Source organism: Bergeyella cardium (assembly GCF_009914665.1).
GTDB classification, from domain to species: domain Bacteria; phylum Bacteroidota; class Bacteroidia; order Flavobacteriales; family Weeksellaceae; genus Bergeyella_A; species Bergeyella_A cardium.
Genome location: NZ_CP029149.1, coordinates 1917057 through 1974727, shown reverse-complemented (window position 1 = coordinate 1974727; position 57671 = coordinate 1917057). Strand labels below are relative to the sequence as shown.

Annotated in this window: 54 protein-coding genes (2 of these 54 cut by a window edge); 26 read left to right on the top strand and 28 right to left on the bottom strand. The window is 39.2% G+C overall.

Annotation, left to right across the window (positions count from 1 at the left end; genetic code table 11):
* The 3 genes from DBX24_RS09000 to DBX24_RS08990 form a co-directional block, all read right to left on the bottom strand.
* On the bottom strand, positions 1 to 1528 hold the 5' portion of the coding sequence (locus tag DBX24_RS09000) for a BspA family leucine-rich repeat surface protein (protein WP_160224639.1). Its footprint begins 401 nt before the window's first position; the window shows 1528 of its 1929 coding nt (coding positions 1-1528); its start codon is at positions 1526 to 1528; its stop codon lies off the left edge, out of view.
* A gap of 78 nt (positions 1529 to 1606) precedes the next feature.
* A complete protein-coding gene (locus tag DBX24_RS08995; protein WP_160224638.1) occupies positions 1607 to 3289 on the bottom strand; it encodes a BspA family leucine-rich repeat surface protein in 1683 nt (560 codons plus the stop codon).
* A 60-nt stretch (positions 3290 to 3349) separates the two neighbouring features.
* The gene (locus DBX24_RS08990; protein WP_160224637.1) at positions 3350 to 4600 is read right to left on the bottom strand and encodes a BspA family leucine-rich repeat surface protein; all 1251 of its coding nucleotides are present in this window, start codon (positions 4598 to 4600) and stop codon (positions 3350 to 3352) included.
* Positions 4601 to 5130: 530 nt separating this feature from the next.
* On the opposite strand from DBX24_RS08990, the gene lepB reads away from it, so the two are divergent.
* Genes lepB through DBX24_RS08975 form a run of 3 tightly spaced genes read left to right on the top strand, consistent with a single transcriptional unit; the run spans position 5131 to position 7986 of the window.
* Positions 5131 to 6807, top strand: coding sequence for a signal peptidase I (gene lepB, locus DBX24_RS08985; RefSeq protein ID WP_160224636.1), 1677 nt, complete (start codon positions 5131 to 5133; stop codon positions 6805 to 6807).
* The gene (locus DBX24_RS08980) at positions 6807 to 7403 is read left to right on the top strand and encodes a WbqC family protein (protein WP_160224635.1); all 597 of its coding nucleotides are present in this window, start codon (positions 6807 to 6809) and stop codon (positions 7401 to 7403) included. The genes lepB and DBX24_RS08980 overlap by 1 nt, the downstream gene beginning before the upstream one ends.
* A 25-nt stretch (positions 7404 to 7428) precedes the next feature.
* Entirely contained in the window at positions 7429 to 7986 is a 558-nt protein-coding gene (locus DBX24_RS08975; RefSeq protein WP_120488971.1) for an RNA polymerase sigma factor, read from the top strand.
* A gap of 74 nt (positions 7987 to 8060) precedes the next feature.
* On the opposite strand, the gene DBX24_RS08970 is transcribed toward DBX24_RS08975, so the two are convergent.
* The 5 genes from DBX24_RS08970 to purH all read right to left on the bottom strand — a co-directional run bounded on the left by DBX24_RS08970 (position 8061) and on the right by purH (position 13830).
* On the bottom strand, positions 8061 to 9011 hold the full coding sequence (locus tag DBX24_RS08970) for an electron transfer flavoprotein subunit alpha/FixB family protein (protein WP_120488972.1): 951 nt from the start codon (positions 9009 to 9011) through the stop codon (positions 8061 to 8063).
* Positions 9012 to 9035: 24 nt separating this feature from the next.
* Positions 9036 to 9779: an electron transfer flavoprotein subunit beta/FixA family protein gene (locus DBX24_RS08965; protein WP_160224634.1), complete on the bottom strand. Its 744-nt coding sequence runs from the start codon at positions 9777 to 9779 to the stop codon at positions 9036 to 9038.
* 130 nt (positions 9780 to 9909) lie between these two features.
* Complete coding sequence (gene rimO / locus DBX24_RS08960) at positions 9910 to 11214, bottom strand: 30S ribosomal protein S12 methylthiotransferase RimO (RefSeq protein ID WP_120488973.1); 1305 nt, start codon at positions 11212 to 11214, stop codon at positions 9910 to 9912.
* Between the two features lie 163 nt (positions 11215 to 11377).
* Entirely contained in the window at positions 11378 to 12043 is a 666-nt protein-coding gene (locus tag DBX24_RS08955; RefSeq protein ID WP_160224633.1) for a DUF6261 family protein, read from the bottom strand.
* Between the two features lie 272 nt (positions 12044 to 12315).
* The gene (gene purH / locus DBX24_RS08950; protein WP_160224632.1) at positions 12316 to 13830 is read right to left on the bottom strand and encodes a bifunctional phosphoribosylaminoimidazolecarboxamide formyltransferase/IMP cyclohydrolase; all 1515 of its coding nucleotides are present in this window, start codon (positions 13828 to 13830) and stop codon (positions 12316 to 12318) included.
* 219 nt (positions 13831 to 14049) lie between these two features.
* Between purH and DBX24_RS08945 the strand changes: the two genes are divergently transcribed.
* Genes DBX24_RS08945 through DBX24_RS08935 form a run of 3 tightly spaced genes read left to right on the top strand, consistent with a single transcriptional unit; the run spans position 14050 to position 18247 of the window.
* The gene (locus DBX24_RS08945) at positions 14050 to 14670 is read left to right on the top strand and encodes a Type 1 glutamine amidotransferase-like domain-containing protein (protein WP_120488976.1); all 621 of its coding nucleotides are present in this window, start codon (positions 14050 to 14052) and stop codon (positions 14668 to 14670) included.
* A gap of 39 nt (positions 14671 to 14709) precedes the next feature.
* Positions 14710 to 17007, top strand: coding sequence for a DUF2339 domain-containing protein (locus DBX24_RS08940; RefSeq protein WP_160224631.1), 2298 nt, complete (start codon positions 14710 to 14712; stop codon positions 17005 to 17007).
* On the top strand, positions 16991 to 18247 hold the full coding sequence (locus DBX24_RS08935) for a DUF3999 family protein (protein WP_160224630.1): 1257 nt from the start codon (positions 16991 to 16993) through the stop codon (positions 18245 to 18247). The genes DBX24_RS08940 and DBX24_RS08935 overlap by 17 nt, the downstream gene beginning before the upstream one ends.
* 18 nt (positions 18248 to 18265) lie before the next feature.
* On the opposite strand, the gene DBX24_RS08930 is transcribed toward DBX24_RS08935, so the two are convergent.
* The 14 genes from DBX24_RS08930 to DBX24_RS08865 form a co-directional block, all read right to left on the bottom strand.
* Positions 18266 to 18877 carry a sugar O-acetyltransferase gene (locus DBX24_RS08930; protein WP_120488979.1) on the bottom strand — a complete coding sequence of 204 codons (612 nt, stop codon included), beginning with the start codon at positions 18875 to 18877 and terminating at the stop codon, positions 18266 to 18268.
* Between the two features lie 20 nt (positions 18878 to 18897).
* Positions 18898 to 19398, bottom strand: a complete 501-nt coding sequence (locus DBX24_RS08925) for a hypothetical protein (RefSeq protein WP_120488980.1) — start codon at positions 19396 to 19398, stop codon at positions 18898 to 18900.
* Between the two features lie 147 nt (positions 19399 to 19545).
* On the bottom strand, positions 19546 to 19944 hold the full coding sequence (locus DBX24_RS08920; protein WP_120488981.1) for an HIRAN domain-containing protein: 399 nt from the start codon (positions 19942 to 19944) through the stop codon (positions 19546 to 19548).
* Positions 19937 to 20728, bottom strand: coding sequence for a J domain-containing protein (locus DBX24_RS08915; RefSeq protein ID WP_120488982.1), 792 nt, complete (start codon positions 20726 to 20728; stop codon positions 19937 to 19939). The genes DBX24_RS08920 and DBX24_RS08915 overlap by 8 nt, the downstream gene beginning before the upstream one ends.
* A gap of 54 nt (positions 20729 to 20782) precedes the next feature.
* Positions 20783 to 21556 carry a phospholipase D-like domain-containing protein gene (locus DBX24_RS08910; RefSeq protein ID WP_120488983.1) on the bottom strand — a complete coding sequence of 258 codons (774 nt, stop codon included), beginning with the start codon at positions 21554 to 21556 and terminating at the stop codon, positions 20783 to 20785.
* 47 nt (positions 21557 to 21603) lie between these two features.
* Positions 21604 to 22167 carry a phosphoribosylglycinamide formyltransferase gene (gene purN / locus DBX24_RS08905; RefSeq protein WP_120489696.1) on the bottom strand — a complete coding sequence of 188 codons (564 nt, stop codon included), beginning with the start codon at positions 22165 to 22167 and terminating at the stop codon, positions 21604 to 21606.
* Between the two features lie 22 nt (positions 22168 to 22189).
* On the bottom strand, positions 22190 to 23368 hold the full coding sequence (locus DBX24_RS08900; protein ID WP_309568990.1) for a metallophosphoesterase: 1179 nt from the start codon (positions 23366 to 23368) through the stop codon (positions 22190 to 22192).
* Between the two features lie 72 nt (positions 23369 to 23440).
* A complete protein-coding gene (locus DBX24_RS08895; protein WP_120488985.1) occupies positions 23441 to 24226 on the bottom strand; it encodes a DUF695 domain-containing protein in 786 nt (261 codons plus the stop codon).
* 222 nt (positions 24227 to 24448) lie between these two features.
* Positions 24449 to 25306 carry a tetratricopeptide repeat protein gene (locus DBX24_RS08890; RefSeq protein ID WP_120488986.1) on the bottom strand — a complete coding sequence of 286 codons (858 nt, stop codon included), beginning with the start codon at positions 25304 to 25306 and terminating at the stop codon, positions 24449 to 24451.
* A 174-nt stretch (positions 25307 to 25480) separates the two neighbouring features.
* On the bottom strand, positions 25481 to 26269 hold the full coding sequence (locus DBX24_RS08885; RefSeq protein ID WP_160224629.1) for a tetratricopeptide repeat protein: 789 nt from the start codon (positions 26267 to 26269) through the stop codon (positions 25481 to 25483).
* 228 nt (positions 26270 to 26497) lie between these two features.
* Positions 26498 to 27064, bottom strand: coding sequence for a tetratricopeptide repeat protein (locus tag DBX24_RS08880; protein ID WP_160224628.1), 567 nt, complete (start codon positions 27062 to 27064; stop codon positions 26498 to 26500).
* A 60-nt stretch (positions 27065 to 27124) separates the two neighbouring features.
* Positions 27125 to 28114 (bottom strand): phosphoribosylformylglycinamidine cyclo-ligase, encoded by a 990-nt coding sequence (gene purM, locus DBX24_RS08875; RefSeq protein ID WP_120488989.1) that lies wholly within the window; start codon positions 28112 to 28114, stop codon positions 27125 to 27127.
* Between the two features lie 246 nt (positions 28115 to 28360).
* Positions 28361 to 29332, bottom strand: coding sequence for an iron chelate uptake ABC transporter family permease subunit (locus DBX24_RS08870; RefSeq protein WP_120488990.1), 972 nt, complete (start codon positions 29330 to 29332; stop codon positions 28361 to 28363).
* Positions 29333 to 29362: 30 nt separating this feature from the next.
* Positions 29363 to 29899, bottom strand: coding sequence for a TlpA family protein disulfide reductase (locus DBX24_RS08865; RefSeq protein ID WP_120488991.1), 537 nt, complete (start codon positions 29897 to 29899; stop codon positions 29363 to 29365).
* A gap of 109 nt (positions 29900 to 30008) precedes the next feature.
* Between DBX24_RS08865 and DBX24_RS08860 the strand changes: the two genes are divergently transcribed.
* The 6 genes from DBX24_RS08860 to DBX24_RS08835 all read left to right on the top strand — a co-directional run bounded on the left by DBX24_RS08860 (position 30009) and on the right by DBX24_RS08835 (position 37626).
* A complete protein-coding gene (locus DBX24_RS08860; RefSeq protein ID WP_120488992.1) occupies positions 30009 to 30620 on the top strand; it encodes a SanA/YdcF family protein in 612 nt (203 codons plus the stop codon).
* A gap of 3 nt (positions 30621 to 30623) precedes the next feature.
* Positions 30624 to 31148, top strand: coding sequence for a GNAT family N-acetyltransferase (locus tag DBX24_RS08855; RefSeq protein WP_120488993.1), 525 nt, complete (start codon positions 30624 to 30626; stop codon positions 31146 to 31148).
* A gap of 164 nt (positions 31149 to 31312) precedes the next feature.
* Positions 31313 to 31768, top strand: coding sequence for a transcriptional regulator (locus DBX24_RS08850; protein WP_120488994.1), 456 nt, complete (start codon positions 31313 to 31315; stop codon positions 31766 to 31768).
* A gap of 5 nt (positions 31769 to 31773) precedes the next feature.
* Entirely contained in the window at positions 31774 to 32970 is a 1197-nt protein-coding gene (locus DBX24_RS08845; RefSeq protein WP_120488995.1) for an efflux RND transporter periplasmic adaptor subunit, read from the top strand.
* 69 nt (positions 32971 to 33039) lie between these two features.
* On the top strand, positions 33040 to 36192 hold the full coding sequence (locus DBX24_RS08840) for an efflux RND transporter permease subunit (RefSeq protein ID WP_120488996.1): 3153 nt from the start codon (positions 33040 to 33042) through the stop codon (positions 36190 to 36192).
* A gap of 24 nt (positions 36193 to 36216) precedes the next feature.
* On the top strand, positions 36217 to 37626 hold the full coding sequence (locus DBX24_RS08835; protein ID WP_120488997.1) for an efflux transporter outer membrane subunit: 1410 nt from the start codon (positions 36217 to 36219) through the stop codon (positions 37624 to 37626).
* Between the two features lie 355 nt (positions 37627 to 37981).
* On the opposite strand, the gene DBX24_RS08830 is transcribed toward DBX24_RS08835, so the two are convergent.
* A complete protein-coding gene (locus DBX24_RS08830) occupies positions 37982 to 38674 on the bottom strand; it encodes a YceI family protein (RefSeq protein WP_120488998.1) in 693 nt (230 codons plus the stop codon).
* Positions 38675 to 38869: 195 nt separating this feature from the next.
* Here DBX24_RS08830 and rpsF point away from each other — a divergent pair, with 195 nt between their 5' ends.
* The 3 genes from rpsF to rplI all read left to right on the top strand — a co-directional run bounded on the left by rpsF (position 38870) and on the right by rplI (position 40159).
* Positions 38870 to 39211, top strand: a complete 342-nt coding sequence (gene rpsF, locus DBX24_RS08825; protein WP_120488999.1) for a 30S ribosomal protein S6 — start codon at positions 38870 to 38872, stop codon at positions 39209 to 39211.
* 27 nt (positions 39212 to 39238) lie between these two features.
* Positions 39239 to 39541 carry a 30S ribosomal protein S18 gene (rpsR, locus tag DBX24_RS08820; RefSeq protein ID WP_120489000.1) on the top strand — a complete coding sequence of 101 codons (303 nt, stop codon included), beginning with the start codon at positions 39239 to 39241 and terminating at the stop codon, positions 39539 to 39541.
* A gap of 123 nt (positions 39542 to 39664) precedes the next feature.
* The gene (gene rplI / locus DBX24_RS08815) at positions 39665 to 40159 is read left to right on the top strand and encodes a 50S ribosomal protein L9 (protein ID WP_160224627.1); all 495 of its coding nucleotides are present in this window, start codon (positions 39665 to 39667) and stop codon (positions 40157 to 40159) included.
* Positions 40160 to 40213: 54 nt separating this feature from the next.
* Here the strand turns inward: rplI and DBX24_RS08810 are convergent, their stop codons facing one another.
* Together DBX24_RS08810 and recO are read right to left on the bottom strand one after the other, a co-directional pair.
* Entirely contained in the window at positions 40214 to 41329 is a 1116-nt protein-coding gene (locus DBX24_RS08810) for a DNA polymerase III subunit (RefSeq protein ID WP_160224626.1), read from the bottom strand.
* A 54-nt stretch (positions 41330 to 41383) separates the two neighbouring features.
* Positions 41384 to 42073, bottom strand: a complete 690-nt coding sequence (gene recO / locus DBX24_RS08805; protein ID WP_160224625.1) for a DNA repair protein RecO — start codon at positions 42071 to 42073, stop codon at positions 41384 to 41386.
* Between the two features lie 142 nt (positions 42074 to 42215).
* On the opposite strand from recO, the gene DBX24_RS08800 reads away from it, so the two are divergent.
* Entirely contained in the window at positions 42216 to 42953 is a 738-nt protein-coding gene (locus DBX24_RS08800) for a hypothetical protein (RefSeq protein WP_160224624.1), read from the top strand.
* Positions 42954 to 43097: 144 nt separating this feature from the next.
* Here DBX24_RS08800 and DBX24_RS08795 read toward each other — a convergent pair whose 3' ends face one another.
* The gene (locus DBX24_RS08795) at positions 43098 to 43601 is read right to left on the bottom strand and encodes a hypothetical protein (RefSeq protein ID WP_245957177.1); all 504 of its coding nucleotides are present in this window, start codon (positions 43599 to 43601) and stop codon (positions 43098 to 43100) included.
* A 49-nt stretch (positions 43602 to 43650) separates the two neighbouring features.
* Here DBX24_RS08795 and DBX24_RS08790 point away from each other — a divergent pair, with 49 nt between their 5' ends.
* The 5 genes from DBX24_RS08790 (at position 43651) to DBX24_RS08770 (ending at position 50545) form a co-directional block, all read left to right on the top strand.
* Positions 43651 to 44307, top strand: a complete 657-nt coding sequence (locus DBX24_RS08790; protein WP_160224623.1) for a YceI family protein — start codon at positions 43651 to 43653, stop codon at positions 44305 to 44307.
* Between the two features lie 18 nt (positions 44308 to 44325).
* Entirely contained in the window at positions 44326 to 45771 is a 1446-nt protein-coding gene (locus DBX24_RS08785) for an aminoacyl-histidine dipeptidase (protein ID WP_160224622.1), read from the top strand.
* A gap of 120 nt (positions 45772 to 45891) precedes the next feature.
* Positions 45892 to 47499: a CTP synthase gene (pyrG, locus tag DBX24_RS08780; protein ID WP_160224621.1), complete on the top strand. Its 1608-nt coding sequence runs from the start codon at positions 45892 to 45894 to the stop codon at positions 47497 to 47499.
* Positions 47500 to 47688: 189 nt separating this feature from the next.
* A complete protein-coding gene (locus DBX24_RS08775; protein ID WP_160224620.1) occupies positions 47689 to 49833 on the top strand; it encodes a M3 family metallopeptidase in 2145 nt (714 codons plus the stop codon).
* 67 nt (positions 49834 to 49900) lie between these two features.
* Positions 49901 to 50545, top strand: a complete 645-nt coding sequence (locus DBX24_RS08770) for an alpha/beta hydrolase (RefSeq protein ID WP_160224619.1) — start codon at positions 49901 to 49903, stop codon at positions 50543 to 50545.
* Between the two features lie 71 nt (positions 50546 to 50616).
* Here DBX24_RS08770 and DBX24_RS08765 read toward each other — a convergent pair whose 3' ends face one another.
* Both DBX24_RS08765 and DBX24_RS08760 read right to left on the bottom strand, forming a co-directional pair.
* Positions 50617 to 51183 carry a YceI family protein gene (locus DBX24_RS08765; RefSeq protein WP_120489009.1) on the bottom strand — a complete coding sequence of 189 codons (567 nt, stop codon included), beginning with the start codon at positions 51181 to 51183 and terminating at the stop codon, positions 50617 to 50619.
* A gap of 38 nt (positions 51184 to 51221) precedes the next feature.
* Complete coding sequence (locus DBX24_RS08760) at positions 51222 to 51674, bottom strand: low molecular weight protein-tyrosine-phosphatase (RefSeq protein WP_160224618.1); 453 nt, start codon at positions 51672 to 51674, stop codon at positions 51222 to 51224.
* A 184-nt stretch (positions 51675 to 51858) separates the two neighbouring features.
* Here DBX24_RS08760 and DBX24_RS08755 point away from each other — a divergent pair, with 184 nt between their 5' ends.
* From DBX24_RS08755 to DBX24_RS08735, 5 genes are all read left to right on the top strand, one after another.
* On the top strand, positions 51859 to 52338 hold the full coding sequence (locus DBX24_RS08755) for an Lrp/AsnC family transcriptional regulator (protein WP_160224617.1): 480 nt from the start codon (positions 51859 to 51861) through the stop codon (positions 52336 to 52338).
* A 5-nt stretch (positions 52339 to 52343) separates the two neighbouring features.
* Complete coding sequence (locus DBX24_RS08750; RefSeq protein ID WP_120489012.1) at positions 52344 to 52688, top strand: phage holin family protein; 345 nt, start codon at positions 52344 to 52346, stop codon at positions 52686 to 52688.
* 18 nt (positions 52689 to 52706) lie between these two features.
* Positions 52707 to 54704, top strand: a complete 1998-nt coding sequence (locus DBX24_RS08745; protein WP_160224616.1) for a S9 family peptidase — start codon at positions 52707 to 52709, stop codon at positions 54702 to 54704.
* A gap of 51 nt (positions 54705 to 54755) precedes the next feature.
* Positions 54756 to 55349 (top strand): hypothetical protein, encoded by a 594-nt coding sequence (locus tag DBX24_RS08740; protein ID WP_120489014.1) that lies wholly within the window; start codon positions 54756 to 54758, stop codon positions 55347 to 55349.
* Between the two features lie 184 nt (positions 55350 to 55533).
* A protein-coding gene (locus DBX24_RS08735; protein WP_160224615.1) for an endonuclease MutS2 crosses the window boundary here: on the top strand, positions 55534 to 57671 show its 5' portion. The gene runs 10 nt beyond the window's last position; the window shows 2138 of its 2148 coding nt (coding positions 1-2138); its start codon is at positions 55534 to 55536; the stop codon falls past the right edge of the window.

Below are 57671 nucleotides of genomic sequence, written 5' to 3'. Positions count from 1 at the left end.
GGGTTTTGCTGTAGTTTTCGCAATCCATTCCAGAGAAGGAGAATATACCGCCGAGTTTAGCATCCGTTGGAATAGTCCAGCTTCCCAAGTTTTGGTTAAATTTTCTTGCACCTACGAACATTCTGTTCATATTTTTAGCTTTAGATACATTCCAGTTAGAGAGGTCGCTATTAAATTTCTCTGCTCCGTGGAACATAAACTCCATATTTTCTACATTGCCTACATTCCAGTTAGAGAGGTCGCTCTCAAATTCTGCTGCGTTCCAGAACAGCTCAGTCATATTGGTAACGCTCCCCACATTCCATTTAGAGAGGTCGCTGGTAAATACTCCTGCTCTGTTAAACATCCTTCTCATATTGGTTACATTGGTTACATCCCATTTGGAGAGGTCTTGGTTAAATGCTTTTGCATTCTCAAACATAGAGCTCATATCTTGCACTTTACCTACGCTCCATTCAGAGAGGTTGGAGTTGAAAGCTATAGCATTAAAAAACATAGAGTTCATATGCGCTACATTGTCTACCGTCCATTTAGAGATATCGGAGTTGAACTCAGAAGCCCCATTAAACATAGAGTTCATATTGGTTACCTGCTCTACATCCCAGTTGGAGATATCTCCGTTGAATTTTATAGCACCGTTGAACATATTTGCCATATTTTTCACTTTTCCTGTTTTCCAGTTTGGCATATTTTGGTTAAAGTTGACCGCATCGCTAAACATATACTGCATATTGTTTACATTGCTCACATTCCAGTTGGAGAGGTCCTGGTTGAATGCCGTAGCGCCATTAAACATATAGCTCATATTTTCTACTTTGCTCACATTCCATTTGGAGAGGTCTTGGTTGAATGCCTTAGCTCCTTCAAACATCCCTCCTTTGTAGAAGTTAACTCCTCCCATATTCTTTACATTGCCCACTTTCCAGTTGGAGATGTCTTGGTTAAATGCTTGTGCGTGGGCAAACATCCCGCTCATATCTTCTACTTGGGATACATTCCAGCCAGAGATATTGCCGTTAAATTTAGCAGCATTGTTAAACATATTCTTCATATTGGTAACCTTACTTACATCCCAGTTTTCTATGCCAGGGATATTATCGATTTCCCTACAATAGTAGAACATATGGCTCATATTGGTTACATTAGAAAAGTTCGGCTTATCGGTTGCGGTTATTTTAAGACCAGAGCATCCTCGGAAGAGATCGGATAAATCATCCGTCCAATTTATTTCTCCCCATTCTTTTAATTCAATGATGCCGCTAAGATTCTTAAATTTAAAAGCCTCTGTTGGTGTGATGGTGATTTTATATTCTCCATTTGCCAAGTTGAGGGTTGTTTTTGCAGGCACACCTGCTCCTGAACCTGTTACACTTGGGTCGCCTACTTTCTCGTAGGTATAGTTAAAGTTGCCCACACTTCCAAAAGAGATTTCCCCTTTCTTATTTGTTTTCCATACGCCTACGAAAGGCTTCTGTGCATACGCCACCATTGCGACGAATAATGCGAATAAAATTGAAATTTTTTTCATTATAAATGTATTTAATTATGCTTCTAAAATATAGACAAAAGCCTCCAAAGTTGACCTCAGGGGCTATTAAATTAGGTTTTAATCTTTAATGATTTTATCTGTATAAGTACCGTTTTGGGTATTGATTTTAAGGATATACACACCTTTGGAAAGGTTGCTTACGCCTCTTTGGTTTGCATTGAGTGTTTTTACGAGGCTTCCGTTTGCGGAGTAGATTTCTATGCTCTTGATGCCGTCTAAGCCTTGAATGTGCAGCTCTTCTTTTACTGGTTTTATGATGAAGAACTGTGGTCTTTGTGCTACTGTTTCTGTTGCTAAGTCGGCAGTACAGCTTGAGTCGTAGCTGTCGCTATAGATTTTCCAGTCTTTCTCATCGATGAGTTTTTGTCTGTAAGGTTTTGCACTATCTCCGTAGCTTGCGGTAGAGTAGAAGTGGATTTCCTTACCTGTGTTAGGATTATCTGCCCAGCCTTTGAGTGTCTTGCTGTAGTTTTCGCAATCCATTCCAGATTCTTTGAGGAAGTTCGTCATATGGGCTTTATCTTTTATCTTCCATCCTGCAAGGCTTTGGTTAAATGCCTTAGCATCTTCAAACATAAAGTCAAGTACTTGTACGCTACTTACATCCCAGTTAGAGATATCTTTATTAAAATTTTTTGTACTTTCAAACATAGAGCCCATATTGGTTACCTTGCTTACATCCCATTGGGAGATATCTTGGTTGAATGCCTCTGCTTCTTTAAACATATTGTTCATATCGGTTACCTTGCTCACATCCCATCTGGAAATATCGCTATTGAAAGCTGTAGCACCTTGGAACATACTCCAAGTTCCTGTAACATTACTCACATTCCAGTTAGAAAGGTCGGAGTTGAATAGCGGAGCTTTGGAGAACATAGCGTACATAAGGGTTACATTACCTACATCCCATCTAGAAAGGTCGCTATTAAACTGTAATGCTTCATAGAACATCACTTCCATATTCTTAGCTTGGGATACATTCCAGTTAGAGACATCTCCACTAAAGGCTTTTGCTCTATAGAATACGCCTTTCATATTGGTTACAGTGCCTACATTCCAGTTAGATACATCGCCATTAAATGCAAATGCTTCTCGGAACATATACTCCATATTTTCGAGGTTTTTGAATTCCCAAGTATGGATATCTCCATTAAAAGTGCTTGCTTCCTGGAACATATAGCTCACATTTTTTACATTGCCCATATTCCATCTGAACAGGTCTTGGTTGAAATGCGTAGCACCGCTAAACATATAGCTCATATCTTGAACATTGCTTACATCCCAGTCGTTTAATCCATTGATGGTTTCCAATGAAGAGCAGCCGCTGAAGAGCCCGCTAAGGCTGGTTACCCCAGATAGATCGGGAGTATCGTCAGCGGTTATTTGGAGTTCGTTGCAGTTAGCGAACATCCCTGAGAGGTCATCTGCCCATTTCACGCTTCCCCATTTTTGTACTTCGAGGAAGTTGTTAAGGTCTTTAAATCTAAATTTATTATTGTTTTTTGGTACGATGGAGATTTTGTATTTACCAGGGCTTACGAACAGCTCTGTTCTATTAGGCCAGCCATCTCCTATACCCTTGATACTAGGGTTTCCTACCTTTTCATAGGAGTAGCTAAATTCTCCTTCTGTTGCGAAGACTATTTGTCCTCTTGGGGCATTCCACACTCCTACGAAAGGTTCTTGCGCATACGCCACTATTGCGACGAATAATGCGAATAAAATCGAGATTTTCTTCATTATTGAAATATATTAATTATGTTGTTTTAATTTAATGATGAGATGGATTATCTCTGATGATTATTCTTTAATAATTTTCTCTGTGTACTGATGATTTTCTGTATTTATTTTTAAGATATAGAGCCCTTTTGGTAGGTTGCTTACGGCTCTTTGTTTTCCTTTTAATGTCTTGATGAGTGCGCCAGAAGCGGTATAGATTTCAATGTTTTTTATCTCTTCTGGGCTTGAGATAATGAGCTCATCTTTTACGGGTTTCAGTACTTTGAGGGCTGGTCGGGTAGGGGTATCGGCTATGCCTAAGTCTACGGTACATTTATCGTCATATTTATCGCTACTGATGGTCCATCCTTTCTTTTTAATGAGCTCATCTCTATAAGGTTTTGCTGCATCTCCATACTTGGAGTTGGTAGAGAGGTTTACGCTTGTTCCTACTTCAGAATTTTCTGCCCAGCCTTTGAGGGTTTTGCTGTAGCTTTCGCAATCCATTCCAGAGTTTCTAAAAATCCCTGCCAGCGTGGCACCTGTTTTTATCTTCCAAGCGCCTAAGTCTTGGCTAAAATTCGTTGCGTCATAAAACATACTGCTCATTAGCGAGATATTTTGCACTTTCCAGCCAGAGATATCTTTATTGAAAGCCTTTGCACCTCTAAACATACTTACGGTTTCGGTAAGGGCTTCGGTATCCCACTGGGAGAGGTCTTGGTTAAATGCCTCTGCTCCTTTAAACATAGACACCATTGTTTCCACTTTTCCTACCTTCCATTGGGAGATATCGCCGTTAAACTGCTTTGCTCCTTCAAACATAGATTCCATATCTGTAACCTCGCCTACTGCCCATTCGTTTATGTTGGGTACATTTTCTAATTGCTCGCAATTGAGAAACATCCTGCTCATATCGGTTACTTTGGAGAAGTCTGGGGTATCGGTAGCGGTTATTTTCAGTTGGCTACACTCTCTAAACATTCCCGAGAGGTCTTCTGCCCAGTCTATATCTCCCCATTGGCTGAGGTTTCGGAAAGCATCGCCTCCATTTTTTTTCAGTCTAAAAACTCCCGTTGGGTTTATTTTAATGGTATATTCTCCTACGGATTCTGTTATTTTAAGCTGAAACTCAGTTCCCACCGCTACTGCCGAGCCTGAGCCCGATACACTTGGCTCGCCTACTTTTTCGTAGGTATAGCTAAAATCTCCCGAAGCGGAGAGCTCCACTACGCCGCTGGCATCGCTTTTCCATACACCGATGAGGGGATTTCCCTGCGCATACGCCACTATTGCGAGGCATAATGCGAATAAAATTGAAATTTTCTTCATTTCTAATACTTACTTATTACTTGTTCTTATTTTTTTAATCAATTGCTTACTCTATTAAGGATTTTCGGCGCTCTCCCGAGATAAAAATTCCTCTTCGGATAGAGATTTTATCTCCTGTTTCATTTTAATATTTTTTCTTCTACTTTCAGATTTGAAGGGGTAAAAGAATAAGACGAAGGATTAAAATACCTCACTATATTGGTATTTTAATCCTTCGTTGGTTAAGTTTCAGTATTTAGCAATACTGTCTGCATATCTTTTTTTTATTTTATGATGGCTAATGAAAATTTCCCTTGGCTCTTTATGTCTATTTTCATAGTTACCCATGCATATTATCATACTGTTTTAGATTTTTAAATATTAAATAAAAATATAAACACTTGAAAAATAGAGGGGGGGTCCCTTATTTTAAACGCGTCAAAGTTATATAAAAAAGTCTATTGCGCAATAGAAAAAAGATTTATTTTAAAATATTTATATTCGCACCTGCTTTTTAAGCGATTAAATACCGAAAAAACCGAAAAATATCAATGGAATATTTCGTTCAATACACTGTTTTTGTCCTCATTTTATCCGCACTAATGGGGCTCTCTACTTGGAAACTTTTCAGAAAAATGGGGCATCACCCGCTTTTGGCTTTCGTCCCTTTTTATAATTACTTCCTTATACTAAAGGTCTCAAAAAAACCGAAATGGTGGGCACTCCTTGCCTATATGCCGATTGTGGGAAGCATTATGATGACTGTTTTTCACCTCCTTTTGATGGAAAAATTCGGCAAAAAGCTCTTCCCTCAAAAATTTCTCACCGTTGTACTACCGTTTATCTATATGGCGTACATCAACTACTTTGATGATGCCGAAATAGATGAAATGGAAGACCTCTTCCTCACCGAAGAAGAGCGGCAGGAGAAGAAAAAAGATACGCTCATCGGTTCATTAACCTTCGCAGCGGTATTTGCTACCATTATACACACATTCGTTACCCAACCCTTCGGAATCCCTACCGGCTCGATGGAAAGAACACTCCTTGTGGGCGATTTCCTCTTCGTTAATAAATGGAGCTATGGCTTCCGAATGCCTACACGACCGCTCGCTATCCCTTTTTTACAAAGCACCATAATGGATACTGGTGAGAAAGGCAATCCGAAAGACGACCCTAAGTCCTATGTAGATGCTGTAGAGCTCCCGTATCTGAGGATTTTCAGTAGTGAGCCTCAGCGAAATGATATTGTGGTCTTCAACTATCCTGATGACTCGGTGCATACCGCAATAGACAGGAAAGACCCCTATGTAAAACGACTGCTCGCCACTGCTGGTGATGTATTGGAGATAAAAGCAGGTAAGGTGTTCATCAATGGAAAGCCCGAAAAACGAATGGCAGACGCCGAAGTACAGCATTCCTATACCGTAACCACTGAGCAGCTCCTCGACATTGATGCAATATTCAAAGCCTATGGCGTTTTACCCTTCGAGGAGAAAGACGGAGTCTATGTATTCAGCGGACTTACCGATGCTATGGTAAAAGATTTTAAAGCAATGCCTGGCGTAACCTCCGTAGAAGAAAATATAGACCCCAAAGGCGAAAAAACAGTGGGGTACTATATAAATAAAGTAAAATCTATGGAAGAAGGAGAGCTCGTTCTTAGTAATAAAATCAACTATTCCAATACGATTTTCCCTCATAATAAAAACTGGAACCCAGACTGGTATGGCCCACTGAGAATTCCTAAAAAAGGAGATGTTATTAGCCTTACCGAAGATAACCTACCAGAATATCAAAAGCTCATTACCCAATACGAAGGCAATACATTGGTGCATAAAGACGGTAAATTCTTCATCAATGGCAAAGAGACCGATCAATACACCGTAAAATACAATTATTATATGATGATAGGGGACAACCGAGACAATTCATTAGATGCAAGGTTCTTCGGTTTCGTTCCAGAAACGCACATTATGGGTAAGCCTATGTTCGCTTGGCTAAGCCTACAAGGGCTGTTCTCAGATTCTGAGCGAGGGGTATCCTATTCGGAAGGAAAAATCTACCAGGCACCATTTAAAATCCGATGGGAAAGAATGTTTAAAGCCGTAAATACAGGCGATGCTAATAAAACATCCTACTGGTGGCTTGCAGTGCTCATCCTGACCCTTTTCTTCGGCTGGGATTATATTATGAAGATATTCAAAAAGAAAAAAGAAGACGAATAATGAACCTCTTACCTGTATTCTACCTCCCGCCTGTGAGCTGGTTTGCTCGGTTTATCGCTCAGGAAGATATTACACTGGAACAGTATGAGAATTTTCCTAAACAAACCTACCGAAACAGAGCGAATATCTATAGTGCTAATGGGAAATTATCCCTCATTATCCCTATAAAACATACGGGAGACAGGCTGATGAAAGATATACAAATCTCCTATGCTGAGAATTGGCAAAAGCTCCATTGGAAGTCTATTAAGACTGCCTATCAATCCTCTCCCTACTTTGAATATTACGAAGATAAGCTCCAATCAATCTTCGAGACTCGTGAGCCTTCATTACTGAAATTCAACCTTAGGGCGTTGGAGGTTTTGCAGCGTATTTTAAAGACAGATAAAGGCTTTTTGCTTACTGAGGAGTATATAAAACAGCCTCAGATGAATGATTACAGGGAGAAGTTTAGTGCTAAAAAAAAACCACATTATGGTTTTGAAGAGTATTATCAAACCTTTTCAGACAAAATGGGCTTTATAGAAGATTTATCGGTGCTGGATTTAATCTGTAATAAAGGTCCAGAAGCATTGGCATACTTGCAGAATATCTAAAATAGCTAAAAAAAATAGCTGAGCAATGGAGCAAAAACAAATACTACAGCTCATTCAACTGGCGAGAGAGAAAGATCAGAAGTCCCAAACCGCTCTGATTAATCTCTATTGGGTAGAGGTCTTTTCCTTTGTGATGAAGAAGGTACAGCACGAGAACTTAGCAGATGAAATTACTGTTAATGTCTTCTCCAAAGTACTCTCTAAATTACATCTTTACGACTCTGATTTTCAGTTTAAGACTTGGGTGCTTACCATTGCTCAAAATACGATTATAGACTACTGGCGGAAGAAAGCCCGAGAAGCTGAGGATACAGATGGAAACCTCGAAGAGGTAAAAAATGAATTTGCAAAATCTCCAGAAGAGCTCCTGATTTCCGAAGAAGAGCATAAAAAAATTCAGGATATTGTCTCTACTATGGATGCAAATTACGCTGAGATTATCCGTCTCCGCTTTTTTGAAGAAATGAGTATAAAAGAAATTGCTGAAGTGCTCAATATCTCAATAGCAAATACCAAAGTGAGAATTATGCGAGCAAAAAAAGTCTTAGCACAACTCCTTAAAGAAAATGATTTTAGTCATTAGTCTATTTTATTGATAGGGAAGAGGATTTTTACTAAAAAAAGAGCTCCGATAATCTATCGGAGCTCTTTTTTATCTTATGTATTTGCTTCTTTTATCTTTTTAGTCAGCTCTGGAAGCACTTGGAATACATCTCCTACCACTCCATAATCTGCTGCTTTAAAGAAAGGAGCTTCGGAATCGGAATTAATAACTACAATTGTTTTAGAGGAATTTACTCCTGCCAAATGCTGAATAGCTCCAGAGATTCCTGCAGCAATATAGAGGTTAGGGGAAATCGTTTTACCCGTCTGTCCCACATGCTCGCTATGCGGTCTCCATCCCATATCGGAAACGGGTTTTGAGCAAGCTGTAGCTCCTCCAAGTGCAGAAGCTAATTCTTCAATTAAGTGCCAGTGTTCAGCATCTTTCAGCCCTCTACCGCCAGAAACTACGATATCAGCATCTTTTAAATCTAATTTCCCTATACTTTGTTCAGTAGAAATCACTTGTACATCAGTATTCTGAACGGTGGAATTGATTATTTCCTCTGTTCCTGCTGATGATTGCGGATTTTCTTTTACCCCAAATGAGTTAGTAGCTAATGTAAGCACTGTTCCAGTAGTTTCAGATTGCACAGTAGCAAATGCTTTTCCAGAAAAAACTTTTCTCTTTACTCGTAGAGGGGATAAACTTTCCGGTAATTCGGTTACATTAGTGATAATAGAAAATCCTTTTTGTACTGCGAGCATTGGCGCTATTGAGGAAGAATCTACCGTATTTGGAAGGATAATCAATTCTGATTGTGCTACTTCTGCCAGAATTTGTGAATATGCTTTTGGGCTGAATTTTAAACCTTCATTCTTTATGGTTAATACCTTATCGGCACCATACTGATAAAGTTTTTCTACTGAATCTGTTGGGTTTATGGTAATTGCTGTTACATTTCCTCCATTGCTTTCAGCGATAGCTTTTGCAAAGGAAATCGCTTCAAAAGTAGTCTTCTTATAGCTACCATTATTATTTTCAGCATATACGAATATTGTCATTTCAAATATTTTTAAGAGTTCAAATTAAATTACCTTAGCTTCTTCTTTCAACAGCCTTACCAATTCATCTAAGTTATTGGCTTCTATGAGTTTTACATTTGCGCGGGCTGGAGTATTTTCAAATGATAGGGTATTTGCTTTTACCTCGTTTGAGGTCGGTTCCAATACTTGCAAAGGCTTCGTTCTGGCGCTCATAATTCCTCGCATATTTGGGATAATGATATCTTTCTCGCTTACCAAACCTTTCTGCCCACCGATAACGGCTGGGAGCTGAACGGCTACAGTCTCCGTACCTCCATCTATTTCCCTTGTAATTTTTGCTTCATTAGCTTGAAGTTCAATCTCAATTGCCGAATTTACAAAAGGATAGCCCAGCAATGCTGCTAAAATCCCTGCAACTGCACCGTTATTATAATCCATAGATTCTTTTCCGCATAAGATTACATCATAATTGCCAGACTTTACCACTTGTTCTATTTCCTTTGCGGTAGAGTAGCTATCTTTCGGTGAGAGATTTACGCGAATTGCCTCATCAGCCCCTATTGCAAGGCACTTCCTTAATACAGCTTCCGTTTCTCCCTCCCCGATGCAAAGCACACTTACTTTCGCTCCCGAAGATTGTAATTTCACCGCTTTTGATAAGCAAACTTCATCCACAGGGTTAATAATCCACTGAATTCCTGATTTATCTAATGCAGAGCTATCTGCTGTAAAGTTTATTTTGGAAGTAGTATCAGGCACACTACTTATGCACACCAATATATTCATACCAAGATTATTGTTATTAAATTTAATTTTGAAAGAGTCCAAAAGTACAAATAAAAATTCAGATGAGCATAGATTTTAAATAAAACATTAAAAAAGACCAGCCTTTTTCGGTGGTCTTTATTGTTGTATTTTATGCTAATTCGCCATAGAGGTCAAATTCCTCTGCTGAAGTAATTCGGATATCGGCAAATTCTCCAATTGGGAGGTAGAGATTTTCTGCGGATACCAATACCGTATTATCCACATCTGGTGAGTCATACTCCGTTCGTCCTACGAAGTAATTCCCTTCTTTACGGTCAAAAATACATCGGAATACCTTGCCAACTTTCTCTTGATTTTTTTCCCAAGATATGCTTGATTGCAGCTCCATAATTTCGGAGACTCTCGCTTCTTTAACCTCTTGAGGCACATCATCCTGCAAATCAAAGGCGGTTGTATTTTCCTCATGGGAGTAGGTAAAACATCCAAGGCGGTCAAATCGCTGTTCCTTTACCCATTCCTTCAACTCTTGGAAAGCCTCTTCCGTCTCCCCAGGATAGCCTACGATAAGTGTTGTTCGCACTGCCATATCGGGTACTTTTTCGCGGAATTTATTTAATAAAGTATTGGTTTTCTCGCGAGTAGTTCCTCTTTTCATCGATTTGAGGATTTCGGTATTAATATGCTGAAGCGGGATATCAATATAATTACAAACCTTAGGCTCGTTCTTAATAATTTCGAGAACATCCTCTGGAAATCCCGTAGGGAATGCATAATGCAGGCGAATCCACTCTATTCCTTCTACCTTTACCAGCTCTTTTAGCAGGTCGGCGAGTGCTCGTTTATTATAAATATCGAGTCCATAATAGGTCAAATCCTGTGCAATGAGGATTAATTCCTTTGTTCCTTTTTGGGCGAGCTTCTTCGCTTCTAAAACCAATTTTTCAATCGGTACAGAAATATGGTTTCCTCTCATCAGAGGAATTGCGCAGAAAGAACACGGCCGGTCGCAGCCCTCCGAAATTTTCAGGTAGGCATAATGTTTTGGGGTGGTCGTCATCCGCTCTCCAACGAGCTCGTGTTTATAATCGGCGCCGAGGTGCTTCAGAAGTATGGGAAGATCCTTCGTACCGAAATATTCATCTACATCTGGGATTTCTTTCTGCAAGTCGGGTTTATATCTCTCGGATAAGCAGCCCATTACAAACACTTTTTCCACATCTCCCCGTTTTTTTGCTTCTATATAATCCAGTATCGTATTTACCGACTCCTCTTTTGCAACATCCACAAAACCACAGGTGTTAATCACAATAATATCACCGTTTTTCGCCTCGTGGCTCACTTCCTTTCCGCTCGCTTTCAGCTGACCCATTAGCACTTCAGAGTCATATAAATTTTTTGAACAACCTAAGGTTACGATATTAATCTTCTTTCTGCCGACAGATTTTGTACGCATTTGCTTTATTTTTAATCAATAGAATTTTTAAAACTGCTTTCCTTCAGAAGAGAAGAGAGCAAAAAAATAAGGCGGCAAAGGTATTAAAAAAGCACCCAAAATCATCTGATTTGGGTGTATCCAAATTAAAATTATATTTAGTATAAATCTAATATTAAGATATTTACTTTATTGTTTTAAGTAATTCTTTTAGTTCGAGTTGAAGTTCCTTCCAATTGGGGAGTAATTGTGCTGAATTTACATAGATTAGGTAGTCTCTCAGCGCTTTCTCCAAAGATTTTCGGATGGCAGAAGCACTCTGTATTTCCCTCAAATTCGTATTAGCTTCCACTTGCTCACTGTATAGGATATCAAATCTTTCTTGTGTGTCTTTTAGCTTGCCGATGGAGGTTTCCAGAAGAAGTATTTTAATTCTTTCTTTATTAATTTTCAACTCTAAGGCTTCAAGGAGCTCGCGTAAAAGTGTGGACTTATCCTCATATGGAAGGCGGTTAAGATAAAGATCATGGAACTTAAATACCTCATAAAGTGATTTTGCTTCCTCAGAAAATGGATGAATAGGCAACTTTATACAACCTTTAAGAAAACTTTTAATTCCATTAAATAAATAGTCTCGTTCTCTGTCAGTTTTTGTAAGTTCTTTTTCCTTTCCATTATGTGTCTGTTTTGTGTGAGATTTTTTGTAAATATTGTATTCGTTTTCTATATCTTTCAGATAATGGTTTTCCGTATCAATTTTATACTTTTCGCTTTTGGAAATTTTAATAACTAACTCAGTAAAAGCTGCTAGATTTACCGTACTTATATGGCTCAAAACTGAAATTTTCATAATTTGAATCATTAAAATTACGGTGCTAAATTAGAGATTTATTTTTATTAATAATCAAAATTAATAAATTATATTTATTGAATCATCATGCAATGAATTGTATTTTATAGAACATTTGTTATTATACTGCTTTTTTTATAACATTCCATCATTGAGAGTATTTACTATAAGAAATAAAGAAAACTATCATCAAATAGATAGGTGTATAAATAAAAAAGGGGGTCAGAGACCCCTATATTAATAACAATATCCCTAAAAAAGGGGCGATGCCCCTAGTGGAGAAAATGCCTGATACCAGTAAACAGCATAGGGATACCGTGCTCGTTGGCCGCTTGTATGCTTTCGGAATCTCGCATACTTCCACCAGGCTGTATGATGGCTTTGATGTGATGCTCGGCGCAGAAATCTACCACATCGCGGAAAGGGAAAAATGCATCTGAGGCAAGAACCAAATCTCCGCTAAATTTTTCTTTTGCCCTTTCGATGGCTTGCTGAGTAGCCCAAATTCGGTTCACTTGTCCGCCCCCGATGCCTAATGCCTGAGTTCCGTTGGAGACTACAATTGCATTGGATTTCACATACTTTACAACGCGCTGAGCGAAAAGCAGTGCATCGCGAAGCTCAGGAGAAGGCTTTTGTTCAGTTACGACCTGTATTTCGTTTGAAAAATGATGGTCACAATCCTGTACGAGGAGCCCGCCATCGATTTTAACCCAAGTTTGTTTATCGCTCACAGGGTTTTTTATCTTAATGATTCTGAGGTTTTTCTTCTTTCGGAGGATGTCAAGCGCTTCTGTACTGAAGTCTGGTGCCATTACGATTTCAAGGAAAGTTTTATTGAGCTCTTCAGCTGTGGGCGCATCTACCGTAAAGTTCATTGCCACAATGCCCCCGAAGATGGAAATGGGGTCGCATTCAAAGGTTTTTGAATAGGTTTCGAGCGGGGTAGAGCCGATGGAAACGCCGCAAGGGGTAGAATGCTTCACGGCACAGCACGCCAATTGTTCTTTAAACTCGGACACAACTTTCCAGCAAAGATCCATATCTCGGAGGTTATTGAACGAGAGCTCCTTACCGCCCAATTGTTCAAAATCTTTCATCGCACCTTGCTCCACAGTAGATACATAGTAGGCGGCGGACTGGTGGGGGTTCTCGCCGTAGCGGAGATCTGCAACTTTCTTGTACGAAGCGTTGAGATAGTCTGGATATTCGCAGCTGAGCAACATTTTGGAGATGGCAGCATCGTAAGCCGAAGTGAGATTAAAAACTTTGCCTGCTAAGTACTTACGAGTTTCTAAGGTAGAATTTCCTGTGGTTTCTATTTCTTGCTGAACTTTCTGATAGTCCGCCACATCGGTGATGACCGTTACCGATTTGAAGTTCTTCGCCGCAGAGCGGAGCATAGAAGGCCCACCTATATCTATAAACTCTACTTTCTCTTCTAAATCAATGTTTTTCGTAGCATTTTCAAAGAAGGGGTAAAGATTAACGATGACCATATCTATGAGTTCGATACCGTGCTCGGCTACGGTCTGGATATGTTCGGGATTATCCCTTAGGGCGAGCAGTCCTCCGTGAACTTTTGGGTGGAGGGTTTTCACTCTACCGCCAAGCATTTCAGGAAATTGGGTAACATCATCTATCGGGATGGGATGTGCGCCAGATTCCTTTAAATACTTGAAAGTGCCACCAGTGGAAATAATTTCATACTTGTTTTTCTCCAAGAACAGTGCAAATTCTGCCAATCCGCTCTTATCCGAAACGCTGATTAGGACTCTTTTTTTCATTTTACTTTTAATTATATGTTTAATTTCTAAAAAATATCTCGCAAATATACTAATTTAAAGAGGATTTTAGCAATGAAAATATCGGTTGAGTTAAAATTCTTGAACTTGAAATTCAGAATTTGTATTGGGTATTGCAGCTGAATTTCAAACTCTTGATAAGATTTAAGACATATCAGCGTTTTATAGATAAATAATTTTGAACTTAATACGAATCTAACGATGAAAAAGTTGTTTTTGTGCTCGTATTTTGCAGAAGTGGGAGAGCTTTTTAGGGATTTTGTGGATGGAAGTCTATATGGTAAGTCCGTAACTTTTATTCCCACAGCAAGTTTTTACGAAGACTACAGAGCTTATGTGGATGAAGGTAAGATGGTTTTAGAGAAAATGGGACTTGAAATAGAGAACCTTGAACTGAGCCAGAGTACTGCTGATGAAATCAAAAAGACAATAGAAAGGAACGATTATATTTACCTCTCAGGAGGAAATACTTTCTTCCTGCTTAGTGAATTAAAACGCTCGGGAGCAGACAAAATTATAAAACAGCAGGTTGCCAATGGAAAAATATATATTGGTGAGTCTGCAGGTGCAGCGGTAGCCTCTGAAACTGTGGAGTATATGAGAGGTATGGATGATGTTATAAAACCTAATCCACAACCACCGGATTTTATGGGCTTGGGCTTGGTAGATTGCTGTATTGTACCGCATTATAAGTCGTATCCCTTTGAGAAAAAATGTGAGAAAATACTTTCCCAGTATTCAGACTTAAAATTAATTCCCATAACGAATAAACAAGCAGTTAAGATTTTTGGAAAAAGAATGGAAATTCGTACCAGAGACTGATCTCTTCTGAGAAAAGAGATTTTTTTGTACATTTGAAAGATGAAAAAAAATGATTTGCTCATAGAAGAGCTGAGTGCCAGGTTGAAAGAGCTCAGTCTGCGGCAAGAGAGCTTTGGGCGGGAGATAAAAGCGATAGAAGAGCAGATTGCTGCTTTGGTGGGAGATGTGCATCCTGTACAAGTTCAGCCAGCCGAAAAGCCAGCGCCAGCAAAGGCTGAAATGGTGATAAGCCTACAAACTGACGCGAAGAAACCAGAGGCAAAAATCTCTGTTCCTAAGCCTAAAAAACCAGAGAAAACATTCAATTGGGAGAAGATTATCGGTGAGAATTGGATTAATAAAGTTGGGATTTTAATTCTGATTATCGGTGTGGCATTGGGTGCGAAGTATTCTATTGAGAATGACCTTATCAACCCTCTTACGAGAATCGTTTTAGGTTATATTTCTGGGGGAATTTTATTGATTTTTAGTTACAGACTAAGGAAAAAGTATGAATCGTATAGTGCTGTACTCGTGAGCGGTGCGATGGCGATATTCTACTTATTAACTTATTTTGCATATGATTTCTATTCGCTGATACCGCAAGTGCTGGCATTCGTATTAATGCTCGTTTTCACTGTATTTACCGTGCTGGCATCGCTCAGCTATAACCGCTCAGTGATAGCGCATATTGGTTTAGTTGGCGCTTATGCCATTCCTTTTATTCTCTCATCAAATACAGGGGATATTGTAGTGCTTTTCAGCTATATTGGATTGATTAATCTCGGTATTTTAGCGATTTCGATTAAAAAGTATTGGCGGTTATTGTTCTGCTCTTCGTTTTTCTTCACTTGGATAGCTTGTGCAGTTTGGTTAGTTTATGATAGTGATAATATTCATTATCAGAGCATCGCATTTGGTTTCGGGACTTTATTTTTCTTACAATTTTACATTTCTGGGATTGTGAATAAAATCATCAGCAATAAAATGTTAGATGTTGGTGATGTGATTTTCCTGTTGCTCAACTCATTTATATACTATGGGATAGAGTTTGGCGTGCTCTTGCAAGAAAATACAAGCCGATATATAGGGCTTTTTACGGTGTTTAATGCGCTGATACATTTTGTAGTAGGCGTTATTATACGAAATAAAAAGCTGGCAGACCGCAGTATTTTCTACTTGGTGCTCGGTCTGGTTTTTGGATTTATTACGATAGCAATCCCGATAGAATGGGATGGCAATTGGGTTACGATGCTCTGGGCGGTTCAGGGGCTGATTTTGTTCTGGGTAGGGCGAAAGCAGAAGGTGAAATTCTATGAATATCTGTCGTTTATCATACTCCCACTGGCGTTTTTTAGCCTTTGCGAAGATTGGTCAAATTACCATAATGAGATGTTGATTTTCATCAATCCGATTTTCTTTACTACACTGCTGGTTGGCACGAGCTTATCCGTTGTTCTCTCTATTTTTCATAAGAAGAACGATTTTGCAGAAAAAAATCAAAAGGAATTGCTTGAGATTGTGAAAGTAATATTTTCGGTTTTATTGGTGATTGTGGCATATTTCAGTTTCTATAATGAGATGAAATTATATTTTAGCCAATGGGAAGCCAGCACAATTTTGCATACAAGGAGTGAAGGGATTCGTTTTAATCCTGTAATTGAGGATTATACAGCGATTTATAAAATAAGCTATGCGCTGATATTTTTTAGTTTGCTTTCCTTCTTTAACCTATTGAAAATAAAAAGCAAAGCGCTGGGGATAGTAGCCGCAATACTGATTTTATTTTCGTTGGTTTTAGCACAAACGGCTGGTTTTTACTCACTTGGAGAACTGAGAGAGGCGTATATCCACAGAGCAGAGGAATTGTATTATGATATAGGGCTGAAGTATGTACTGGTGCGCTATCTGCTTTTGGTTTGCATCGCATTGGCGCTCATTAGCTTATGGATGAATATAAGGCAATTGCCATTTAAGGGAAAGTCCGTACAAATCAGGATATTAGCAGATCTGGTGGTTTATACCTCAGTCATCAGCTTTTTGAGTAATGAGCTGATTAATTGGCTCGCCATCAATCGATATGAAGATGTTTTCAAGCTGGGGCTAAGTATTTTATGGGGAGTTTATTCGCTCGCGCTCATTTGCATCGGAATAGCAAAACACAAGAAACACCTCAGAATAGGAGCGATTGTTTTGTTTTCTTTCACCCTTTTGAAACTCTTCTTCTACGATATCAGTGATTTAGATACGATTTCAAAAATAGTGGTGTTCATTATCTTAGGAGTGCTTTTATTAATCATATCATTCCTTTATAATAAATTTAAAGATAAAATATCAGAAAGTGAAAAGAATAATTAAATCGATAATTTTTGGCGGTTTTATTTTGCTGTTTGCTAATGGCACAGCACAGACAAAAATAAGCTATAAGAGGAAAATCAATGCAAAACAAAATTCGTGGAACTACTTCAGAATCCCCGATAATCTCTATGAAAAAGCAGAGCCCAGCCTTGCAGACCTTAGGATTTATCGCATTCGCCAGAAAGATAGTTTGGAGGTACCTTATCTTATCTCAGGAATTTGGGGAACTGAGGCTCAGACGGATGAGTATTTTGAAATTCTGAACAAAACCAAAACCGATAAGGGCTATTATTTCACACTCCAAAGAGAGGATAATCAGTCTGAAATCAGTGAGATTAATCTCTCATTTGATAACAAAAATTTTGATTGGAGAATTGATTTAGAGGGCAGTAATGACCAGAAAGAGTGGTTTGGTATTCTGGAAAATTACAGGGTTTTGTCCATCCAAAATTCCAAAACAGATTTTAGTTTTGAAAATTTGATTTTTGAGAAAACACGATATAAATATTACCGCATATTAGTGAAAACCAATGAAAAGCCATTGCTCTCAGAAGCTGCTTTTCAGAATGATGATGTTCTGAAATATCAGAAATTCAATGTTCATAAGATTCAGAACTTTAAGGTTAAAAATGATAAAAAATCAAAGACGAGTACAGCTGTTTTTTCATTGAAAAATAGCTTGCCCATACACTCATTCCGCATAAAGGTTGAAAATAAAAACGATTTTTATCGCCCAATAAGCATTTATGCAATCGATACTATTGCTACGGAGAAAGGCAAGCTGGCGGAGTATTCTGGCATTGCGGATGGTACGCTTTCCTCATTGAAGGGGGCTGACCTGAAATCTTATAAAGAGGTGCTCGCCAAGCAGATGATGATTGTAATTGATAATGGAGATAATCCACCACTGAAAATCTCTGAAATAGAAGTGAAAACCTATGAAAATGGGATCGTCTTTAAAGCCGAAAAAAGTGGAGATTACATTCTTACCTATGGTAATCAGCAGATTATCGACAGACCAAACTATGATATAGAAACCTTTGAAGAGAAAATTAGCAGAGAGAAAAAAGATACCGTAAGCCTATCAAATGAAATGATTGTGAAGCAAGCGGATAATAGAAGCAAACCCCTGATGGAGAGCGATTATTGGCTTTCAGGGATAATGATAGTTCTGATTTTGTTTTTAGGTTATTTCAGTTATAAAATGATAGCTAAAAAATCCGAATCAGAAGAAAATTAAGCGCAAAAGTGGATAAATTTATCCACTTTTTGTTTGCTTATATGCTAAATCTTTGAAGTAAAATTCTTTGTCGTTCTCATTGATTTCGCGATGGGCTTTACAAGGATTTCCGAAAGCCACGACACCGCTGGGGATGTCCTTCGTAACAACGCTTCCCGCCCCGATAACGGTATTATCACCGATGCAAACATTTGGATTGATCACCGTATTGCCACCAATCCAAACATTATTTCCTATACTGATCGGCAGTGCGAATTCTACTCCTGAATTTCGTATTTCTGCATCAATCGGGTGCCCTACTGTAAATAGAGAAACATTCGGTCCAAAGAATACATTATCCCCGATCTGAACTTTTGCACAGTCTAAAATTGTGGTATTGTAGTTTGCATAGAAGTTTTTACCAATCTCTATATTTGCTCCATAATCGCAGTAAAATGGTGATTTTATATAGCAATTCTCTCCAATTTTCCCCAATAATTTTTTGAATATTTCCCGCCGTTTTTCCTTCTCCAAAATATTGAGGTTATTCAGTTCAAAGACCAGTAATTTGGCGATTTTCCTCTCTTCTACTAAATCCTTATCATCAGAGAAATAAAGCTTTCCTGAAAGCATTTTTTCTTTTTCTGTCATTAGTGTTTGTTTTATTGAGTTTAATTTTGATTTTTCGAGTTGCTAAGTTCAGAATCTAATATCAACCCTTGTTTTCTAACATATTTTTCACGAGAAATTCCTATAAAGTGTCCTAAAAATAAACCTAAAATAATCCCCATATAAATATTTGTAAAAACTCCTATAACCAGTCCTGATAATGAAAGGTATATAAATGTTTTCCAATAGATTACATTTTTATGAAGATAGCCGTATTCTTTTCGGATATATTTTCTAAAGTTATAATAATGAGTAAGGTATTTTCCATAGCGAAGACTCCCATTTCTCTTAGTTGGAAACATATTTATAATAAAATCAATTCTATCTACAAAATCTCCATAATTATTATAAGCTAGGGTATCCATTTTGCTAATAAGAGCCATAAGATAGTAATATCCTGTTGTCTGTTTCTCTAATCGGGTGAAGTTTGATGACTTTTTATTTAAAGTACTCTCTAAATGATGAATCACACCACGGATATTCTGTTTTAAATACCAGTCCATTGAGATGTTTTTATAAATTTTAATCCAATAATTTGTTCAGAGTTGTTTTCAAATAGTTGTTGAATATCTCTTTCTAATTTAAAAGGGGAGATTTTCTCCCAGAAAACAATAGATTTTTTTGTTTAAAAAGCCTCATTTGTTATCCTATTAATCTTTTAAAAATACTTCCATATCTATTTTTAACCATTTCCCTTCCCATTCTTTATGGGTAGCTTTAGCATAAAACTCTTTGCCAGCATCCATTAGTCTGGCAATAGTTTGGTTCTTTGCTTTGGGAATATATCCGAGTTTATGCTCCTCAAATAGAATACAGATTGCAAATTTATCATACTCATTATCAGGTTCTCGTTTTAGTTTAAGTATGGATTCTTTTATAATGATCTTATCTTCTATCTCGCTGAGATTTTGGTGTGATGTGCCTGCTATAACAGATGCTAAAGCAAGAATATCCTCCTCAAATGCTTTAAAAGATATTGTCCCTCCGCTTACTAATTTTAGTAATGCAGGATCTGTTTTGCTAAGTTCAAAATTTTCTTGATTACTCATAAGTTTCTCTTATTAGTTTATAGATTTTTTCTTTTTCCTTAATTACTTTTTTTATTTCATCTATCTCATTTTTTAATATTTCCTGCTGTTCCTCTACCCATTCTTCATCACGAATTTGGTCAGCAATATTAAAAGGAAATTCCTTTTCAAGATTTGCAATATCTTCTTCCAACTCTTTTATACCTTGTGCTAAGGTAGCGGTTTGTAATAAAATTTCTTCTTCTGAGAGTTCCTCATTTTGTTCTTCAGATTTTTTCAAATCTTCTGAAAAAGCTACTTCTAATGCTTTAAGCCTATCTAAATCGCCACTTTTATATGCCTTATGAAATATATACCATAACTCTTTTTGATATTCTGTAAGATGAGGATTGATATCTGGATGCAGTGATTTTGCAATATTTCGATAGATTTTGCGGATTTCTGCACTGTCAGTTGGCGAATGTAAATTTTTAAGAAATTCTTTCCCCATTACAATCTTTTGCTTTTCTAAATGTACTTCTTCATATGCTTTCTTTATCATCGCCTCTACTTCTGCTTCTATCTTATCAAATGCTGGCTCTTTGTCCTGATTGATGTATTGATGACAAAACTGTATTTTCTTTTTTAGTGCTTTTAGTTGAATATTGAGCTCCAGCAATTCTATTTTATACTTTCCAATTTTAGTAGCATAAAGGGATTCCAGTTGTACTCTTCCCCAATTCATCATTATTTCAAGAGTATTGATAGAAGAAATATATCCCTTTTTAAGTTTATCTAATGATTCTAAAAGTTCTTTTCTATCCATAGTTTTGTTTTTAAAGCTAAATAATAAACTAAATATAGTAATTTAACAATACCTTTAATTTATAGGCTCTTTATATAGAAAACTTCCCCACGATTGAATATCTCTTTCGGGTAATCCAGAGTGATAAAAAAGTTCTTTGAATATATCTACAATTTTCTCTAATGCTCCTTCATCTGTGGTTCTTATTCGGGTTTCAAAATTATCTTTGGTACCGTTTGCTGTGAAGTTTAGCGATCCCATATAAGCAATTTCATCATCAATGATATAGATTTTACTATGTATATACATATTTTTATACATATTGAAATTTTGAGGAGAGACATATACCTTGAAAGGAAATAGCTGAGAGTACTCATAATTGTAAATCCGTTTGGATTTTATTTTCTCTTTAAAATAACTTCTAATCAGGAATATTAGAAGAATTGGGATTAATCCATAAATTAGTTTCATATCCCAGTAAAAAAATGCAGAGAGTGATAAAATACAGATTAATCCAATATTAGCAAAAAGGAGATATTTTACAATATCTAACCATTTATTTCTAATTCTTTCAGCTTCTTTATCTATGATTCTGGTTTGCCGAATAAGTTTATAAATATTCTTTTCGTAAGAAGAATCATAATAGTCTTCGATATTATCTGTGGTGATTAGATGAACATTGACACCTCTTGTATACAGATAAATAAGTTCTTTTATTAGAAAAGGAGATAAAAATGGGGAAACAATCTTTACACTTCGTTTGGCATTGGTAATATCATCTAATAGTTTCTTGCCTGCACCTTGACCAATGTATATATCGCAATTGGCTCCATTAAAAAAAGTACGCATAGTCTATTTATTTAATAAATTATTATTCTTGGTTTGTATTGTTTTTTTTATTTTCCTAACACCCTTCTAATCCCCTCTGGGAAGATTTTATGCTCTATCTCGTGGATTTTCTCAGCGAGGCTTTCTGGGGTTTCATTGGGAGAGAGGGGCACGCTACCTTGTATGATAATTTCCCCTTCGTCTATACCTGCCGTCACGAAATGTACTGTTGCGCCGCTTTCAGGTTCATTAGCATTGATGACAGCCTTGTGTACATTCATCCCCCACATCCCTTTACCACCGAATTTGGGCAGGAGAGAAGGGTGAATATTGATGATTTTACCCTTGTATTTCTCCGCAAAATCCTTTGTGATAATGGAAAGAAAGCCTGCCAATACTATCAAATCTGTGTTTTCAGGTAGAATCTCTTCAAGTTTCTCGCAGAAATCCTTCCCACGAGGGATGAGCTGATTGGATATCTCGTGATTTTTTGCCCGTTGGAGAGCATAGCAATCCCTGTCGGCTACTACAAGGCGCACTTGGGTATTGGGGATTTCACCATTTTGGGTACATTCTATAATTCGCTCTAAATTAGAACCCGATCCTGATGCTAAAACAACGATATTCTTCATTTCTCTAAGGTTTATTTTGGGGTTAGTCTCCGTCCTCTGGGCTTGCATTTTCTACGATTGCAGATGTATTCCCGTGAATATCCACCGCGTATTCCTTGCCATTTTCTACGAGCAATCCTTGGGTTTTACCGCCTGCGTGATGCACATCTATATCAATTACTTTCTTATCGAGGAGGTAGGTAATAGTTGTATGCAGTGTATGCCCTATAACGAACTTATCAGCACCCATTTTTTGTCTGATTTCTTCAAAATCTGACCTGTCAATATCTGCTTTCCCAAAGCCTCTGTACCAAGTTGGACTTTTAGCATACATATAAAGTCCATTGGCGAGTTTATCAGAGCTAGTTTGTGCTGATTTTGTATTGAAATAATACCGCCTTGCGATGCTGTTCATCTCTGGAATGGATAGATTAAGGTCGCTCACCTCTTTAGAGATACCCGCGTGTACGAATACATAAGAACCAATTTTTTCAATGATATTTTTTGTGCCCAGCCATCGACCAAGCTCGGTATTTGGCTTGTAGAAATTGATGTATTCCTCATTCATTAAGCGGGCATTTTCAAAATATTTCTTGCGCACATATCGGAAGTCGTGGCTCATATTCATTATATCGTGGTTTCCGAGTATAAAATGTACTTTCCCGCCTGCTTTTTCCGCCTGTTCTTCGAGGGAGTAGATGAGCCAGAGGGTTTGAGTTACCAATAGCCCTCTATCGAAGAAATCCCCAAGTGTAATCAAGTGCCCAGAACCGAAAATCCACTGATTATTCTTGTCAATGACTTTATTATTAATGAGGAAGGTACGAAACGCATTATATTCCCCTTCTATATCGGATATAGCGATGAATTTCTCTGGCATTGGGTAGACCGATGGTTGGTTTTGAAGCTGTTTTTGGATGCGGGTAGGGAAATGTTCCTTATCATTCACCAAAATCTGAAACTTTTTACCCGTTATACTTTTTTTGAAGTGCTTTGTCTTTACAATGGGAGTTCCGTTTTTCTTAATGACTTGCTTTGCGACTGCTCCCTCATCATTATAAAAGATATAAACCCCATCAATATCCGCTTTTGAGGTGTCTTTGCTCAATCTTTTCTCGGAGATGTGGGGAGTTAGTTGTGAGTAGAATAGGGTAGGGGCGCTCATCATAAAAAGCCCTAATGCGAGTAGTAATTTTTTAGTATCCATCCTTAAATTTCTCATTACGCAAATATATTTTATTTAGTTGGGAAATGCACGAATAAGGAAAACCTCCTTTTTAGGGGAGGTTTTAGGCTATTTTATAATCTGAGTTTCCCAGCCATCGTATTCTCCATTATGATCAAGGGCGATGTCAATAAGATTCCAAGTATCATCATCTATATCCTGTGGAGAGTTTATTTTTGAGGCAAGGATTTTAAAACCTACGGGCTCCGACTGTGGCTCTTCATTCTCTAAGTCTATCTCTCCAGCTTCTAATATTTTAAATCCAAATTCTTCTATTTTGGCCAGAGCGTTTCTCATATTTGTTTCAGTTGAGAAATAGAGCCAATGCTGTATCTCTCGTTCGGTACTAAGCTGGTCACCGGCCTCTTTGCATTGCTGACGAACCCTGTCATTCTGAATACCTTGCATTTCATAGATATTTGGGAAGAGGTACTGGAAATATGCTTCCCAGTTGGCATCATCAGAAATTTTAGTTTCTAAATTATAACCGAAATCCGAGGTCTTTATATCGCTTAGAACTTGCTCAGCACTGCTTTTATCCTGAGTATAATAGTACCAACACACCTCGCCTTCGCGAGTAACTACACCACACAAAATTGCTCCTTTGTCCTCCAATATTTGTGAAATTCTATCTTCTATTTGATAGATTTCCTCATACTCACTCTCTTGTGAGAAGCCTTCTTCTGTTGGGCTTTTCAGATTAGTAGTTATACTTATTCTATGGAAGTAGTCTGTAATTGGAGCCAACTGTGCTAGTCCCAAATCTACTCTGAAAGCGGCAGGTTTTTCAGCTACACTGCCTATATAGACTACCCAATCTTGTTCTAATTCCTTATTTTCCATTATTTTATTCATTTTTGTATAGTTTATTTATTTTTCGGTTATCATATGTGGATGAAAATCTGCTGTATTTAAGATTATTAGTTTTTAGGGAGTGGTAATAAAATTAGTTTTTTTCTCTAAAATTATTTTTTATAGTTAAGAATTAGTAGTTTAGTCTTTTTTTTGTCATAAAGTGTAATTTCTTTACTAATTTAAAACACTGTAAAGATAGTATATTTATAAAAGAATCAGGGTTTAATCCCTGATTCTTTGTACTTCCAGTGCTTGTGGCTGACCTTTTGCAGCAGCTTTTATGAGAAATTCTTCTGCTTTCTCAAAATCCCTACTGGTTCCTAATCCCTTAGCATAAATAATGTAAAGATTATATAATGCATCTATATTACCCTTGTCTGCCGATTGCTGAAACCAATATAAAGCCTTGTTATACTCTTGCTGATTAAAGTACATACGCCCTAAATTATTCTGTGCAGTTTCATTACCATTCTCTGCAGCTTTTTTATACCATAAAAATGATAACTCATCACTCTGCTCCACCTCAAAACCTTCTTCATATAAAGCACCTAAAATCCCCTGCGAGGTAGCATTTCCTTGCTCAGCAGCTTTTTCTGACCAGAACCTTGCCGAAGAATAGTCTCCCATCTTAGCATAGAGAATAGCCAGATTATTTAGTGCTAAATCATATTTTTTTTCTGCAGATTCCCTATACCATTTTATAGCTTTATTATAATTTTGCTTTACACCTAAACCATATTCGAATAAAGAGGCTAAATTATTTTGTGCTTCTCTATCGCCTTTCTCTGCAGCAATTTTTATCCAGAATTTAGCCTTGCTGTAATCCTGCTTTTGGCTGTAAATATAACCTAATTTACTTTTTACAAATTTTTGATTTTTCTCTGCTGCTTTTTGATACAAAGATTTTGCTTTTTCGTAATCCTGTTTTATACTTAAATCCTTAAGATAGGTAGGTTCTACATCGTATTGAGCAATGATGTGTTCCTCTGTATCATCACTAATAATTTCATCTGGATTTTCCTGTGCTTGTACATAATGATTAATAAATAAAGTAATAATGGTTAAAATTAGTTTTTTCATTAATTATAAGTTAAAGAAAAGCAAAGATAAAAAAAGTCAATAATTATGCTGGCTTTTAAATATCCTTAGGTCTTCTAATCCACTTTCTTCAAAAGCGCGGAAAAATCCTCCTGCGCCGAAACAAAAGGGGCGAAGCACGCCCCCAAATATTAAATCAATTTTTTCATTTTAGACTTACTTTTCTACGACTTTTTTGATTTTTTCCAACAGTTCTATGGATTCCATATGCCCTTTACTTGCTGCTTTCTCCAGCCATTGGATAGACTTTGCATAGTCCAGCGGCACTCCTTCTCCCATACCATACAACAAGCCCAGCTCATACTGTGATAGCACATAGTCCTGCTCCGCAGCCTTAGTATACCAGTAGATTGCCTTTTCATAGTCCTTAGTAACTATTTCTCCTTTACTATAAAAATAGCCTAAGTTATGCTGAGCCGTTGCTGTTCCCTGCTCTGCTGCTTTGGTAGCCCAATACACTACTTTTTCGGTGTTCTTTGGTACGCCGTAGCCATTATAGTACATAAATGCCAAATCATTCTGAGCATCGGCGTAGCCTTGTTCCGCAGCTTTGGTGTACCAGTCTACGGCTTTCTTATAATCCTTCGCAACGCCCTCACCGCTATAATAAAGAGTTCCTAAATTATACTGAGATTTTGTGGAGCCTTTTTGGGCGGCTTTGGTATACCAAGAGATGGCTTCAGGGTAGTTCTGTGGGATGCCTTGCCCATTTTCGTACAATATCCCCAAGGTTTCCTGTGCCTTGATATTACCTTTTTTCGCTGCTTTTTCATACCATTCTATAGCAGTCTTATAATCTTTTTTCTCTAAGATAAAATGGCTTCCTACTTCATATTGTGCGGTGGCGTCTCCTTTTTGGGCTTTCTTTAAGAGGTCATTAAAATTCTCCTGTGCAAACATAAAAGGGGCAGACAATACCGCTAAAGTTAAAATCAACTTTTTCATTAAATATAATTTTAGGGGAGCAAAGATAAGAAAGCCAGTATAATTTCTGATTTTTAGATCGGTTTAATTTTCTCTGTAATTAGAAATATTTCATTTTTTCTAATAGCTCTTTTTTCTGAGACCAGCCATTAGAATGCATTATTTTAAATTAATAGGCTTTCTTCTCTTCTTGTGCTGTGGTTGTATTCCTCTGCTTTGTTTTCTTTAAAAACTTAGAAAAAATTATTATTATTTTAGTACTTCTAGTCCTTCTTGAGCCCCCTTATGTCCTTTATCTGCTGCTTTTTGAAGCCAATATTTAGCTTTGGTAATGTCCTTTTGTACTCCTTGCCCGAAATAATACATACCTCCTAAACTAAACTGAGCCTCCGCAAGCCCTTGCTCAGCAGATTTTGTATACCAATAAACAGCTTTGGAATAATCATACGACACACCATATCCATCATAGTACAACAGTCCTAAATTATACTGAGCATCTGCATTGCCTTGCTCTGCTGCTTTCTTCATCCAGAAAAATGCTTTAGTAGAGTCCTGTGGAGTAGTTCCTTCTACATAATATATCATAGCCAGAGCAAACTGAGCATCTACATTCCCCTGCTCAGCGGACTTTGTATACCAATGGACAGCTTGGGTGTCCTCCTGCACCATGCTTTTGTCCTTTGTGTATGCTTTTGCTACTTCATACTGTGCGGTTGCGTCCCCTTGCTTTGCTTTTGCTAAAAGCGTATTAAAATTCTCTTGTGCAAAGATAAAAGGAGTGGATAACAGCGCTAATGATAAGATTAATTTTTTCATTTTATATTTATTTTTGTTGTTTTTTTTCTTGATTTTAATTGATAAATCGCTGTTTGTGCGCTATACTAAAGCTATTTTCTCTGAGTTTTCGGTGATTTCGCCAATGAGGTAGGCGTCGTCTAAGAGGTTGAGGACTTTCTCGGTGTCGGCTTCGCTCACGACAACAGTCATTCCCACGCCCATATTGAAGGTTCCGTACATCTCCATTCGGCTAATATTGCCCCTCTTCTCAAGCTCGAGCATTATGTTTGGAATGCGGATTTCCCCAGTGCTGATGGAGGCACAAAGCCCTTCGGGAATGATTCTCGGTACATTTTCTATAAGCCCGCCCCCTGTGATGTGGGCAATTCCGTGGAGGCTCACCTCTTTTAATAATTTGTGAATCGGTTGGTAATAAAGCCTTGTGGGAATGAGGAGGGTTTCGTGTAAAGGTTTGCCATCGAAGGTTTCATTAAAATCGGTGAAGACTTTTCGGACTAAGGAAAAGCCATTAGAATGAAAGCCAGAGCTCGGGAGAGCGATGATTTTGTCGCCTTTTTGAATCTTAGAGCCGTCGATGATTTCGTCTTTTTCTACAATCCCTACGCAGAAGCCCGCAACATCATAATCGCCTGGCTGATACATTCCTGGCATCTCTGCCGTTTCCCCACCGATGAGGGCGCATTGGTTGTCTTTGCACGCTTTGACCATACCGAGCACGATTTCCGCAGCAATGTCGGAGTCGAGCTTCCCACAGGCGAGGTAATCCAAAAAGAAAAGCGGCTTGGCGCCGTGGCAGAGGATATCATTGGCACACATCGCAAAACAATCGATACCGATGGAGCCATACTGCTTGGTGTCGAGGGCTACTTTTAGTTTGGTGCCTACGCCATCGGTACCGCTGACGAGCACGGGGTTTTTGTAGCCTCCGATTTCGTAAAACGCCCCGAAGCTCCCAAGGCTATTGAGCACGCTCGGATTATGAGTTTCGGCAACGGCTTTCTTGATTTTGTCTACCGTTTTGTAGCCTTCCTCCTTGTCGACCCCCGCAGATTTGTAAGTGTTGTTCATTTTTTCTTTTTTACTTTTTACTTTTATTTCAAACTTTCTTACTTAGATTTTCTTCAATAAAAAAGCCGACAATCTCGCAGATTATCGGCCTGTATCTTCACAGCAGAGTTTAGAGCTTATATTTCTCATCATAAAAACCGTAGTGCAGTTCTCTAAAATATGCTTTGTTTTGATCACTATTTTGATTTATTTGCCCACAAAAGTAAAAAATTATAATGAAAAACCTAAGATTTTTTTGGTGAATCACTATCTTTTTCCCTTGATGAGCATCATTAATATCACAGGAATACCGAAAATAGAGCTGATAATGTTGAGCGAAAGGCTCAAAACCTCCGAGAGCGCAGAAAATACCTCCATAATGAGAACGCCTAATGCCATATTAAGCAGCCACTGATGCCAGAGCCTTGACGGGTTGTAGAGGAGCCTGCTGAAGTGGGGAATAACGATGCCAATGAATAGAATACTGCCCATAAATGCCGTAACCGACGCCGAAAGCAATGAGGTGGTGATGATGGCGAGGAATTTTAGCCTGTGGAGATTTACTCCGAGCGAAAGCGCATAGTTCTCCCCAAGGCTGATGCCCATTAGGGGCTTGATGACCCTTATGCAAAGGGCTAAACCAACTAGGGTAGTGCCACCCAAGATGAAAATTTGGCTCCCCGAGAGCTGATTATTCGCTCCAAAGCTCCAAAGGATGTAGTTTCTAAGGCTTTGGCTATCGGCGTAGAACTGCAAGAGCGAGATAACAGCCCCCGCCAGCGCAGAAACCAAAAAGCCGAAGATGATAAGGAATGATTTATCGGCAATCCTCCTTGAAAATGCGAGGAGAATGAGGAGCATTAAGACGCTACCGACAATGGCGGATAGGTTTAGAAGGTTGTTTTGAAGAAATTCTGGGAAGAGGAGGTCCTTAGAAAGAAAGATGTACAAAGCTACGGCAAGGCTCGCCACAGCGCTGATTCCCAAGACCTCCGCACCCGCAAGGGGGTTCCTGAAATATTCTTGAAGCACAAAGCCTGCAGTTGGAATCGAGACACCCGCAATAAGCACAGCGATAACCCTGTGAAAGCGAAGTACCGCAATGTCATAATTCGGGCTGTTGGTGTATAAAAAATCACTCGTAGAGAGTGAGATGAAGCCCGTATTCAGGTTGAGAAATGCCGCAAAAAAAGCAAGGGCTACTAAAACACCGTAAAATTTAGTAAAGCCCCTGCCCATTGTTTAATTTATAAAATGAAGAGATAAATTTTAATTTAAGCTGCTCATCTTTTTTACGAGGATTTCCTTAGAAACACCTCCGCCTATTTCTTCTACTTTATCGCCCTTCCTCAAAATAGTAAAGGGGATGAAGTTTCCGTCCCAAGTTTTGAAGTTGGAAGAGAAAAAGCCCTCGTTTAGCGACTCGAAGTTTAAGAGAACAGTATTTGCAGTGATGCCTTTTGTATCAGCAAAAGGGAGGACTTTAGTCTCCCAGTCGGCTTTCTCATCAAGGGACACAAAAGTGAATTTCACGGGTTTGTCTTTGTTCTCGTCCATTACCTCTTTAAAATGTGGGATTTCCTTTACACACGGTCCGCACCAAGTAGCAAAGAAGTTGGTTACATAAAGCGTGTCATTCTTAGTGCTGAGAAGCTCGGAGACCTTCTCAGGAGTGTACTCCTTTAAGCTGAGTTTCGGGCTTTCGGTAGTGGTTTCAGTTTTGTTTTCTGTGGTTTCTACTGGCGCTTCTTTTTTACAAGAAACAACCGCCAATCCTAATGCTAAGGGTAGAATAAACTTTCTCATTTCAAAAAAATCTTTAATTTTGGATATCTAATTTATCGTTTATTTTTCGAGGGCTAAAAGTAGAAAAAAATTAGCACTTAACAAAACACAAATCAAAAACCCACTTATATTGAAGATATTAAAATTCATATTCAATTTCATTCTCAACCTTTTGGAAGTGCTCCTTATTTTAATGATACTGGCAAATATGTGGGTTTTCGCACTGACCAATGGGCGTACTTATAATAAAATCTCTAAAATACCACCAAGGGAGACCGCCCTTGTGCTCGGCACTTCACCAAAGATGAAGTCTGGAATTGCCAATCCTTATTTCGTAGCGAGAATGGAGGCCGTTGCAATGCTCTATCACCACAAAAAGATAAAAAAAATCATCGTAAGTGGAGAAAAAAGTGAAGGTTATAATGAACCATTAGCGATGAAACACTACCTAATAGAGCAAGAAGGCATACCCGAAGATGTCATCATAGAAGACCCAAAAGGTTTCCGTACTCAGGCATCTATTATCAACTGTAAAAAGGTTTATCACCAGAAGAATATCATCATTGTTTCACAAGGCTTTCATAATCTCAGGGCTTTATTCTATGCCCGAAATCATCAGATGAATGCCCTTGCATTTGATGCAGAGGATGTCCTTAAAAAGGAGAATTTTTACCGAAATCAGGCACGCGAGTTTTTAGCAAAAGTAAATGCCGTAGTCTATTATTTATTAGGTTTAGAATAAAATATGAAGCCAGTAGAATTCAAAAAAGCAAAGCCAGAAGATGCACCAATGATTTGGGAAATCCTCCAACAGGCCATTCTCCGCCGAAAATCTGATGGAAGTAGCCAGTGGCAAGATGGCTATCCTAATTTTAGTACCGTAGAATCAGACCTGCAAAAGGGAGTGGGATATGTGCTCACCGAAGGAGATAAAATCATAGGCTATGCAGCACTTTGGGCAAATGATGAACCCGCTTATAAGCAGATAAAAGGTCAATGGTTGATCGGTGGAGATTTCTTAGTCGTTCATAGGGTTGCAATTTCCGATAAAGTATTAGGCAGAGGATTTGCACAAGAAATTTTTCTAAGAATAGAAGCGATTGCCCTAAAAATGAACCTCCCAAGCATACGCGTAGATACTAATGAAGATAATTTCCCAATGCTCCACATACTCCAAAAACTTAATTATACCTATTGCGGAGAAATAAAAATGAGAGGCACCCCCAGAAAAGCCTTTGAGAAACTCGTTAGCACGAGGGGCACACCGTAGCCGATGAAGCAAATAATTTTAAGTGCCTCACTGGCTACAGTGTCACGCAGTGGGTGGGGAGATTATTGATTCTTTATATTTCATAAATACAGCTTTAACATAAATTTAATAGTTTTAGTTCGGCTGTTTCCGAACTAAAATATATTTTTGCCCAAAAATTAGGTATGCCACATCTGTTTGATGTAGATAATGACCTCTGCCACCGCTTGGCAGAACTCTATCGGAAGACCTTTAACCTCTCGCCTCTCTCGGCGAAGATGTATGCCTTTCTCATCTTTGATTTTCAGGGTGAGGGGCTTTCATTTGAGGATTTTGTAGAGGTGTTTTCCGTGAGTAAGAGCTCGGTTTCTACGAGCATCAATCTGCTTTTGGATAAAAAATTAGTGGTAGATTTCTACAAAGATGATAAGCGTAAGAGATTCTTTAAAATCAATTGCGATTTCGTGAAAATCCGATTTATGGAAATTATGAGCAGGCTCAAGGAAGAACGAGAAGTTCTCATCTCTCTCATTGATTTCAGTAAGGATAAAAACCCAGACATCAGCGGAAAGATTGGTATCCACAAGGTGTTATTAGATGAGAATATCAGCAATATAGAACAGACAATAGTAAACTTATAATATATATGAATAATAGATTTTTTATCGCTGCGCTATCGGTACTCTCGATAGTATCCTGCTCTAAGCAAGAAGAGAAAAGAGCTGAAGGAGCAAAGGCGCTGCCTGTACTAAGTGCAGAGATTCAGAATGTAACCGCTTATACTGAATACCACGTCAATATACAAGGCGTAATCAATAATGATGTGCGAGCAAAGATACAGGGATATATTACCCAAGTTTTGGTAGATGAAGGTCAGTTTGTATCTGCTGGTCAGCCCTTGTTTCGTCTTGAAACCAATATGCTCAACCAAAGCGCAGATGCCTCAGAAGCAGGTATAGGAGCTGCAAAAGCATCGGTAGAGGCTGCTCGAGCGGCTGTAAGCTCTGCACAGGTAGAAGTAGATAAGCTCAGGCCTCTCGTGGCTCAAAATATTATTAGCAGCGTACAGCTACAAACCGCAGAGGCAAATCTGGCAAAGGCAAAAGCTCAGCTTTCACAAGCCGTAGCAGCTCAGCATCAAGCATCGGCAAACTACCGAAGTGTAAGAGCGAATATTGATTATTCTATCATCCGTGCACCTATTAGTGGGGTAGTGGGGAGCCTTCCATTTAAAATTGGAAGCCTTGTGGGTCCTAATGACGCTACTCCACTTACGACCGTTTCAGATACTAAGCAAGTCTATGCTTATTTCTCTATGAATGAGAAAGAATACTTAGACTTTTTGAAAGATATCCCTGGGGCAAGCGTACAGGAAAAACTCAAAAATATACCTTCCGTAGAGCTCCTCCTTGCGAATGGACAAGCCTATTCAGAAAAAGGAGTGGTGCAGACGGCTACTGGGCAGATCAATCCTACTACTGGTAGCATACAGTTTCGTGTAGCCTTTCCTAATGCACAAAAACTCATCAGCAACGGAAGTAGCGGGCGCGTAAGGATTCCTAAACTCTATAACGATGCACTCGTGATTCCTGAGGCTTCTACCTACGAACAGCAAGGGAATGTTATTGCTTTCAAGGTAGAAAATGATACTGCAAAATCTGTTATCCTTGAAGTAGAAAATCGAGTGAATAACAGGATTATCATAAAATCAGGGCTTAAAAAAGGAGATGTCATCGTAGCCTCAGGCGTTTCTACCCTCAAAACAGGAACAGCTATTAGTCCGAAGAAAGTTTCCTTCAGCAGCGTAGCAGACAGCATACAAGCAGCTTTTAAAACCCATTAATCGTGGTAAATATATCTGCAAACTCAGGCAAAAACATAAGCAATACTTACAACCAATGAGATTAAAAAAATGGTAAAAAACTTTATAAACAGACCTGTATTATCTACTGTGGTATCTATTCTTATTGTGATACTCGGTATTTTGGGTCTTACGGCGCTGCCTGTTACGCAGTATCCAGATATTGCACCGCCTACGGTAAGTGTATCGGCGAATTATACGGGTGCCAATGCAGAAACGGTACTTAAATCGGTCATCATCCCACTCGAAGAGCAGATTAATGGAGTAGAGGGGATGGATTATATCACTTCATCGGCTACGAATGATGGTGGCGCGAGCATTCAAGTATATTTCAAGCAGGGAGTAGATGCAGATATTGCTGCCGTGAATGTTCAGAATAGGGTGAATAGAGCTACACCCCTCTTGCCGAGCGAAGTTACCCGTGCGGGGGTTGTTACCCAGAAGCAACAGACTTCTGCACTGATGTATCTTTCGGTTTATTCTGAAAACCCTAAGCACGATGATGTTTTCATTCAAAATTATGTAAATATAAATGTAGTTCCTGCCATTAAAAGGATAAATGGAGTAGGAGATGCAAATGTAATGGGAGGAAAAACCTATTCTATGCGGGTATGGTTAGACCCAGATAAGCTCGCTGCTTATGGCTTGGAACCCTCAGATGTAAGTGCTGCGATAAATGACCAAAGCCGTGAAGCCGCTGCAGGTCAGCTAGGGCAAAACAGTGGTTCTGCCTTTGAGTATGTGATAAAGTATCAAGGGAAATACAGCAGTAAAGAGCAGTATGATAATATCGTTATCAAGGCTTTGGGAGGAGGGCAGTACCTTTATCTAAAAGATGTAGCAAAGGTGGAGCTCGATGCGCTTTCCTATGCTGGTTCGGCAAAGAAAGATGGGCTACCCGCAACTAGTCTTGGTATCCAGCAGACACCAGGGTCTAATGCTCAAGAGATTGCCAAAGCCGTAAAAGCCTATTTGGAAACCGCACAGAAGGACTTCCCAGAAGGGATGAATTATACGATAAACTACGATACTACGAACTTCCTCGAAGCATCGATTAATAAAGTTATAAGCACGCTGATAGAGGCATTCCTCCTTGTGTTTATAGTGGTTTATATCTTCTTACAAGACTTCCGTTCTACGCTTATTCCTGCTATTGCAGTGCCTGTTTCCATTGTGGGTTCGTTCTTCTTCCTCAATCTTTTTGGTTACTCGCTCAACCTGCTTACCCTTTTTGCTCTCGTTCTGGCGATAGGTATTGTGGTAGATGATGCAATCGTAGTGGTAGAAGCCGTACACGCAAAGATGGAGACCAACCACCACCTCAGTGCAAAGCAGGCTACTATTGAGGCGATGCACGAGATTACAGGTGCAATTATTTCCATTACATTAGTAATGGCAGCAGTTTTTATTCCCGTTACTTTTATTTCTGGTCCTACAGGGGTGTTTTATCAGCAGTTTGGGATTACCCTCATTGTCGCTATTGTGATTTCTGCTGTGAATGCTCTTAGCCTTAGTCCCGTTCTTTGTGCTTTGCTTCTAAGGCCTCACAACCCAGATGAGGATTATAAAAAGAAGAATGTAATTCAGAAGTTTTTCCACAGGTTTAATCTCGCTTTTGAAGCGGGAACCAAGCGATATGGAAAGGCGGTGAATTTTGTCTTGAAAAGAAAGTGGATTGCCGTGCTGATGATTCTAATCTCTGGCGTGCTTATCTTCTGGTCTTCTAAAACGATGAAAGGAGGTTTCGTACCTAATGAAGATATGGGGGTAGTCTTTGTAAATGTAGAGCTGCCCGTAGGTGCTTCTATTGAGCGAACGGATAAAGTACTCGCTCAGATACAAACCAAAGTAAAAAATATAGAGGGGATTAAAGGGATTTCATTCTCCTCAGGGAGAAATTTCTTCTCTGGTACGGGAAGTAATAATGGGATGGCGTTCATTATGCTTAAGGACTTTGAGGAACGGGCGAAAAACCCTGCCGAAAGCATTGAGGCGATAACGGGCAAGCTCTTCGGGGCGGTAGGAGATATCTCCGAAGCACGAATCGTTTTCTTTCAGCCTGCGGGCGTGCCTGGTTTCGGTATGAGTGCAGGTGCGGAGTTCGTCCTCCTCGATAAAGCAGGTCAGGAGATAAAGGAAATAGATAAAACCGCACAGGAATTTATGGGCGCACTGATGCAAAGACCCGAAATACAATATGCGCAAACCTCTTTTAATACCAACTATCCTCAGTATGAAATGGAGATTAATGTGCCTCGAGCTATGGAGTCTGGCGTATCGGTTAGCAGCCTGCTCTCTACGCTTCAAGGGTATATCGGAGGGCTTTACGCGGCGGACTTTACAAAATACGGAAAGCAGTTCCGAGTAATGGTACAAGCCCTGCCAGAAGATAGAAAAGATGCTTCAAGCCTCGATGGACTCTATGTAAAAACCAAAGGTGGAGAGATGGCTCCCATTTCCCAATTCGTAAGTCTTAAAAGAGTATATGGTCCTCAGTCCATCAACCGATATAACCTCTTCACTTCGGTGAAAGTTACAGGAGCGAATAACCCTGGTTTCAGTACAGGAGATGTAATTAATGTAGTGCGAGAAGTAGCAGATGAGCACCTGCCTGCAAATTATGGGATAGACTTTACTGGACTTACGAGAGAGGAAATCAATGCAGGTTCACAAACTATCGTAATTTTTATGCTCAGTTTGGTGTTTGTATACTTCATCCTTTCGGCGCAGTATGAGTCTTATATCGTACCGCTTTCGGTGATTATCTCCCTCCCTCTCGGTGTGATGGGGGCGTTCATCGGGCAGAAGTTTGCCGGCTTGGAAAACAATATCTACTTCCAGATTGCACTGATTATGCTCGTCGGCCTATTGGCAAAGAACGCTATCCTTATCGTAGAATTTGCCTTGCAAAGAAGAAGACACGGCGAGAGGCTTGCCATCTCTGCCATTAATGCAGCAAAAGCGAGGATAAGACCGATATTAATGACTTCTCTTGCATTTATCGTAGGGCTAATGCCTCTCGTACTCGCTAATGGAATCGGTGCAGTGGGGAACCGCTCAATCGCGACAGGTGCAGCTATTGGATTGCTCATAGGTACCGTTCTCGGATTAATTGTAATCCCTGTGCTCTATGTCGTTTTCCAATGGATACAGGAGAAAATTTCCCCTTTAAAGAAAGAAGAGCAGGTACACCTCTCTGAATAATAAACTCAATGATAATTAAAGAATATGAATAACACTATCATCACCATACTAACAGCAGTGCTTATAACCTCCTGCGCAGCAAGGCAGGAGTACAAACAGCCCACTGAAGTTGCCACTGAAAACCTCTTCCGAACCGATAGCCTTACCCTAAAAGGCAGTAGTATTGAAAGTACGGAAACCAGCATTGCTACTACCCCTTGGAAGGAAATCTTCACCGATAGCCATCTCCAAAACCTTATAAGCAAAGGTTTGGAAAATAATTTAGATGTGCTTACCGCAGTGCAGAATATTGCTTCCGCAGAGGCATACTTAAAGCAATACAAGGCAAGCGTATATGAGCCTACGCTCTCCCTCGTTGCAAATTTTAGCTACCAGACGCCTTCCCTTAATTCAGCTTCTGGGCAGGGGAGGGATAGGACTTATCTTCGGCAGTATGACCTCACTGCAAGTCTCAGCTGGGAGGCAGATATCTGGGGCAAGCTCAATGCACAAAAGAAAGCACAGCTCGCTACCTACCTGAGTACCGTTGCAGCCCAGCAGGCGGTAAAGAGTACTTTGGTAGCATCATTGGCAACGGCATACTTCCAGCTCCTTACCTATGACAAGCAAAAGCAAATCATTGAGCAGACTATTGAGCTTCGCCAAAAGAATTTAGAGACCACCAAAGCGCTGAAATCTGCAGGCTCCCTCACCGAAGTTGCCGTAAAACAAAGCGAAGCCTTAGTTTATAATGCTCAGGCATCGCTCATCAGTATAGAAAATCAAATTGTGCAGTTGGAAAATTCCATCTCTCTCCTCCTCGGGGAAGCGCCTCATAAAATAGAGCGAGGGAGTATAGACGAGCAGGTTTTAAACATTAATACATCGCTCGGCTACCCAAGCCATCTGCTTACCCATCGCCCAGATGTAAGAAAAGCGGAGCTCGACCTTAGGGCAGCCTTTGAGCTGACCAATGTAGCCAATGCACAGTTCTACCCGAGCCTTAAAATCACCGCAAACGGAGGGCTTCAATCATTAGACATAGATAAGCTCTTTAGCACCAATTCCCTTTTTGCGAGCATCATTGCCGGTCTTACCCAGCCTTTGCTCAACAAAAGACAGATACGCACCAATTATGAAGTGAGCCTCGCCAATAAAGAAAAAGCCTACCTCGCCTTCCGCAAGGCAGTCCTCACCGCAGGAAAGGAAGTCTCCGATGCGCTAAAAATCTATTCCTCACAAGAGGAGTTCATCAGCTTAAAGAAAAAGGAGCTCGAAGCCTATACTCATTCCGTAGATTACTCCCGCGAGCTTGTGAATTACGGTATGGCAAATTACTTAGAAGTCCTCAACGCTGATGTAAATAAACTCAATGCCGAGCTCAATATCCTCAATGCTCAATACATAAAACTACAATCTGGCGTAGAACTCTACCGCGCTCTCGGCGCCCACTAACTTAAAAACTCCATCGTTTGGGTCAGAGACCCCATTTTTGGGTTAAAAACCCGAACGATTAGGTCAAAGACCGGAAATTTTGGGTCAGAGACCCCATCGTTTAGGTTAAGAACCGGAACGATTAGGTTGGTTACCGTATTCAATTAGGTTCCAGACCTAAAATTTTAGGTTAAGAACCTAAAAATTGATAAAAAATAGCCTATTTTTTTATTAAAATGATAATTAGCGGTTGGCTACTGGCGATTAGCTAATAGCTATTTGCCAAAAGCCATAATCCAGTGGGGTCGGAGACAAATTAGAAATAAAAAATCCTCCTCAGATATTTCTGAGGAGGATTTAATTTGTAAATAATCAATTATTTCTTAGCCAGCACAGATACGAGGACTTTAATCTCGTCTTTAATTACTTTATCTGCTGCAAGGTCTTTAATTACAGAACCAGAGTTATAGTTTACATTCCACTTTGTTCTGTCGATTATAATTTCATCAGAAACGAGGCTTGCATTATCTCCATCTACCTTCACTTGAGCAGTAAATTTAATAGGGTTGGTCTTATCTTTTATCGTGAGATTACCTTCTACCACTTGCTTACCGTTCTCTTCTGCCACGCTTGTAATTTCAAAAGTCGCGGTTGGGTATTGGGTTACATTAAAGAAATGATCTGCTTTTTCTTTGTCCTCAGCGGTGCCTTTGAGGTGTCCGTCGAGCATTGTTTTCATTTCAGGGTCGTCTTTAATGTCTGTACTCTCGATGGTATTCATATCCAAAACGAATTTACCACCCACTACTTTTCCGTCTTTTACAAGAACTTCCCCTTCTTTAAAGTTGATGAATCCAGAGTGTTTATCACCAGAGATTTTACCTCCTTCCCAGTCGAGTTTTGAATCTGCTGGCTGAACTGCAAACGCCTCAGCGCCTTCTACTGCTGGAGCATCAGAATTAGATACTGCCGTGGAATCTACCGTATCTTCTGTAGCGGAAGCTTCCTTTTTACAAGATGTAAGCACAAGAGCCGTAAGGGCAAATACCATTAAAATGCTTTTTTTCATAATAGTTAAATTTAAAATTTAGTTGCCAAAGATATAAGTTTTTCTGAAACATCCAAATTTTCTGTATAGAATGCAGGGAATAACTTTCATTAATCATTCATTAAAAGGGGCTTTATTTTATCAGTTTTTGATATTTATTTGCTCAGTATAGGAAAAAGGTATATTTTTGCCCCCGAATTATTAAAAAACAACATTATGAATCATTATGAAACTGTTTTCATTTTAACTCCCGTTCTATCTGACGCACAGGTGGAGGAAGCAGTAAAGAAATTTGAAAACTTCTTAACCGAAAGAAACTGCGAAATCGTAGCTAAAGAAAACTGGGGGCTTAAAAAATTAGCGTATCCTATTCAATTAAAGAAAAATGGTTTTTATACCTTAATTGAATTTAAAGGAGAAGGAAGCATCGTTGCAGATTTAGAAACTGCTTTCAAACGAGATGAGAGAGTCATCCGTTACCTCACTACTAAACTGGACAAACACGCAGTAGAGTATGCTGTAACAAGAAGAGCAAAACTAAAATCTGCAAAAGCGTAATCATTAACCCTTAAAAAAATTAAAGAAATGGCAATAGACGAAATGGCACAACAAGCCGCAGCAGGAGGAGAATCTGAAGTAAAATTCCTTACTCCACTTGATATCAATACTAAAACTGAAAAGAAATACTGCCGATTTAAAAAATACGGTATTAAGCATATAGATTATAAAGATGCTGACTTTCTTCTTCAGTTCGTAAATGAGCAAGGGAAAATACTCCCAAGAAGATACACAGGTACCTCTCTTAAATACCAAAGAAAAGTAGCTGCTGCTATAAAAAGAGCAAGACACCTTGCACTTCTACCGTATGTAGCAGACCTTTTAAAGTAATACAAAATCAAATAAAAGAAACAAGCTGCTCGAGGCCTGTTTCTTTTGTTGCTGAATTAAATAAAATTAAATTCTAACTGTTTTTAGACCTATCTAAAAATTAAAAAACAAGACAACAACAAAATGGAAATTATTCTAAAAAAAGATGTAGAAAACTTAGGACTTGAGTTTGATACTGTAAGCGTAAAACCAGGCTATGCAAGAAACTTCCTTATCCCGCAAGGATATGCAGTTCTCGCTACACCTAAAAACAAAGCAGTTCTTGCAGAAACATTAGAAGCAAGAAAAGAAGAGGAAGCAAAATTAGTTGCCGCTGCTAATGCAAAAGTAGAGCAACTGAAAAAAGTTTCTGTTACCATCGCTGCGAAAGTAGGTTCAGGAGACAAGCTCTTCGGTTCTATCAATAATGCAAACCTTGCTGAAGAATTAGCAAAAGCAGGAGTAGAAATCGATAGAAAATACATTAAAATCCCTGGAAATACAATTAAGAGAACAGGTAAATTCTCTGCTCTTATCAGACTTCACAGAGATGTAGAGTATACTTATGAGTTTGACATCGTTTCCGATGCTCCAGCTGAAGCTCCTAAAAAAGAAGAAGCTAAATCTGAAGAAAACTAATCTAAGTAAGAGATAAATAAAAAGACACTTCATTCGGTGGAGTGTCTTTTTTTATTAGACTTTCTTATGGATGTATCGCGAGAGTTTAATCCCTAAATCTGTCCAAACGATTTTAGCATTTCCATTTCGGGTGAGGTGCAGATTGGCCTCACTTATTTCTTCGAGTATAGCTTCTATATTTGCTCCGTGAATAAATTCTGAAAATTTCTCCCAGTTAAATTTTTCATCTATCCGCTTATAAACAAGCCCTTCACTACTATAATTCTGAAGCATTGCAAGGCGGAAAATCTCAGTACAATATTCCAAAAACTGCTTTTGTTTCTCCTTATTCCAAAGGCTTATCTCAGATGCCCAGTGGATAATCTCCCTAAGGTATTGAGGCTTTTTATTTACTTGAAAAGCATCTCTCACCCATTTCACAAAATAATGTTCAAACTCTTCATCAGAATGGGTATGCTCTAAAAGTTTAACGGCAGTATTCCAATTCCCTTGCGCTTGGTAGATAATGGCTTCTACTTGCCGCTCATCTAAGCTGGCGCTATGCAGCAGTGCTTCTTTTATATCCTCATCTTTTATACGGGGTACATCGTAGATTTGAGTTCGGGAGAGAATCGTTTGTAGAAAGCTGTCCTGAGATTCAGAGGTGAGGATAATAATCGTTTTTTTTGGCGGTTCTTCTAAAAGTTTTAAGAATTTATTAGAAGCCTGCACATTCATTTTATCGGCTCTCCAGATGACGAGTATTTTATACCCTCCTTCGTAGCTTTTAAGCATTAGTTTAGAGGTAAGCTCCTCGATTTCGTCTACGGAAATAAAGAGTTGTTTATTTTCAGAGTCGAGTTCGTTTGACCAGTCTTCATAATCAAAATAAGGATTCCTCTGTGCTAATTCCCTAAACTGAGGAATAAAGTTTTTGCTTAGGCTTTTACCAGAAACGGAATAAGTAGGAAAGCTGAAATGCAAATCGAGATGAGAAAGGTGGTCTATTTTTGAGCCAGAATCTGGATTTTCATTAATGAAAATCTCTTTACAAAATGCTAAAACCAAAGGCAGAACTCCGTAGCCTTCATTACCTGTGAAGAGGAGTGCGTGCCCCACTCGGTTGTCTTTTATACTTTGCTGAAGCTGAGTTTTCAGGTCATTTTGCCCGATAATACTATCCCAATTCATAGTCCCAAAAGTAAGGATTATTTTAGAATTGATGGGCTCTGTGGGGCTTATTTCTTAATCAAAAATCTGCTTTACCACATCTAATGATTCAGGTTCTCGGAAGTTCGGGATATGATGCTGATAATAAATGATAATACTTTCGAGTAAATTTCGTCGCTCAGAAGAGGGGATAGGAAAATCATACGGCATATCTGATTGCAACACCCCTTTCCAGATTCTAGAAATCTCTGCACCGAAGTATTTATTATACATCGCATTTGTAAACCGCCCTTCTTCGGGGTTGAGAAAATCGCCTTCGCTTATATAAGGGCTCGCACCTAAGTTTTTTAGAAAATTTATCATAAAAATAAGGTGACACTGATGGTCTTTGGCTTCTATTTTCGTTCTCAGCTCGCTTATTTGCTCATAAAGATAGTCGGAGGGCGTTTCATTTTTTAGAATAATATTCAAAAAATCGGCAACAAAAAGCACGATGGACATAGCGCTGAAATCTTCATTACAATCTAAAATCCAGCAAGGCTCTACCGAAGAAATCGTCTTTAAAACATTGGATTTCTGCTGATGATTTATCTTAAAATACAGCTCATTTAATGGGCTTAGATACGGCTTTTTCTTATTTTTCTTTGCATAGATATTCTTCACAAAGAGGCTCATAAAGCCCTGTTCTTTGGTAAAGCAGTTGAGTACAGCATCTTGCTCGCCATACTTTATTGCCGAAAGCATAAATCCAGTGCATATTTCCATCGAAGGGGGGTAATTGAATTAAGGGTTCCAAAAATAGTTTTTTTTATCATTTCTCAGCAAAAATCCTTGCATTTGTACTATATTCATCAGGGTTTTGCTAGTGATAGCCGATTGTTTATATTTGCATCCGTAAAACTCCAATATGAAAAGAATATTCGCTTGCACCCTTGCAATTTCCCTCAGTCTAGCGTCTTGCAATAGAGATGATGACGATAGAGAGACCACAAAAGAAGTAGAAACCCTTGCAGAGCAAAATGCAAATGATGACCAAGCCATTGCTAAGTATCTCGACGAGCATTATCTCGATGCCCAAGGGCTCATCAAGGCTTTCAGCGCCACAGATACTTCAGATGATAATGAAACCAAGCTCTCTGCCCTCAACCCACAAACCCTTCCGAGTGGCGTAGTCTATATCGTAAGGCAAGGCGCACAGCCAGCGAGCGGAACGGCTATTGGCGAGACGGATGTAATCCACTTAATGACAAAAACCACGACCTTCCTCTCTCGCAGAAAAGACGATGGAACGATGTCCTACGGCTCCGAAGGTACTTTCATCAATACCATAGATAATTTTGGCACGCCCGATAAAGACCCCTACTATTATTATGTGAAAAAATCTGTGCTCGATAAGGCGAGCAGCGATATCCAAAAGCAACGAAGCTATTACGAAATCGAGGGCTTTAAAGAGGCGCTAAAGCATTTCCAAGCATTTGACCAGGAAGATTCTGCGCCCTACAATCTTCAAGGGGTGATTATCGTCCCTTCTCGTGCGGCCTACGCCAGAGACCTCCACTATCCGAATAATATCTACCGAAACCGAAGTTTCGTATTCAACTTCCAAGTCTATAAATCTAAGGCGCGAACTTCGGCGGAGGAATAATATCTTAACAGGTGAGATGATTACTCTCTGTATAACAAATATTTATAGCATATATCCAGATGATATATGCTATTTTTTTAGTGAATTTTTTAGACATCAAATATAAATGAAAGACTTATCAGTATATTTTAATATTTAAAAAAATTAATTCTTTTTAGTAAGTGAGGATTCGTCTATCCATCGCTCTTTTGTATTGAGATCGAGAAGGTAGAGGATTTGCTTTTGCTCAGCCAGTAGGAGAGCTTTGGTGAGGGGGACAGATAGTGGTTTGGATTCTTGCTTATCCAGCCTTATAGAGATTAGATTTTTATTTGTCCTTACCATATCACCAGTAAAGATTTTAGAGGTAGTTTCTCCAGTTTTTTTATCATCAAAAACCTCTACCATTGTTACCAAATTACCTTTTAAGATGATAAAATTTCGTTCTGTATACTCATCAAAGTCTTTTATGAGGACGAATTTTTTATCGCTAATGTTTACATCAGTTTTAGCTATACGGAGACCTTTTTTAGCTTCAAGTATGGAGAGCAACTCATCAAGTCTGGAAGATTGTGCCTGAGCAGAGAGGCTTGCAAGTAAAATAAACAGAAAAGCAAGAGGTTTTCTCATTCTATTATTTTTTGCAATGATAAATATTTTTTGTATCATTACACAAAATTTTTATACTAAAATCAATCACCATAGAAACGAGTTATCAATGAAGAGAAAAATATTTATTCCTACCGCTTTGGGTATATTTTTTATGAGCTTAATTTCCTGCAAAAAGGAACAAATTCTCACCGAGAAATCAGAAGATAATCTTACCGATACTGCCTCTGTTGAGCACCTTGCGATAGATACAGCTACCTCTGCAATAGAGTGGAAGGGATTTAAGGTTTTCAAAACCGATAATATGAGCCATTTTGGTACGCTTAAATTCTTAGAAGGAGAGATAAAATTTAAGGATAATAAAGTAAAGGGAGGTGTATTCAGTGCAAATATGAAGACGCTGAAAAACACAGATCTCATTACAGATGAAGAGGGTAAAGCACAGCTGGAGGCTCATTTGAAATCCGATGATTTCTTTGCAGTGGAGAAGTTTAGCACAGCGACTTATGAAATCACTAAACTAACGCCAACTGAAGGTGGAGACTATAATACCATACTCGAAGGGAAGATGACTATAAAAGGAATCACAAAACCTGTCAGTTTAAAGGCAAATATCATCATTAATGAAAGCTCGGTATCCATCTACTCTGAGCCTACCGAAATTAACAGGAAAGACTTTGGAGTAAGTTTTCAGTCGCCCGCAAAAGATCAGATAATAAAAGATGTAATGGAAATACAAATCGCCATAAAAGCACCTAAGAAATAAACAAAAAAATAGATAATTATGAGTTTAATAGGAATTGAACCAAAAGAAATCTGGAATAATTTTTCTGCGCTTAATGAAGTGCCTCGACCTTCCAAGAAAGAAGAGAAAGTAATAGCATTTATTAAGAATTTCGGTGAGCGTTTGGGCTTGCCAACTACCGTAGATGAAGTCGGAAATATTATCATCAGAAAGCCAGCAACTCAAGGGATGGAAGACAGAACTCCAATCGTTCTCCAATCTCATATCGATATGGTCTGCCAGAAGAATGCCGATATAGATTTTGACTTTGAAACTCAAGGGATACAAATGTTCGTAGATGGAGATTGGGTTCGTGCAAAGGGGACGACCCTCGGAGCAGATAACGGGCTTGGTGTAGCTGCAATGATGGCTATCCTCGAGGCTAAAGACATCGCTCACCCAGAGCTGGAAGCCCTTTTTACCATAGATGAAGAAACAGGAATGACAGGTGCAATTAACCTTAAACCGAATGTACTCAAAGGAGAAATCCTCTTAAATCTCGACACAGAAGAAGACGATGAAATAGACATCGGTTGTGCTGGTGGAGTAGATGTTACCGCTTTCCAGACCTATAAAACATTTGCCTCAACAGGTGAAATAGTAACAATCAGCATCAAGGGCTTACAAGGCGGCCATTCTGGGATGGATATCCACAAAGGGTTAGGAAATGCCAATGTCATTCTCGGCAGATTGCTTTTCAAAGGCTTAGAAGCAGGAACTGTACAGCTTATTTCCATTGATGGAGGAGGTCTCCGAAATGCGATCCCAAGAGAAGCCGTAGCTGTTCTTTCAGTTTCTAATGCAGCAGAGTTTATCCAAAAAATCAATGAATTAAAACTTGAAATCTTAGAAGAATTTTCATCTCTGGAAAAGGACTTAAGCATAGAAATTGAGAAAACTCAATCGGCATTGCAAGCCCTTTCGGCTGAGGATTCTCAAAAGATTATCCGAGTATTAAAATCTGCACATAATGGAGTTTACCGAATGTCTCCCGATGTTCCAGATCTTGTAGAAGCATCTAATAATATTGCAAGAGTAGAGCTCAATGAGGGTAAATTAAAAATCTTAAACCTTACGCGCTCTTCGGTAGATTCTTCTAAATATGACACCGCCAATCAGCTCAAAGCCACATTTGAATTGGGAGGCTTGGAAGTAGAATTTACAGGCTCCTATCCTGGATGGAAACCAAAGCCAGACGCAGAGATTATCAAACTAATGAAATCCATCTATGAGGAGAAGTTCGGAAGTTTGCCTCAAGTAGTGGCGTGCCACGCAGGTTTAGAATGTGGCATTATCGGGGCAAATTATCCTAAAATGGAAATGGTGAGCTTCGGACCTACGATAAAAGGAGCCCACTCGCCAGACGAAAGAGCGAGCATCTCTTCCACCCAGAAGTTTTGGAGCTTCCTGAAAGATATCTTGGCGAATATCCCTAAAAAAGCCTAAGAAATGAGCATTAAATCTCCTTTGGAATCTTTCTCTCAGGAGATTTCTTTTTATTAACATTCAATTAAAAACAATTGCTCCGTAGCGCATTTTCGTTTAATTTTGCACAAACCTAATCTAATGAGTAAAAAAAATACAAAGTACATCTTTGTAACAGGAGGTGTTACTTCTTCTTTGGGAAAGGGCATTGTCTCTGCATCCCTCGGCTTACTTCTAAAATCCAGAGGCTATAAAGTTACCATTCAAAAACTCGATCCGTACATTAACATAGACCCAGGTACGCTAAACCCCTACGAACACGGAGAATGTTATGTAACAGAAGACGGTGCCGAGACCGACCTAGACCTTGGGCACTACGAGAGATTCTTAAACTCGCCTACTTATCAGAATAATAATGTAACGACGGGCAGAATCTACCAAACCGTTATAGAAAAAGAAAGAAGAGGCGACTTCCTCGGGAAAACCGTGCAGGTCATCCCGCACATTACAAATGAAATCAAAAGGCGAATCACTATCCTCGCAAAGGAGGATTATGACATCATCATCACCGAGATTGGCGGCACGGTGGGAGATATAGAATCTCTGCCGTATATAGAGTCCGTTCGCCAACTCAAATGGGAGCTCGGCGAGAATAATTCAATGGTCATCCATCTCACCCTCCTGCCTTTCCTCGCTTCAAGCGGCGAGCTCAAAACCAAACCCTCTCAGCACTCGGTTCGTGCCCTTATGGAGAGCGGGATTATGGCGGATGTCCTCGTTTGCCGTACCGAGCACGAACTTACCAAAGATATCCGTGCGAAGCTCGCACAATTCTGCAATGTAGGCCTCGAGAATGTGATAGAATGTAAAGATATGAGCACCATATACGAAGTGCCTGTCTATCTACAAAAACAGAATTTTGATGATGTAGTTTTAAAGGAACTGGGGCTTAAATCCGATAAAAAGGCAGACCTCAGAGACTGGAATACCTTCCTCAAAAAGTATAAGAACCCTAAAAAAGCCGTAGAAATAGCTCTCGTGGGCAAGTATGTAAGCCTCCAAGACTCCTATAAATCTATCGCGGAAGCCTTTATTCATGCAGGAGCCGACTTAGAAACCGAAGTGAAACTCAGGTGGATCTACAGCGGAGACATTACAAAAGAAAATGCCTCAGAAATCTTTAAAGGAATCGACGGAATGCTCATAGCACCAGGTTTTGGAGACAGGGGAATAGAAGGAAAAGTCGTTGCCGCACAGTTTGCAAGAACCCACAATATCCCGCTGCTCGGCATCTGCCTCGGTATGCAGATTATGACGATAGAGTTTGCCCGAAATGTACTCGGACTAAGCGCCGCCAATTCTATGGAGTTTGATGTCTCCACCCCAGAGCCCGTAATCTCCATAATGGAAGAGCAGAAAAATGTGATCGATAAAGGCGGAACTATGCGGCTCGGTGCTTGGAAGTGCAAGCTAAAACCTGGCTCCCGACTTTCAGAAATCTACGGCACAAAAGACATCTCCGAAAGGCACAGACATAGATACGAGTTTAATTCCGAATACCAGTCCGCCTTCGAGAAGCACGGAATGATGCTCTCAGGAACCAATCCAGACACCGAACTGGCCGAAACCATCGAGCTGAAAGAGCATCCGTTCTACATCGGGGTGCAGTATCACCCAGAGTACAAAAGCACCGTAGAAAAGCCTCACCCCCTCTTCAAGGCATTGATAAAAGCCGCTATAAAAGACTAGAAACATAAGAAAATCGCCTCCTCAGAGGTGATTTTCTTGATTGATGAAGATTTGTCCACCACTTTCAAAGCAAAAATGAAATATTGATAAAAAATATAAAATTTCAGTTACTTCTATGTGGATTTTTATCTTTTGGCTATAAAAAAGTAGTTTTATATATTTGCTAATCAACATTAAATATTTATCGCTATGAAAGGTATTACTCCTGCTGTACTGGTTGCCGCTCTTTTCTTTAACTCCTGCGCTACCACCTCAAAAACAGCTAAAACTAAAACGAATAAAATGACTGCTACACAAGAATCGAAACAAAGTGAAAACCCTCTGATGAGGAAGAGTTCGCTTCAATTTGAAGCACCTGAATTTGATAAAATCAAAACTGAACATTTCAGGCCTGCATTTGATTTTGGATTGAAACAGCACAATTTGGAAATACAATCCATCGCTGATAATCCACAGCCTGCTACATTTGCCAATACACTGGAAGCATTGGAAAAAAGTGGTGAGGTACTGAAAAGGGCACAGATTATTTTTGGCAACCTTACAAGTGCAGATACCAACCCTGAACTTCAAGCGTTAGAGGAAGAGTATGCGAGTATTTTTGCGGCTCATAACGACAAGATTTATCTCAATGAAAACCTCTATAAAAGGATAAAATCCATTAGCCCACAAGGTCTAGATGCTGAAAGCAAAAGGCTTTTGGAAGTTTATCTTCAAAATTTTGAAATTGCAGGTGCTGGGCTTTCAACTGAAGCTAAAGAGGAGCTAAAGAATATTAATCAAGAACTCGCTACGCTCTCTACGCAGTTTGATTCTAAACTTTTGGAAGCAAGGAAAAATGGTGCACTTCTCATTTCTGATGTAAAAGAACTGGACGGATTGAGCCAAGATCAAATCTCTGCAGCAGCAAATGCCGCAAAAAAAGCAGGGCATCAAGGTTATCTCCTTAGCTTGCAAAATACTACTCAACAACCACTGCTTTCCAGCTTAAATAATCGGAAGACAAGAGAAAAACTCTTTAAAGCCTCTTGGCTTAGAGCAGAGAAGGGCGACAGTGCAGATACCCGAGAAGTAGTGGAAAAACTCGCAGCCCTTAGACTGAAAAAAGCCAATCTCCTCGGTAAAAAATCCTTCGCCGAATGGAAACTTCAAGATCAGATGGCTAAAACTCCAGCTGCTGCTACTCAACTAATGAAGCAAATAGCTAAACCCGCCGTAGAAGCAGCCAAAAAAGAGCAGGCTGAAATTCAAAAGCTCATAGATGCAGAAAAAGGAGGCTTTAAAATAGAGGTTTGGGACTGGAATTTCTATGCAGAGAAAGTGAGAAAAGCAAAATTTGACCTCGATGAATCCGAAACAAAACCCTATTTTGAAATTTTTACTGTATTGGAAAAAGGTGTTTTCTATGCAGCAAATAAATTCTATGGAATTTCATTCAAGAAAAGAACAGACCTGCCAGTTTATCATCCAGATGTAGTGGTGTATGAGGTTTTTGATACTGATGGAAGCTCACTTGCATTATATTATCTCGATTTCTATACTCGGGAGAGCAAAAGGGGAGGAGCTTGGATGAATAACTTTGTGGAGCAGTCTTACCTCTTGGGAACTAAACCTGTAATTACCAACTGTTATAATTATGCAAAACCTGCCAACGGAAAACCATCGCTCATCAGTTTTGATGAAGTAGAAACCATATTTCACGAATTTGGACATGCAATACACGGGATATTCGCTACTCAGAAGTATCCATCGCTTTCGGGAACTAATGTACCGAGAGACTTTGTAGAATTTCCTTCACAAATCAATGAACATTTCGCTCTCGTACCTGAAGTATTGAAAAACTATGCTATTCATTATGAAACTAAGCAGCCCATTCCTCAAGCACTTGTAGATAAAATCTTAAAAGCAAGAACCTTTAATCAGGGCTATGCTACTACGGAATTGGTTTCTGCTGCGATGACAGATATGGCATGGCATACCGTTACCTCTGAACAGGAGCTGAAACCTACTTTGGAATTTGAAAAATCTACACTTCTCTCCAATGGGTTTACACTTCAAGCTGTACCGCCGAGATACCACACACCTTACTTTGCCCATATATGGGGAGGAGGCTATTCTGCAGGATACTATGCTTATCTCTGGTCAGAAGTGATGGACTTAGACGCTTGGGAATGGATAAAGCAGCACGGTCTCCTCACAAGAGAAAATGGTGACAGATTCAGAAAATACATTCTCTCCGTAGGGAATTCTATGGACTTAAACGAAGCTTATCGAAACTTCGCAGAGAGAGACCCAGATATAAAGCCCCTCTTACGAAGCAGAGGATTTATAAAATAACTCTCATCTAAATAAAAGAGCAGGAATCTCATTCTGCTCTTTTTCTTCGCTTATTAATTATTAAATTATGAATTTATACATCATCAGCGGTTTAGGGGCAGATGCCAAAGTATTCAGCCGAATAAAATTCAATGAAAACATAAAGCCCATATACATAGACTGGCTTATCCCCGAGAGGGAGGAGGATTTTTATCATTATATAGGCCGAATGGCAGAGAAAATTGATACCTCCGAGCCGTTTTGCCTTTTGGGCTACTCGTTTGGGGGCATCGTAGCACAGGAAATCAATAAACTGAAACCCACAGAGAAGGTCGTTATCCTTGGGAGCATCCGCTCTGATAAGGAAAAATCAAAACTCATAAAAGCAGGGATGCTAACCAAAATTCCAAAGCTCTTGCCTGAATCAGCCTTTGGTGAAAAGGCGATTCTCACTTATTCCTACCTGCGAAAGATGATTGAGCCGAAAAACCCCAAAGTCCTCGAATATTTCCGAGTACGAAATGCCCACTACCTGAAATGGTCTATGGAAAAAATAACGGAATGGCAAAGCGAGGAAACCCAAGGCGTAGTGCAGATAATGGGCGATAAAGACATCGTGTTTCCACTCAAAAATTGTAGCCCCGACTATATTATACGGAATGGTACTCATCTCTTCCCACTAACTCATTCTGCCGAAGTTTCGAGGATTTTAAGGGAGGTTTTGTCCCCTTAAAAGACTTTATTATTAAATATAAAAAGAACAGCTACTCTGATGAGCAGCTGTTTTCTTTTAGTTTGGAGAGATTACTTTGCGGTAAGCTCTACCGTCATATCCACTTCATCTTTTATCACTAAATCTTTCATTGATGATTTATAAGTGATATCAAATTTCTGTCTGTCAAAGCTGAATTTATTAGACTTTATCTTTACTTCACCATTATCTACCGAAATCATTGCAGGGAAAGAGATGGTATTGGTTTTACCTTTTACAGTCAGTTTTCCACTGATGGTATGGGTAAAGTCCGTGCTTTTATTTTTCTTTACGGATGTAATCTGAAAGGTTGCAGTTGGGTACTTATCTACTTCGAAGAAGTCTCCATCTTTCAGGTGTGCATTAAGTTTTGTTTGCATATTTCCCGTTACATCTACAGCATTGATGCTCGTCATATCCAATACAAAAGTACCACCCACTACTTGATTTTTTTTCAAGGTTACAAATCCTGATTTTACATCTACTGTACCATCGTGAGAAGAGCCTTCGGATTTCATTACCTTATACCCCCACCAATGTACATTAGATGATGTTACTTTTTTTGACTGACCAAATGCCAGTGTGCTTACTAATACTAAGCCTAATGCTATTTTTTTCATTGATTTTAATTTTAAACTGATGCAAATATACAGCCTTTTTATGATTCTGATAAAAGCTCGCTGGCTATTGCCGTACAAGCTCTATCGAGGAGTTGATATACCTTTTCAAAGCTTTCTTTACCGCTATAATAAGGGTCTGGAACTTCGCTAATACTATCTTCCAGTATATCTAAAATCAATGAGACCTTCTCCTTCTGCCTATCATTCTCAGCCATTGAAAGAACATTACTAAGGTTGCTCTTGTCCATACAGTAGATTCTATCAAACTCATCAAAATCCCATATTTGCAATGGTCTTGAGCGTTGATTAGATATATCGATTCCCTGTTCTTTTGCTATAGATATTGCTCTTTCATCAGGTATTTCCCCTTTGTGAAAGGCACTTGTACCAGCCGAATCTACTATAAAATTTTCAGGGAGTTTAGATTTTAATATCCCTTCTGCAAGCGGACTTCGGCAGATATTTCCTAAGCATACCATTAATATTTTCATTCTTCTGATGTATTAATTTTTGCCCTCAAAAGTACTTATTTCTATCTAAAAAATCATCCTTAATACTGATAATGTGAGTTTAATTACAATTTAGCAAATGAAGATTTCAATTATAAACTTTAATAAAATGCCTTACCTTATAAAGGTGATATTTACCTATATTTGTGCCCTATATTAGTAAATTATGAAAACATTAGACAGTATAGATTTACAGATATTAGATATTTTACAAAGAAATTTTTCTACCCCTATAAAAGAATTATCAGAAAGGGTAGGACTGTCTTTCACACCCACTTATGAGCGTATAAAAGCTCTTAAAAAAAGTGGACTTATCCTGAGAAATGTAGCTGTTGTAGATAGAGAAGCTCTGGGCTACAACATTATATCTTACTGCTATGTAACGCTTAAAGAGCAGTCAATCGATAGAATCCGTGAATTTGAAACCAAAGCAAGCGAGAAACAACAGATATTGGAAGTAATCCGCCTCTCTGGACAGTATGATTATATGATGAAAATAGTTGCCAAAGATATTAATGACTACAATAATTTTATGATGAAAATCATTGCTGAGCTACCGAATATCGGAAATTATAGCAGCTCAATTGTACTTTCTGTAGTAAAGAGCGAAACCAGAATACCAGTAACAAACCAAGAAAAAGAATAGAACAAATGAACTTAATTATTCGCCTGCTCATCACGGCGGGAGTGTCGTATGGGCTTACTTATTTTATGTCAGGAGTAGCCTTTAATGATGGATTTAAAACCGCAATCATCTTCGCTGTGGTTTTAGGGCTTGTCAACACCTTTATAAAGCCCATCCTCAAAATCATCAGTATGCCGCTTACTGTTATTAGCCTTGGGCTATTTGCCCTTGTCATCAATACCGTTACCATCCTCATCGCAGATTATTTTATAGATAATATGAAGATTGATGGCTTCGTAACGGCGTTTATTTTTAGCGTTCTCCTATCGATTTTTACCTCCATACTCAATGGAATTTTTGTAGATGATTAAAAAACTTTAATAATAAAAATGAAACTAAAACATAGCATCGTAGCTCTTGCAGCTCCTTTTCTGATGAATGCACAGCAGGTAATGACACCAGAAATCCTCTGGAGTCTTAATAGATTAGGTGTAGAAACCGTTTCCCCATCTCAGTCTGAACTGATTTATAAACTGAGTAAAACCGATATCCAAACCGAGAAAACCAAGTCGGAAATTTATTTTCTCAATCTTCTCAATGGAGGAGCTTCGCATAAGATAGATTTAGGTAAAAAATCATTAATCCAATGGGATAAAAATGGAATTTATGCTCAGGAAGGCGGGAAGATTTACCGCTCCAAAGACAAGGGAAGTTCTTGGGAAGAATTTTACACCATCGGAGAGGTAGATCATATTATTATCTCCCCAGATGCAAAGAAAATTGCTTTCAGCAAAGAAGTTTTGGTAGAAAAACTTTTGGGTAAGGACAAGCATTCTGACCTTGAAAAAACTTCGGGGCATATTTATACGGATCTCAATCACAGGCATTGGGATTATTTTAATGAGGGTAAGTACAACCATATCTTCGTTGTAGAAGTTTCTCAATCGGTAGATACTGCTAAAGACTTGCTCGAAGGTAAGGCTTGGGATTCTCCTCAGCGCCCTTTCGGCGGGAAGGAAGACTTCCTTTGGAGCCCGGATTCTTCGCAACTTCTCTTCGTTATGAAGCCATTGGAGGGCATTGAGTACGCAAAATCTACCAATACAGATATTTTCTCTTATAGCCTTTCTTCGGGGGAGATAAAAAACCTCACCGAAACTAACAAAGGCTATGATACAGACCCTAAATTCTCTCCCGATGGGAAGCATTTGCTCTGGTTCAGTATGGCGAATGATGGCTATGAATCTGATAAAAAAGATATCAAAATAATGAACTGGGCTACAGGAAAAGTCATTAATCTTACCGAAAGCTGGGATGAAATCGCAGGTGGAAATGCTTTCTTTGCAAGTGAGAAGATGATTTATTTTACCGCGGCAATCAAAGGAACGGTTCAGCTTTTCTCATTGGATATTCAGACTAAAAAGATTAAGCAAATCACTAACGGAAATTTTGATGTGAATGCAATCTATGCGCTCAATAAAAATCAGCTTTTGGTCAGCAGGGTAGATATTAACCATAATGCCGATTTGTTCTCCGTAGATTTGAAAAACGGTGCTATGAAGCGGATTACCGCTGTGAATAAAGATACTTATACCAAGCTCTCTCAGGGTAAATCTGAGCTTAAAATGGTAAAAACTACTGACGGTAAGGAGATGGGGGTATGGTTCCACTATCCACCGAACTTTGATCCGAATAAGAAATACCCTGCATTGCTTTATTGTCAGGGTGGCCCACAGTCTCCCGTTACCCAGTTTTTCAGCATTAGATGGAATTTCGCTCTGATGGCAGCTAATGGATACATCATCATCGCCCCTAACCGAAGAGGAATGCCTGGTTGGGGAGTAAAGTGGAATGAGGATATCTCCAAAGACTGGGGCGGCCAGCCAATGAGAGACTACCTCTCTGCTGTAGATTATGCGAAAACCCTCCCGTATGTAGATGGCGATAGAGTAGGGGCTGTGGGAGCGAGCTATGGAGGCTATTCTGTGCTAATGCTCGCAGGGATTCACGAAAACAGATTTAAGACATTCATCTCTCACAACGGTTTATTTGATATGAAATCTTGGTCGCTCACCACTGAAGAACTTTGGTTTGCCGATTGGGATTTGGGAGGGAACCTCTACTCTCAGCCGCTTCCGAAGTCGTTTACTGATTTCAATCCGAGCAACTTTATCTCCAAATGGAATAAACCGATAATGATTATCCAAGGCGGGATAGACTATCGCGTACCTTATGAACAGGGGCAGGGAGCCTTCCAAGCAGCAAGGCTGAAGGGATTAAAATCTAAATTCCTTTACTTCCCCAACGAGAACCATTGGGTACTCAAACCTCAGAACGGTATCCTTTGGCAACGCGAATTTTTCTCTTGGCTAAAAGAGACTTTGTAAATATCAGCTACTAGATTAAAATAAATAATTATAAAAAAGATTTCAATTTTAATGTTCCTTGCTTCGGCAATGGTTTTCGGTGCTCATTCTATTGAAAAAAATGCTGAAACATCAGCAGGCCTGATCTCTAAAACCTCCGATTATGCTACTTGTCCTGCGGAGAAAGCATCTGTTGATATTCAAAACATTGGGCTTTCTACCTCGCCACAGATAAGCGGAGAAGAATGGCTAAAAAGTATTTTCAAATGCAAAAATTCATCAAAATATTGCTTTCCAAATCAAGAAAAAGTCTGTACCAAGCGCTTCCTCCGCTTTATGAAAGATAAGATGGAGATCTTCGGGCCTTCTAATATGACCGATAGAGAGCTTCGTCAGGCTTTAAAAAAATATAAATCCACTTGGGGGGGGATCTATGATCTTGATAATGAGGAATATTACTTCTTAGGTAACCCAAGTGAAATGGAAACGGGGATTAGTAAATTAAAATCTGTAAGTATAAAGCGCTTAGCTCCTACCAAGTATCGAGTAGATATAGATTTCGTAGAAGGTTATAAAAGCACCAATGAAGTCATCCTAGTCCCTGACGGAAAGGCTTATAAAATTGATTTTATAGCATCCGAAACCATTTATGAATACGAAGATTAATATGTGAAAGCAAAGAAAACATTTATTGCAATGTAAATAAATGAGATTGTAATGCAAAGAAGTGGGATTGTAATGCGAAAGAGGACCAATTAGCCTCTATCCAATAGCTAAAACACAATAATTCATAGTATTTCTAAACTTTACTACCTAAACCCTACCATCAAGAATTACTACTTTTGTTTCCGTGAAAATAGATAAGACAGATTTACAAGAGCTGGAGTTTCCCGAATTACTTTCGGAGGTAGCGCCTTTTGCCTATTCCCCAAAAACGGCAGAGCAAATAATGAATTTAGCACCAATGCCACAAGAAAAAGCAGAGGTAGCGCTGAAGAAAACTTCAGAATTCCTTACGAGTTTTGAAAGTTCAAATGCGATCCCTTTTAATGAGTATGAGGATATAGAGGCAGATCTCAAGCTGATGATGATTGAAAACTTTCGCCTTGAAAATAAAGCCTTCATACGGATTAAGAGCATTTCCGAGCAGGTGGGTAGGTTACAAAAATTCTTTCCAACGCTTGCTGAAACTTTCCCCACATTAAATAATGAAGTCCAGCAACTCATCTTCCGAAAGGAGATTATAGATAAGGTAGATAAGGTCTTCAACCGATTTGGAGAGGTAAAATCTGAAGCATCAGAAGTCTTAAAAACCCTCCGAATGGAAATAGGGCAGGCGAGGAAGAGCATAGATGAGCACTTTAATAGGACGCTTAGCACTTATGCACAGCAAGATTTTTTAGACGATATCCGCGAGAGTATAATTGAAGACCAGAGGGTGCTCGCCGTGAAATCTACTTTTAAGAAGAGGGTTTCGGGGCGTGTGTTGGGCATCTCAAAAACAGGTTCCATCACCTACATACAGCCCGAGAGCGTAATAAAACCTTATTTCAAACTAAGGGAAAGCCAAGAGGAAGAAAAAAAAGAGATTGACAGAATCCTACGAAAGCTCACCGCTGAGCTGAGCGAGTTTCAGCCCGAGCTGAGTGCCTACCAGCAGTATATTTTTGACCTTGACCTCACCCGCGCCAAAGCGAAGTTTGCCGAGAAAATCAATGCCGTACTTCCGAAGATTAATAAGTACCGAACTTTAAAACTGATAAACGCATTCCACCCACTGCTCTGGATTCGGAATAATGAGGAAAACAAGCCGATCTATCCGCAGAGCCTCACCCTTACCGAGCACAGCAGAATCATCTGCATCTCTGGACCCAATGCAGGCGGTAAGTCCATTACTTTAAAGACAGTTGGGCTCCTCCAGCTGATGATACAATCGGGGATTTTGGTGCCCGTACATCCCAAATCGGAGATGTTTTTCTTTGATAATATAATGACCGATATCGGAGATAATCAATCCATAGAAAACCACCTTTCCACCTATTCCTCTCGATTGAAAAAAATGTCTGGGATGATTCGCAGAGCAAGCGCACAATCATTACTCCTCATTGATGAATTTGGTACAGGCTCAGACCCCGAGCTCGGTGGAGCACTTGCCGAGAGTTTCCTCGAGTTTTTCTATGATAAGCGCAGCTTTGCCATCATTACCACCCATTACACCAATATCAAACTGCGGGTAGAGGAGCTCTCAGCAGCGAAAAATGCCGCTATGCTCTTTGATGAGGACAGCCTCGAGCCGCTTTATAAATTGGAAATAGGGCAGGCGGGTAGCTCCTTCACTTTTGAAGTAGCGGAGAAGAATAGAATACCGAGGTTCATCATTAAATCTGCTCAGAAAAAAGTGGAGAAAGATGTGGTAAATCTCGATAAAACCATCGTAAAACTACAGCAGGAGAAGTATGAGGTAGAAAAGCTCAAATCCGATTTAGCAGAAAAGAAAGAATCTGTAGCCGATAAGCGAGACAATTTGCAAAGGCTCAATCAGCAGCTCGAGCAGAAGCTCTACAATTTCCAGAAACTCTACGAAGAGGAGCATAGAAAACTTCAGTTTGGGAATAGGGTAGAGGCATTTATCGATTCTTACATCAAGGGAAAAGCACGGAAGGAAGTGGTTAAAGATTTCATCAAACTCCTCGAGCAGGAGAAATACCGGAAACTCGGAGCGGATAAAGACGAGACGAAGCGCTTACAAATCATCAAAAGAAAAATTACCCAACAGCTGAAAAGGCAAGATATAATAGAGAAAATAGCCGAAACCAACGAGAAACTCGAAGAGAAAAAGCGAGAAGAGCGGAAGCTCTGGCTAAAGGAAGGTCAGCGCGTGAGAATTATCGGAGGTACAAGTGTAGGTACGATAGAGAAAATCTCCAAAAACAAGGCGATTATCAATTATGGGAATTTCAAAACCACGATAAACACCGATGAATTGGA

What these genes read in the sequence shown, in the direction of transcription:
- DBX24_RS08800 (WP_160224624.1), top strand. Translation starts at nt 42,216, where the DNA reads ATGAAAAGAATATTCGCTTGCACCCTTGCAATTTCCCTCAGTCTAGCG.
- DBX24_RS08890 (WP_120488986.1), bottom strand. Translation starts at nt 25,306, where the DNA reads ATGAAAAAACTAATTTTAACCATTATTACTTTATTTATTAATCATTAT.
- purH (WP_160224632.1), bottom strand. Translation starts at nt 13,830, where the DNA reads ATGAAAAAAAGAGTCCTAATCAGCGTTTCGGATAAGAGCGGATTGGCA.
- rpsR (WP_120489000.1), top strand. Translation starts at nt 39,239, where the DNA reads ATGGCAATAGACGAAATGGCACAACAAGCCGCAGCAGGAGGAGAATCT.
- DBX24_RS08865 (WP_120488991.1), bottom strand. Translation starts at nt 29,899, where the DNA reads ATGAGAAAGTTTATTCTACCCTTAGCATTAGGATTGGCGGTTGTTTCT.
- DBX24_RS08850 (WP_120488994.1), top strand. Translation starts at nt 31,313, where the DNA reads ATGCCACATCTGTTTGATGTAGATAATGACCTCTGCCACCGCTTGGCA.
- DBX24_RS08885 (WP_160224629.1), bottom strand. Translation starts at nt 26,269, where the DNA reads ATGAAAAAGTTGATTTTAACTTTAGCGGTATTGTCTGCCCCTTTTATG.
- DBX24_RS08915 (WP_120488982.1), bottom strand. Translation starts at nt 20,728, where the DNA reads ATGGATAGAAAAGAACTTTTAGAATCATTAGATAAACTTAAAAAGGGA.
- rpsF (WP_120488999.1), top strand. Translation starts at nt 38,870, where the DNA reads ATGAATCATTATGAAACTGTTTTCATTTTAACTCCCGTTCTATCTGAC.
- DBX24_RS08765 (WP_120489009.1), bottom strand. Translation starts at nt 51,183, where the DNA reads ATGAAAAAAATAGCATTAGGCTTAGTATTAGTAAGCACACTGGCATTT.
- DBX24_RS08745 (WP_160224616.1), top strand. Translation starts at nt 52,707, where the DNA reads ATGAAACTAAAACATAGCATCGTAGCTCTTGCAGCTCCTTTTCTGATG.
- recO (WP_160224625.1), bottom strand. Translation starts at nt 42,073, where the DNA reads ATGGAAATATGCACTGGATTTATGCTTTCGGCAATAAAGTATGGCGAG.
- rimO (WP_120488973.1), bottom strand. Translation starts at nt 11,214, where the DNA reads ATGCGTACAAAATCTGTCGGCAGAAAGAAGATTAATATCGTAACCTTA.
- DBX24_RS08855 (WP_120488993.1), top strand. Translation starts at nt 30,624, where the DNA reads ATGAAGCCAGTAGAATTCAAAAAAGCAAAGCCAGAAGATGCACCAATG.
- DBX24_RS08980 (WP_160224635.1), top strand. Translation starts at nt 6,807, where the DNA reads ATGAACCTCTTACCTGTATTCTACCTCCCGCCTGTGAGCTGGTTTGCT.
- DBX24_RS08945 (WP_120488976.1), top strand. Translation starts at nt 14,050, where the DNA reads ATGAAAAAGTTGTTTTTGTGCTCGTATTTTGCAGAAGTGGGAGAGCTT.
- purM (WP_120488989.1), bottom strand. Translation starts at nt 28,114, where the DNA reads ATGAACAACACTTACAAATCTGCGGGGGTCGACAAGGAGGAAGGCTAC.
- DBX24_RS08775 (WP_160224620.1), top strand. Translation starts at nt 47,689, where the DNA reads ATGAAAGGTATTACTCCTGCTGTACTGGTTGCCGCTCTTTTCTTTAAC.
- DBX24_RS08900 (WP_309568990.1), bottom strand. Translation starts at nt 23,368, where the DNA reads ATGAGAAATTTAAGGATGGATACTAAAAAATTACTACTCGCATTAGGG.
- DBX24_RS08755 (WP_160224617.1), top strand. Translation starts at nt 51,859, where the DNA reads ATGAAAACATTAGACAGTATAGATTTACAGATATTAGATATTTTACAA.
- DBX24_RS08840 (WP_120488996.1), top strand. Translation starts at nt 33,040, where the DNA reads ATGGTAAAAAACTTTATAAACAGACCTGTATTATCTACTGTGGTATCT.
- DBX24_RS08835 (WP_120488997.1), top strand. Translation starts at nt 36,217, where the DNA reads ATGAATAACACTATCATCACCATACTAACAGCAGTGCTTATAACCTCC.
- DBX24_RS08785 (WP_160224622.1), top strand. Translation starts at nt 44,326, where the DNA reads ATGAGTTTAATAGGAATTGAACCAAAAGAAATCTGGAATAATTTTTCT.
- DBX24_RS08955 (WP_160224633.1), bottom strand. Translation starts at nt 12,043, where the DNA reads ATGAAAATTTCAGTTTTGAGCCATATAAGTACGGTAAATCTAGCAGCT.
- DBX24_RS08995 (WP_160224638.1), bottom strand. Translation starts at nt 3,289, where the DNA reads ATGAAGAAAATCTCGATTTTATTCGCATTATTCGTCGCAATAGTGGCG.
- DBX24_RS08940 (WP_160224631.1), top strand. Translation starts at nt 14,710, where the DNA reads ATGAAAAAAAATGATTTGCTCATAGAAGAGCTGAGTGCCAGGTTGAAA.
- DBX24_RS08740 (WP_120489014.1), top strand. Translation starts at nt 54,756, where the DNA reads ATGTTCCTTGCTTCGGCAATGGTTTTCGGTGCTCATTCTATTGAAAAA.
- DBX24_RS08965 (WP_160224634.1), bottom strand. Translation starts at nt 9,779, where the DNA reads ATGAATATATTGGTGTGCATAAGTAGTGTGCCTGATACTACTTCCAAA.
- DBX24_RS08930 (WP_120488979.1), bottom strand. Translation starts at nt 18,877, where the DNA reads ATGACAGAAAAAGAAAAAATGCTTTCAGGAAAGCTTTATTTCTCTGAT.
- DBX24_RS08845 (WP_120488995.1), top strand. Translation starts at nt 31,774, where the DNA reads ATGAATAATAGATTTTTTATCGCTGCGCTATCGGTACTCTCGATAGTA.
- DBX24_RS08910 (WP_120488983.1), bottom strand. Translation starts at nt 21,556, where the DNA reads ATGCGTACTTTTTTTAATGGAGCCAATTGCGATATATACATTGGTCAA.
- DBX24_RS08975 (WP_120488971.1), top strand. Translation starts at nt 7,429, where the DNA reads ATGGAGCAAAAACAAATACTACAGCTCATTCAACTGGCGAGAGAGAAA.
- pyrG (WP_160224621.1), top strand. Translation starts at nt 45,892, where the DNA reads ATGAGTAAAAAAAATACAAAGTACATCTTTGTAACAGGAGGTGTTACT.
- DBX24_RS08760 (WP_160224618.1), bottom strand. Translation starts at nt 51,674, where the DNA reads ATGAAAATATTAATGGTATGCTTAGGAAATATCTGCCGAAGTCCGCTT.
- DBX24_RS08810 (WP_160224626.1), bottom strand. Translation starts at nt 41,329, where the DNA reads ATGAATTGGGATAGTATTATCGGGCAAAATGACCTGAAAACTCAGCTT.
- DBX24_RS08870 (WP_120488990.1), bottom strand. Translation starts at nt 29,332, where the DNA reads ATGGGCAGGGGCTTTACTAAATTTTACGGTGTTTTAGTAGCCCTTGCT.
- DBX24_RS08970 (WP_120488972.1), bottom strand. Translation starts at nt 9,011, where the DNA reads ATGACAATATTCGTATATGCTGAAAATAATAATGGTAGCTATAAGAAG.
- DBX24_RS08790 (WP_160224623.1), top strand. Translation starts at nt 43,651, where the DNA reads ATGAAGAGAAAAATATTTATTCCTACCGCTTTGGGTATATTTTTTATG.
- DBX24_RS08750 (WP_120489012.1), top strand. Translation starts at nt 52,344, where the DNA reads ATGAACTTAATTATTCGCCTGCTCATCACGGCGGGAGTGTCGTATGGG.
- purN (WP_120489696.1), bottom strand. Translation starts at nt 22,167, where the DNA reads ATGAAGAATATCGTTGTTTTAGCATCAGGATCGGGTTCTAATTTAGAG.
- DBX24_RS08990 (WP_160224637.1), bottom strand. Translation starts at nt 4,600, where the DNA reads ATGAAGAAAATTTCAATTTTATTCGCATTATGCCTCGCAATAGTGGCG.
- DBX24_RS08925 (WP_120488980.1), bottom strand. Translation starts at nt 19,398, where the DNA reads ATGGACTGGTATTTAAAACAGAATATCCGTGGTGTGATTCATCATTTA.
- DBX24_RS08920 (WP_120488981.1), bottom strand. Translation starts at nt 19,944, where the DNA reads ATGAGTAATCAAGAAAATTTTGAACTTAGCAAAACAGATCCTGCATTA.
- DBX24_RS08880 (WP_160224628.1), bottom strand. Translation starts at nt 27,064, where the DNA reads ATGAAAAAATTAATCTTATCATTAGCGCTGTTATCCACTCCTTTTATC.
- DBX24_RS08830 (WP_120488998.1), bottom strand. Translation starts at nt 38,674, where the DNA reads ATGAAAAAAAGCATTTTAATGGTATTTGCCCTTACGGCTCTTGTGCTT.
- rplI (WP_160224627.1), top strand. Translation starts at nt 39,665, where the DNA reads ATGGAAATTATTCTAAAAAAAGATGTAGAAAACTTAGGACTTGAGTTT.
- DBX24_RS08770 (WP_160224619.1), top strand. Translation starts at nt 49,901, where the DNA reads ATGAATTTATACATCATCAGCGGTTTAGGGGCAGATGCCAAAGTATTC.
- lepB (WP_160224636.1), top strand. Translation starts at nt 5,131, where the DNA reads ATGGAATATTTCGTTCAATACACTGTTTTTGTCCTCATTTTATCCGCA.
- DBX24_RS08895 (WP_120488985.1), bottom strand. Translation starts at nt 24,226, where the DNA reads ATGAATAAAATAATGGAAAATAAGGAATTAGAACAAGATTGGGTAGTC.
- DBX24_RS08795 (WP_245957177.1), bottom strand. Translation starts at nt 43,601, where the DNA reads ATGATACAAAAAATATTTATCATTGCAAAAAATAATAGAATGAGAAAA.